General features: G+C 39.1%; 49 protein-coding genes and 1 pseudogene (1 of these 50 cut by a window edge). 36 read left to right on the top strand and 14 right to left on the bottom strand.

Going from position 1 to position 57,671, the window contains the following annotated elements; translation table 11 throughout:
- Positions 1-119 precede the first annotated feature (119 nt).
- From AC2TDL_RS11710 to AC2TDL_RS11740, 7 genes are all read left to right on the top strand, one after another.
- The gene (locus AC2TDL_RS11710; RefSeq protein ID WP_484696289.1) at positions 120-782 is read left to right on the top strand and encodes a CPBP family intramembrane glutamic endopeptidase; all 663 of its coding nucleotides are present in this window, start codon (positions 120-122) and stop codon (positions 780-782) included.
- Between the two features lie 82 nt (positions 783-864).
- Complete coding sequence (locus AC2TDL_RS11715; RefSeq protein WP_484696290.1) at positions 865-1,986, top strand: hypothetical protein; 1,122 nt, start codon at positions 865-867, stop codon at positions 1,984-1,986.
- Between the two features lie 96 nt (positions 1,987-2,082).
- Positions 2,083-2,448, top strand: coding sequence for a DUF2178 domain-containing protein (locus AC2TDL_RS11720; RefSeq protein WP_484696291.1), 366 nt, complete (start codon positions 2,083-2,085; stop codon positions 2,446-2,448).
- 2 nt (positions 2,449-2,450) lie between these two features.
- On the top strand, positions 2,451-2,660 hold the full coding sequence (locus AC2TDL_RS11725) for a helix-turn-helix transcriptional regulator (RefSeq protein WP_484701151.1): 210 nt from the start codon (positions 2,451-2,453) through the stop codon (positions 2,658-2,660).
- Between the two features lie 14 nt (positions 2,661-2,674).
- Positions 2,675-2,830: a hypothetical protein gene (locus AC2TDL_RS11730; protein ID WP_484696292.1), complete on the top strand. Its 156-nt coding sequence runs from the start codon at positions 2,675-2,677 to the stop codon at positions 2,828-2,830.
- Positions 2,831-2,841: 11 nt separating this feature from the next.
- Positions 2,842-3,549 carry an ATP-binding cassette domain-containing protein gene (locus AC2TDL_RS11735; protein WP_484696293.1) on the top strand — a complete coding sequence of 236 codons (708 nt, stop codon included), beginning with the start codon at positions 2,842-2,844 and terminating at the stop codon, positions 3,547-3,549.
- A gap of 85 nt (positions 3,550-3,634) precedes the next feature.
- Positions 3,635-4,777: a hypothetical protein gene (locus AC2TDL_RS11740; protein ID WP_484696294.1), complete on the top strand. Its 1,143-nt coding sequence runs from the start codon at positions 3,635-3,637 to the stop codon at positions 4,775-4,777.
- Between the two features lie 217 nt (positions 4,778-4,994).
- Here the strand turns inward: AC2TDL_RS11740 and AC2TDL_RS11745 are convergent, their stop codons facing one another.
- Entirely contained in the window at positions 4,995-5,435 is a 441-nt protein-coding gene (locus AC2TDL_RS11745; protein WP_484696295.1) for an Rrf2 family transcriptional regulator, read from the bottom strand.
- A gap of 204 nt (positions 5,436-5,639) precedes the next feature.
- Here AC2TDL_RS11745 and AC2TDL_RS11750 point away from each other — a divergent pair, with 204 nt between their 5' ends.
- Entirely contained in the window at positions 5,640-6,281 is a 642-nt protein-coding gene (locus tag AC2TDL_RS11750; RefSeq protein WP_484696296.1) for an NAD(P)-dependent oxidoreductase, read from the top strand.
- A gap of 38 nt (positions 6,282-6,319) precedes the next feature.
- Here AC2TDL_RS11750 and AC2TDL_RS11755 read toward each other — a convergent pair whose 3' ends face one another.
- From AC2TDL_RS11755 to AC2TDL_RS11765, 3 genes are all read right to left on the bottom strand, one after another.
- Positions 6,320-6,451, bottom strand: coding sequence for a hypothetical protein (locus AC2TDL_RS11755; protein ID WP_484696297.1), 132 nt, complete (start codon positions 6,449-6,451; stop codon positions 6,320-6,322).
- Between the two features lie 61 nt (positions 6,452-6,512).
- Entirely contained in the window at positions 6,513-8,129 is a 1,617-nt protein-coding gene (locus AC2TDL_RS11760; RefSeq protein WP_484696298.1) for a response regulator, read from the bottom strand.
- A gap of 154 nt (positions 8,130-8,283) precedes the next feature.
- Positions 8,284-10,038 carry a sensor histidine kinase gene (locus AC2TDL_RS11765; RefSeq protein WP_484696299.1) on the bottom strand — a complete coding sequence of 585 codons (1,755 nt, stop codon included), beginning with the start codon at positions 10,036-10,038 and terminating at the stop codon, positions 8,284-8,286.
- Between the two features lie 232 nt (positions 10,039-10,270).
- On the opposite strand from AC2TDL_RS11765, the gene AC2TDL_RS11770 reads away from it, so the two are divergent.
- From AC2TDL_RS11770 to AC2TDL_RS11810, 9 genes are all read left to right on the top strand, one after another.
- Entirely contained in the window at positions 10,271-11,152 is an 882-nt protein-coding gene (locus AC2TDL_RS11770; protein ID WP_484701153.1) for an ABC transporter permease, read from the top strand.
- A 15-nt stretch (positions 11,153-11,167) separates the two neighbouring features.
- Entirely contained in the window at positions 11,168-12,046 is an 879-nt protein-coding gene (locus AC2TDL_RS11775) for a carbohydrate ABC transporter permease (protein WP_484696300.1), read from the top strand.
- Positions 12,047-12,224: 178 nt separating this feature from the next.
- Positions 12,225-13,979 carry an extracellular solute-binding protein gene (locus AC2TDL_RS11780; protein WP_484696301.1) on the top strand — a complete coding sequence of 585 codons (1,755 nt, stop codon included), beginning with the start codon at positions 12,225-12,227 and terminating at the stop codon, positions 13,977-13,979.
- Positions 13,980-14,177: 198 nt separating this feature from the next.
- The gene (locus AC2TDL_RS11785) at positions 14,178-18,305 is read left to right on the top strand and encodes a carbohydrate binding domain-containing protein (RefSeq protein ID WP_484696302.1); all 4,128 of its coding nucleotides are present in this window, start codon (positions 14,178-14,180) and stop codon (positions 18,303-18,305) included.
- Positions 18,306-18,530: 225 nt separating this feature from the next.
- On the top strand, positions 18,531-18,725 hold the full coding sequence (locus AC2TDL_RS11790) for a hypothetical protein (RefSeq protein ID WP_484696303.1): 195 nt from the start codon (positions 18,531-18,533) through the stop codon (positions 18,723-18,725).
- 144 nt (positions 18,726-18,869) lie between these two features.
- The gene (locus AC2TDL_RS11795; RefSeq protein ID WP_484696304.1) at positions 18,870-19,751 is read left to right on the top strand and encodes a helix-turn-helix transcriptional regulator; all 882 of its coding nucleotides are present in this window, start codon (positions 18,870-18,872) and stop codon (positions 19,749-19,751) included.
- A 334-nt stretch (positions 19,752-20,085) separates the two neighbouring features.
- Positions 20,086-21,279, top strand: a complete 1,194-nt coding sequence (locus AC2TDL_RS11800) for an IS256 family transposase (protein ID WP_484696305.1) — start codon at positions 20,086-20,088, stop codon at positions 21,277-21,279.
- A gap of 213 nt (positions 21,280-21,492) precedes the next feature.
- Entirely contained in the window at positions 21,493-22,452 is a 960-nt protein-coding gene (locus tag AC2TDL_RS11805; protein WP_484696043.1) for an IS30 family transposase, read from the top strand.
- 453 nt (positions 22,453-22,905) lie between these two features.
- Complete coding sequence (locus AC2TDL_RS11810) at positions 22,906-24,054, top strand: S-layer homology domain-containing protein (RefSeq protein ID WP_484696306.1); 1,149 nt, start codon at positions 22,906-22,908, stop codon at positions 24,052-24,054.
- Between the two features lie 114 nt (positions 24,055-24,168).
- Here AC2TDL_RS11810 and AC2TDL_RS11815 read toward each other — a convergent pair whose 3' ends face one another.
- From AC2TDL_RS11815 to AC2TDL_RS11825, 3 genes are all read right to left on the bottom strand, one after another.
- Positions 24,169-24,759, bottom strand: a complete 591-nt coding sequence (locus tag AC2TDL_RS11815; protein WP_484696307.1) for a sensor histidine kinase — start codon at positions 24,757-24,759, stop codon at positions 24,169-24,171.
- 307 nt (positions 24,760-25,066) lie between these two features.
- Positions 25,067-25,573, bottom strand: coding sequence for a LytR/AlgR family response regulator transcription factor (locus AC2TDL_RS11820; RefSeq protein WP_484696308.1), 507 nt, complete (start codon positions 25,571-25,573; stop codon positions 25,067-25,069).
- Between the two features lies 1 nt (position 25,574).
- Positions 25,575-25,784 (bottom strand): hypothetical protein, encoded by a 210-nt coding sequence (locus AC2TDL_RS11825; RefSeq protein WP_484696309.1) that lies wholly within the window; start codon positions 25,782-25,784, stop codon positions 25,575-25,577.
- A gap of 224 nt (positions 25,785-26,008) precedes the next feature.
- Between AC2TDL_RS11825 and AC2TDL_RS11830 the strand changes: the two genes are divergently transcribed.
- The 6 genes from AC2TDL_RS11830 to AC2TDL_RS11855 all read left to right on the top strand — a co-directional run bounded on the left by AC2TDL_RS11830 (position 26,009) and on the right by AC2TDL_RS11855 (position 29,708).
- Complete coding sequence (locus tag AC2TDL_RS11830) at positions 26,009-26,407, top strand: ATP-binding cassette domain-containing protein (protein ID WP_484696310.1); 399 nt, start codon at positions 26,009-26,011, stop codon at positions 26,405-26,407.
- Positions 26,408-26,410: 3 nt separating this feature from the next.
- Positions 26,411-26,743, top strand: coding sequence for an AAA family ATPase (locus AC2TDL_RS11835; RefSeq protein ID WP_484696311.1), 333 nt, complete (start codon positions 26,411-26,413; stop codon positions 26,741-26,743).
- A complete protein-coding gene (locus AC2TDL_RS11840; protein WP_484696312.1) occupies positions 26,727-27,512 on the top strand; it encodes an ABC transporter permease in 786 nt (261 codons plus the stop codon). Before AC2TDL_RS11835 ends, AC2TDL_RS11840 begins: the two co-directional genes overlap by 17 nt.
- A complete protein-coding gene (locus AC2TDL_RS11845; protein WP_484696313.1) occupies positions 27,512-28,231 on the top strand; it encodes an ABC transporter permease in 720 nt (239 codons plus the stop codon). The genes AC2TDL_RS11840 and AC2TDL_RS11845 overlap by 1 nt, the downstream gene beginning before the upstream one ends.
- Positions 28,232-28,666: 435 nt before the next feature.
- On the top strand, positions 28,667-29,398 hold the full coding sequence (locus AC2TDL_RS11850) for an AzlC family ABC transporter permease (RefSeq protein WP_484696314.1): 732 nt from the start codon (positions 28,667-28,669) through the stop codon (positions 29,396-29,398).
- Entirely contained in the window at positions 29,388-29,708 is a 321-nt protein-coding gene (locus tag AC2TDL_RS11855; RefSeq protein WP_484696315.1) for an AzlD domain-containing protein, read from the top strand. The genes AC2TDL_RS11850 and AC2TDL_RS11855 overlap by 11 nt, the downstream gene beginning before the upstream one ends.
- A 178-nt stretch (positions 29,709-29,886) precedes the next feature.
- On the opposite strand, the gene AC2TDL_RS11860 is transcribed toward AC2TDL_RS11855, so the two are convergent.
- The 4 genes from AC2TDL_RS11860 to AC2TDL_RS11875 form a co-directional block, all read right to left on the bottom strand.
- On the bottom strand, positions 29,887-30,468 hold the full coding sequence (locus tag AC2TDL_RS11860) for a hypothetical protein (protein ID WP_484696316.1): 582 nt from the start codon (positions 30,466-30,468) through the stop codon (positions 29,887-29,889).
- A gap of 116 nt (positions 30,469-30,584) precedes the next feature.
- Complete coding sequence (locus AC2TDL_RS11865) at positions 30,585-31,520, bottom strand: alpha/beta hydrolase family protein (protein WP_484696317.1); 936 nt, start codon at positions 31,518-31,520, stop codon at positions 30,585-30,587.
- 105 nt (positions 31,521-31,625) lie between these two features.
- On the bottom strand, positions 31,626-32,159 hold the full coding sequence (locus tag AC2TDL_RS11870; RefSeq protein ID WP_484696318.1) for a helix-turn-helix domain-containing protein: 534 nt from the start codon (positions 32,157-32,159) through the stop codon (positions 31,626-31,628).
- Positions 32,160-32,300: 141 nt separating this feature from the next.
- On the bottom strand, positions 32,301-33,158 hold the full coding sequence (locus tag AC2TDL_RS11875) for an AraC family transcriptional regulator (RefSeq protein ID WP_484696319.1): 858 nt from the start codon (positions 33,156-33,158) through the stop codon (positions 32,301-32,303).
- A gap of 143 nt (positions 33,159-33,301) precedes the next feature.
- Here AC2TDL_RS11875 and melA point away from each other — a divergent pair, with 143 nt between their 5' ends.
- Positions 33,302-34,600, top strand: a complete 1,299-nt coding sequence (melA, locus tag AC2TDL_RS11880) for an alpha-galactosidase (RefSeq protein WP_484696320.1) — start codon at positions 33,302-33,304, stop codon at positions 34,598-34,600.
- 116 nt (positions 34,601-34,716) lie between these two features.
- On the opposite strand, the pseudogene AC2TDL_RS11885 reads toward melA, so the two are convergent.
- The 3 genes and pseudogenes from AC2TDL_RS11885 to AC2TDL_RS11895 form a co-directional block, all read right to left on the bottom strand.
- Positions 34,717-35,586: pseudogene (locus tag AC2TDL_RS11885) on the bottom strand (IS3 family transposase); the annotation flags it as partial.
- 20 nt (positions 35,587-35,606) lie between these two features.
- Positions 35,607-36,296, bottom strand: coding sequence for a helix-turn-helix domain-containing protein (locus tag AC2TDL_RS11890; protein ID WP_484696083.1), 690 nt, complete (start codon positions 36,294-36,296; stop codon positions 35,607-35,609).
- 96 nt (positions 36,297-36,392) lie between these two features.
- Positions 36,393-37,259, bottom strand: coding sequence for a helix-turn-helix domain-containing protein (locus tag AC2TDL_RS11895; RefSeq protein WP_484696321.1), 867 nt, complete (start codon positions 37,257-37,259; stop codon positions 36,393-36,395).
- Between the two features lie 203 nt (positions 37,260-37,462).
- Here AC2TDL_RS11895 and AC2TDL_RS11900 point away from each other — a divergent pair, with 203 nt between their 5' ends.
- The 12 genes from AC2TDL_RS11900 to AC2TDL_RS11955 form a co-directional block, all read left to right on the top strand.
- Positions 37,463-39,013: an alpha-L-rhamnosidase-related protein gene (locus AC2TDL_RS11900; protein ID WP_484696322.1), complete on the top strand. Its 1,551-nt coding sequence runs from the start codon at positions 37,463-37,465 to the stop codon at positions 39,011-39,013.
- 238 nt (positions 39,014-39,251) lie between these two features.
- The gene (locus tag AC2TDL_RS11905) at positions 39,252-43,952 is read left to right on the top strand and encodes a glycoside hydrolase family 3 C-terminal domain-containing protein (protein ID WP_484696323.1); all 4,701 of its coding nucleotides are present in this window, start codon (positions 39,252-39,254) and stop codon (positions 43,950-43,952) included.
- A 244-nt stretch (positions 43,953-44,196) separates the two neighbouring features.
- Positions 44,197-45,984, top strand: coding sequence for a sensor histidine kinase (locus tag AC2TDL_RS11910; protein ID WP_484696324.1), 1,788 nt, complete (start codon positions 44,197-44,199; stop codon positions 45,982-45,984).
- A gap of 2 nt (positions 45,985-45,986) precedes the next feature.
- Positions 45,987-47,492, top strand: a complete 1,506-nt coding sequence (locus AC2TDL_RS11915) for a response regulator (protein WP_484696325.1) — start codon at positions 45,987-45,989, stop codon at positions 47,490-47,492.
- Entirely contained in the window at positions 47,464-48,777 is a 1,314-nt protein-coding gene (locus AC2TDL_RS11920) for an ABC transporter substrate-binding protein (protein ID WP_484696326.1), read from the top strand. The genes AC2TDL_RS11915 and AC2TDL_RS11920 overlap by 29 nt, the downstream gene beginning before the upstream one ends.
- 150 nt (positions 48,778-48,927) lie before the next feature.
- The gene (locus tag AC2TDL_RS11925) at positions 48,928-50,295 is read left to right on the top strand and encodes an ABC transporter substrate-binding protein (RefSeq protein WP_484696327.1); all 1,368 of its coding nucleotides are present in this window, start codon (positions 48,928-48,930) and stop codon (positions 50,293-50,295) included.
- Positions 50,296-50,368: 73 nt separating this feature from the next.
- Positions 50,369-51,250, top strand: a complete 882-nt coding sequence (locus AC2TDL_RS11930) for a carbohydrate ABC transporter permease (protein ID WP_484696328.1) — start codon at positions 50,369-50,371, stop codon at positions 51,248-51,250.
- The gene (locus tag AC2TDL_RS11935; protein ID WP_484696329.1) at positions 51,247-52,083 is read left to right on the top strand and encodes a carbohydrate ABC transporter permease; all 837 of its coding nucleotides are present in this window, start codon (positions 51,247-51,249) and stop codon (positions 52,081-52,083) included. Before AC2TDL_RS11930 ends, AC2TDL_RS11935 begins: the two co-directional genes overlap by 4 nt.
- Positions 52,084-52,241: 158 nt before the next feature.
- Positions 52,242-53,075: a radical SAM protein gene (locus AC2TDL_RS11940; protein ID WP_484696330.1), complete on the top strand. Its 834-nt coding sequence runs from the start codon at positions 52,242-52,244 to the stop codon at positions 53,073-53,075.
- Between the two features lie 81 nt (positions 53,076-53,156).
- Complete coding sequence (locus tag AC2TDL_RS11945) at positions 53,157-53,462, top strand: MGMT family protein (RefSeq protein ID WP_484696331.1); 306 nt, start codon at positions 53,157-53,159, stop codon at positions 53,460-53,462.
- Between the two features lie 116 nt (positions 53,463-53,578).
- On the top strand, positions 53,579-55,897 hold the full coding sequence (locus AC2TDL_RS11950; protein WP_484696332.1) for an ATP-dependent helicase: 2,319 nt from the start codon (positions 53,579-53,581) through the stop codon (positions 55,895-55,897).
- 241 nt (positions 55,898-56,138) lie between these two features.
- Positions 56,139-57,671, top strand: the 5' portion of a protein-coding gene (locus AC2TDL_RS11955) for a carbohydrate-binding domain-containing protein (protein ID WP_484696333.1). Its footprint extends 594 nt past the window's final position; 1,533 of the gene's 2,127 nt are visible here — the first part of the coding sequence; it begins with the start codon at positions 56,139-56,141; its stop codon lies off the right edge, out of view.

The following is a 57,671-nucleotide window of genomic DNA, read 5'->3' on the forward strand; positions in this document are numbered from 1 at the left end:
TATTCTTGCGTGTTCCACAAATGCATTTCTATAATTTTACGATTTACGATATATATATTAAATGTAAATTAACATATTAGAATAAAAATAGTTGAAGTGAGCAGAGGAGAAATAAAAAAATGGTTCATATCGCTGAATGGAAACTATCTGCTATGGATTATATTCGTATGATCGGTATGGCTTTGCTATTCACGATGTCTTATTCTATTGCAAAGTGGCTGACGCTAGGGCTTGCAAAACTTTTCAAAGTAGAGCATTTAAAGAAATATGCTGTTTACCTATGGGGATTAGCGGCAGTGATCATACCTTTTTTTGCAGTGGATTTCTATGTATATACGATACCAACAATTGATCAGAAAGTGCTTGCTGTAAGCTTAGTGCTATTGCTGGCAAATATATTTTTTGCTCGATACTCCGGGTATCGTATCGATGGTAAATGGAATACTTTTAATTTTATTGTTGTATATCCTATCGTTGAAGAAGTGATCTTTCGCGGATTGGTTTTACCCACAACAAGTGGATTGATTAATGAAATGATTGTTGAGATAGCTTACTTGCCAGTTACATTTGCTGTTGTGATAACTGCAAGTTTATTTGCTGTTGCTCATTTGCAATATTATAAGCTGAATAAAGCCAGTATGATATATATGTTTTGGGCCTTTATCGGCGGTATCTTTTTAGGAGCAGTTACCGAGTATACGCAATCTATTATTTTTTCGATAATCCTTCACTTTGCATTTAATTTAATGGCAGTGTATTACTATCGTAGAAATAAAAGCTAATGTGAGCGAACTCTTCTCTATATTTTTTAAATTTACTTTAGTATAATAAAGGCTACAACTTGAAACATCCGGAGTGACATCTATGGAAACTATCTCACAATATGAAAAAGATCAGTTTTGGAAAACACAAAAAGCAATGCTGGACTATTGCAAAGGGCATACGCTCTATAATCCTGAAAAAGGACCTAGAGAATATGTTTTATCTCTTATTCAAATGTCCTTGGATTACATAAATCAAGAAAAGCCTGATGATAAAACGTTGCAGATGATTGCTCAAAATATGATTAGCATCGCGACGAAAAACCCGGTTGAGTTTTTATTTCAACATATAGAGGGTGTAAGAAATGACGGCTACATTTCAATAAGTGAGGTTCAAAAGCGAGTTCAGAAGTTTATGTCCAAGAGAAATGCTAAGAAACACTTATTTAACAATGTTGAAAAGCTACTCGTACGCCAAGTTTCCAGCAGTGTATGCATGGAATATTTAATGATGCCTGAACATCATGTTCCAGATTATGGGATGATGAAAATTAATTATGTCTTTCTCTATCAAGTAATTAATGAAGGTCTGCCTAACTCACCTATTCCGCATACAGTAAGATTATATACGGATTCTGGAAATACACTTGTTTCTTGGGATATGGAATATCACCAGCCTGCAAAAAAATATGATGTAAAGCTTCCTATCTTTTTTGAACATAAGCCGCTTGATGACTTGGAAAATGAATACGAAAAACTGCACACACAATATGCGTATTTATCGCAGCATTCGTTATTATCATTAGCTACAGCTTTGACCCAGGAAAGACTGCTAGATAAGTCAAAAAATTTGATTTCGTACTCAGGTCTGTCAATGAGCTATCTTGGTGTAATTGAAAATGAATTAAGGAAAATCATTATGTATGCGAATAATGCTAAGGGCGATAATAAATCTAATAAAAAAATTATGTGGCGGGATATCGTTACATATTTTGAAAAGCACGGATTTCCTTTAGCGCTGTTTGATAGTAAGCTTCAACTGAGCTGGGTAGAGCAGTTGAAAAAGTTTAATCCATTGCGAAATAAAGTAGCTCATGGGGAGTTTGTATCCTATGAGGAATTTAAGGACGTTAAGCAATTTGCTTTAAACTCTAAGTTAATGGAATGGATATCATATTATAAATTTCAACATCAGGGCGTTGAGCAAGAAAATAGCCTCCTATAATGGATAGGGGCTATTTTTTTATTTGCTAACTGCGCGGAAAGGTGATATATTTATCACATAATGATACAAATACATCACATTTAAGAGGTGTAATCAATGAAACGAACATTGACTAGCAAGAGTTGGATTATCGGGCTGTTAGGTTTTTTAGGGTTTGCCGGGATTAACGGCTCACCAGCAATGTATTTATTTTTTGCTTTTTTTGGCGGATTCCAATATTACTGGTGGTATAAATTAGGAACGATGGAGGATGAACGTTTAATCGAAAATCGCAATCGAGCGGGCTCAAATGCGTTTCGTATTGCCTTTTGTTTTGGATTTTTAAGCAGCCTGACATTAAGCTTTTTATTCAATGATTATGAGCTTTTATATCGTTTTCAATTGATAATTTTAGCATTAACTTTCGCTATAGGAACAAATTTGTGGGCTTACTTGACTTACAAATATGATTTAGGTGATTAATGATGACAGTTTTTACAACGCAAATAAAGAAATATCGCATATTAAAAGGACTAACCCAAGAGGATCTAGCACAGCGTGTAGGTGTCCGAAGAGAAACGATTATGCGGTTGGAAAGCGCAAAGTACAATCCTTCTTTGGAACTAGCGGTACGTATTGCAAGAGAACTTGATGCTTCAATTGACGACTTGTTCCACTTTGAATTTGATAACTAAGGGAGATGAAAAAAATGAATAGATCAGCATTGAGAATTATAGTAGGCATACTTTGGAGTATTATCGCAATTGTGTATGTAATACAAGCTGATTATTTAATGGCTGCATTATTTTTGCTAGTTGGAATTGTCTTTATTTTTGCAGCGAAAAGAGATAGCAATAAGAAATAAGGAAGACGCTTATGACAAATCAATTGCTTGCAATTAATGACCTGACTGTTTGGTATGAAATTAATAAACCAATCATTAAAAGCTTAAATTTAACCATTGATAAAAATAAAGTGATTGGATTGATTGGACGAAATGGTGCTGGCAAAACAACACTTTTTAAAATGATTGCATCCCTCCTCAACACATACCGTGTAGACAGTATTCAATGGTTAGGGGAGAAGACGGATATTCAGTCTAACCATTTTAAACTAAATCGCTCAATTGTATTTGATGAGGACCACTCATTTGAGTATTTTACCTTTCGAGAATATATTGATTATGTGTTTGATTCCTATCAAAAAACTGTGCCTGATTTATCTGCTTTAATAGACGGATTTGGCTTTGCAAATCAGCAAGACGTTCTATTAAAAGATTTGTCTACAGGTAATCGAAAAAAAGCTTTTTTAATTACCGCTTTTGCCTTACGGCTTCCACTGCTTCTATTAGATGAACCAGTGAATGGCCTTGATTTTGATAGTACAGAATATCTTTACCATTTAATTAGAGATTATACCCAATATGGTTCGGTATTATTTTCTTCTCATGTAATGGAGAGCATTTCACTAACAGCTGACCAAGTCATCATTTTAGAAAATGGGCGAATTAGTCAAGCTTTTGAAGGTAAAGATGTGAATAGCAAGTTAATAAGAGAGGCTTTGCAATATGATGAAGACAACTAAACTGCTAAGTCGGCAATTGATGGGAAAGCGACCTAGCTACACTTTAATAAAGAGCATAGTCGTAAGTCTTTTTATTTTTCTAATCATGTCTGCTTCTGAAGTTCATATCGACGTTAAGCCTTTTTTCTTCTATATTAGCATTGGTTTGCTTAATTTCGTTGTTTCAAGACAAGCAACGAAATCTCTTATTAACGATGGAAAATTAAATGGCTTAATCCAGCTTCCTTTAGGAACTAGATATTTTCTTAACGCGTTACTATGCTCCATATGTCTTTATGTATTAGGGACTAAAACTTTGATATTGCTAGCTCTTTTTGCTAGTGTAATGGAAATAACACTTAATATTTTGTTATGCGGTTTGCTTATCAGTGTCGTTTGCTCTATGTTTGGCATGTTTTTTGCTCTTCCACAAAAATTACCTAAGCTTCTCGCTTTGCTCTGCCTAATGACTTGGAGTATATTTGCTTGGTTTAGCAAAGATCAATTGATTTTGGCTAGTTCGTTTAGCTCATTGCTTATAGCAGGATTCCTTTATTTTCGCTTAAGTCTATATAACTTTATCCGAACTCCAATTTTTCATAAACAAAAGACAATTGTAGCTAGAGGAAGTTTTATCAGCTATCTTTTTCGATACTTTATCTTTCATAAAAATTACTTAATTAATAGTCTAGGGATAATCGCTGTGGCTGCTTTTTTGCCATTTATGTTTCTTAATATGAGTATAGGAAGCTTGTATCTGTTTGGATTAGGAATATTAAGTGTAAATACACCTTTGGCCATTATTTTTTCCAGCAATCGAACATTACTAGAGAAAGTTAAGTCATTTCCAAATCAAAAAAGAAAAATGATTGTTCCTTACTTTCTTTGCTTATTTGTATGGAATGGATTGTCATATACAATTTACATTGTTGTTTCCCAAATATTGGGCTATCCTTTTGCAATAGAATTTATTCTCCTTGCCTTCAGTTTAATCATAATTAATAGTGTTAGCACTGTACTATTAGAATGGTATTTTCCACTAAAAAAATGGCAAGTTGAAAGCGATCTTTGGCGTCATCCGCGAAAATATATAGTGCCAAGCATATCAATAGTGCTAATCATGGCGGTACTGATCAATCAAGCATTTGTTATAGCGGTAGGATTTTTAGCATTATGTAATATAGGATTATTAATTATGGCGGGGGAAAGAAGAAGCTATAGAAAAATGCATTTTTTAAAACAGGAATAATTCACTTAATTTGTCAAGTTGGAGAAATTGTTGACTACATTCGATTTTGTATATTAAGAGGTGCGGACCAACTCTGTACAATACTAAGTACATTTTACTAAAGTATTTCAAATGTACAAGTTCGATGTAGAGAATGTTAATCGCACCTCTATGTAATTTAAAAGTTGTCGCATTTGCTTTATTAATATGCTAAGTTTATAAGCTAAAACGTACCACATCAACTCTGACTTAATTTTTCCTTTTCCACAATATCGCTTACGACATCTTCAATCGTTACACTTCCTAATGCCTTTTCTAAAGCAGATTGAGCAATATTAAACAGCGGCTCAATCGCGCTTTGAATATTTCTTCCTACAGGGCAATCTGGATTTGGATTTTCATGAATGCTAAATAATTCTTTATCGTTTACGACGTTGACTGCGCGATACACATCAAGCAGAGTAATTTCTGACAACTCTTTTGCTAATTCGGCTCCTGCAATACCAGGTCGCACTTTGACTAAACCTGCTTTTTTAAGCATACCCATAATTTTTCTAATCAATGCAGGGTTCGTATTTACACTTCCTGCGATATATTCAGATGTGCTAATCCCATCTTTATTCATTTCAATCAATGCTAATATATGAATTCCAACAGCAAATCGACTGCTGATTGACATTATGCTTCACCTGCCTAATTGGATAACCTTATAATACACCTGTAATTAAATTCATTACAAGTGTATTTTCTTATGTTAATTTGCTAAGCCTATCCATAACGTTGCTTACTAATGTTGACAAATGGAGTAAATGTAATTAATATGGTTACAGGTAACTAAATTAGTTACAGGTTATAGTTGATAATAGATTTAGGAGGGTAATTTATGAAAATTGGAATTATTGGTGCAACAGGTAAAGCGGGCGGTCTTATACTTGAAGAAGCTGTCGAGCGTGGTCATGAAGTTACTGCGCTTGTAAGAAATGTAGCTAAACTAGAGAACAAGCAAGTTGCAGTTATCGAAAAAAATATATTAGATTTAACGAGCGAGGATGTTGCAAAGTTTGATGTCATTGTCAATGCGTTTGGTACAGCTCCTGGGCAAGAAAGTCAGCATGTTGAAGCGGGGAAAGTACTTATTGAAGCGCTGAAAGGTGCACCAAATACACGCTTAATCGTAGTTGGCGGAGCAGGCAGCTTATTTGTCGACGAAGGTAAAACAAAGCGCTTATTCGAAACACCTGATTTCCCTGAAGCTTATTACCCAACCGCCTCACAAATGGCTAAAGGATTAATCGAACTGCAAGGTACAAGCGGTATTCAATGGACCTATATTAGTCCAGCAGCCTTCTTTGATCCTAATGGTAAACGAACTGGCTCCTATCAAAAAGGCGGCGAAGTACTTACCTTAAATAAAAGAGGAGAAAGCTATATTAGCTATGCTGACTATGCCATTGCTGTATTAGATGAGATTGAAAATCCGCAGCATCTTAATCAACGCTTTACGGTTGTTGGGGAAGCGGAATAAGTCGAGTAGTACGACAATAAAACGAGAAACTGGCGCAACTAATATAGAGCAAAGAAAGGTGAAATTCGCTGTAGGATTTCACCTTTTTCTCGCACTAGAGGCAGCCGAGACTGAGCTTCAATTGCGCTAAAGGCATGCTTAGACTGTGCTTCAATTTGAACTAGTGGCATGCATAGCGCGAACTTCACATTACGCTAGAGACATTCTTAGTCCGTGCTTGCCCTCATCCATCTACTGATCCCGATACTCCTGCGGTGTCACGCCATAGCGATCCTTAAACACCTTAATAAAATAGCTCGTTTTGTTGTAGCCGACCTTTGTTGAAATTTCATAAATCTTTTCTGACGTATTGCGCAGCATATGCGCTGCAGCTTCCATCCGTAAGCGTGAAATATATTCGCTAATACCCTCGCCTGTTTCCAGCTTATAAATTTTCGAAAGGTAAGAAGCGTTCAAATAAACATGGTCGGAGATCGATTGCAGCGATGCATCGGCTAAGTGCTGTGCAACATAATCTTGCACCTTTTGAATAATACCGCTTCGTGAATCCTGCGAACGCTCATTTAAGCTTTGTTTATATGCAGAAATTGCTTCATCCAGCCAAGCGCGAAGCTGGGCAATCGTATGGAAATGAGGTCCATTAATCATTGTCGCATACGTCCCGCCAAGACAACTTGCAAGGCGCAGCTTATTTTTATGAATGGCATAGCTTAGTGCGCCGGTGATGTTGTAGTACGTTTCTAAAATTAGTTCATGGGAATCTCCACGTTTTTGCTCTAGTTCATCGAAGATCGCATCAAGCTTTTTATTGACCTGATCCCATTGTCCGATTTCTAGCAAATGATTAAGTTGCGGCGGAGTGTAGAGCTGACTTAAATGTTCCGTATCTTCATTGCTCGCAAACTGATCTTCATGTATCTTTAGCAGAAAATCTCGCTCGCTGCTTGTACATTGTCTAAAGCTATGCAGCAGTTGCTCATAAATGGAAGGGAGTTGCTGCGGAAAGCTTAATTGCTGGCTTAATACTAACGACACAGTTCCCTTTAAATATAGCTTTACATAATGCTGTAAATGCGCTGCCTTTTGCTCGACAATTTGCTCGGAAGACTGCTGCTGGAGCAGTTCATCCTTAGGATAAACAACAAAGACATAGTATCCATAACTGTCTTTAACATGCCAAAGGCTGTGACTATCTGCAAAAATTTCTTCAGCAATATTACATAACGCATATTCTAACAGAGATATATCTTCTTCACTCTGCTCATAAAAATAATCCTCCATGCGAAGCAGCATCATATAGCAAGGTGAATTCCATACAAGCGACAGCTCCAGCATATTCAATCTTTTTTGCAGCTGATCCTGTGCAAGCTGTTTATGAAGCAGAGTAGTAAGCAGGTGTGAACGTAAAATTGGTAGATTTGCTTTAACATAGCTCACCGCATTTTGCAGAGAGCTAACCTCAAGCCAGTGCTGTTCAAGCTCATTAATCGCCTTTTTTACTGAAGACAATAGTTCCTCATCCTCAACTGGTTTAAGCAAATAATCGCTTGCTTGTTGCTTCAAGGCGCGCTGAGCATAATCAAAATCATTATAGCCCGATAGCAGAATACATTTCACATGATTCCACGAAGCTTTTATCGTATCAATTAAATCGAGCCCAGAAATACCAGGCATGCGAATATCTGTAATAACGATATCAATTTGTGCCATATTCATCGTATCTAGCGCTTCACTTGCAGAATGTGCTTGGTAAACAGAGCTGATGCCGATGCTGCTCCAGTTAATATTTGTGGCAAGATCCTCAACTAAATCAGGCTGATCGTCAACAATTAGCAATTGGTACATCATACCCTCTCCTTCTCTATGAATAAATGAGTTGCCTAGATTAAGATGCTTTTTGCAACTTGCCGATTTGGACTAATACGTTGCTTTAGGGTGATTTCGCAACCTTTATGTGGAGTTAAGTAATGTTATAGTTATAAAACTACAGAGTAAGAACCCGTTATGTTAACTGAGACAGCTCTTTATCTTCCCAGGTCAGCTTAACTGATACCCCTCCCTCATCACGGAGCGAGAATTTAAGCGAGGATTTTGATCCAAATTGCAGCTGCATACGCTGTTTAATATTCCAAAGTGCGCAGCCCGTTCCCTCGTTTGGCGGATGCATTAACGTAAGCTCTAACCGCTCTAATTCTTCCTCTGTCATTCCAACGCCATTATCTTCAACAATAATAGTATGCACTCCATCCTTGCTTTCTCCAGTAATTGTAATCCATCCATCGCCATCAAATTGCTCAATGCCATGAATTACTGCGTTTTCTACAATTGGTTGAAGTAGCAGTCTAGGAAGCTTTAGAGATAGCATTGACTCTGGAATATCGATTTGATAATTCATATGCTGAATATGGAATCGCTGAATTTCCAGGTAGCTTTCTAGCAATTGCAGCTCCTCGTTCAGTGTTGCGGATAGTTTTTCTACTCTTGTTGTATAGCGATAATATTTGGCAAGATGCATTGCAATCATCATCACGGATTCCTTTTTATCTAATCTTGCCATACTGCGAATTAGTGCAAAGCAATTATAGAGAAAATGCGGGTTAATTTGAGATTGTAATTGCTTCACATTTGCCTCTCGGCGGCGTAACTCCTCAACATAAACTTTTTCAATTAATCGCTCTATTTCTGCAGCCATATCATTGAATTTAGTAAATAAATAGGAGAATTCATTTTTTGGATTCACTGTAATCCGAGTCGAATAATTCCCATCCTGCAGCCGTTTTACATTGCGGATAAGCAGGCTAATTGGACGTTGCACATTGCGATAAAGCAAGTAGGCTGCCAGTAAACCTAGCATTAGCAGGAGTACCATTGAGCCATAAAACATCACCTGTGTCTTGAAAATTGGCTGCAGCATACTTTCTAACGGCATATAGTCAACGAGATACCAATCTAATGTAGGAATATGTGCAAATGTTACTAGGAATCGTTTGCCTAAAATATCTACCGTTTCGTTTATATCATTCGGTTGAATTTTTCCCTGCGCAATAAGCTCGTCGATCGCATTGATCATCTCTTTATTTGCTGTTTTATTGAGAATCATTGTCCCGTCTAGACTGTAAAGAAAGGGGTCGCCTCTGCCTGTTTCCTTAAATGTGTCGAGATCTTTTATAATATGCTCCTCAGGAAAAGAGATTTCCACAATAATTCCAGCACGTTCCAAATCATTCAGCTTGCTTTTTGGCCGAACAATATGACGAACAAAGCGCTGTTGGGCAATATTTTGTGTAATCATTTGGCGATAGGTCCAGTTGATAGATAGATTCTTTTTAATAGACTCCAGATCATAGGTCAAATAAATATTGGTGGAAACGAATTCCTCACTTTCCGGCGCTGTAATGCTGTATTGAGTATCCCAGCGCTGAGATACATTAAGTAAACGCAAACGTTCCATAATTCTCAATCGTTCATCATTTCGTTCGTAAGCGTTTTCGGTTAAATGAAGCGTTTGCAAACGTTGAATGTGAATATCCTCACTTAATAAAAAGCCTAGTGAAGTGAGCGTCGTAACACTTCGGTTAATTTCCTCAGCTAGAAAATTAATATCCTTTTGCTGAAGCGTCTGCACTTCTTCCTTTACTACCTGTGTACTTGTCTGCATAGACAACGTATAGAGCAAAATAATGGGAATGAGCAGCAGCACGATTAAAATAATGATTTTGGCAAACGTATTTTCTCTTAATTTCATAAACATGTTCATACGTATCCCTGCCCTTAGTGGTTAATCAGTAACAGAAACAAAAAAATTGGCATGCATCCAAAAATGATGGTCTGTAGTAGGCAAAATGGTGCTGATACAATAAATTTGCGAGGAGAGACAAATTATAACTTAAATTACGAAAGGGGGCAATACAGTGGATAATGTAGTGCGTCAGTCACATCCACAGCAAACGCCATCCAATAGCAAGCAAAGCAAGCTAGCAAAGAATAAAATGAGCAGAACATGGCCGTTACATTTGATGCTGTTGCCTGCGGCAATTGTTACCTTTATTTTTGCGTACTTGCCTATGGGTGGCTTAGTAATGGCATTTCAAGATTTTAAGCCTTATGATGGAATTTTCGGATCAAAATTCGTTGGGTGGAAGCATTTTCAGTTTATGTTTCAGTATCCAGATAGTATGGAGGTTATTTGGAATACATTAGTTATTTCAAGTATGAAAATCGTATTCGGATTAATCGTGCCTTTTGTATTTGCAATTTTGTTAAATGAAGTTCGCAAGATGGCATTTAAGCGCGTTGTACAAACCCTTGTGTATTTGCCGCACTTCATTTCATGGGTTATTTTAGGGGCAATTTTGACAGATATGCTTGGCAGCAAAGGAATTGTCAATACAGCGCTTAATAGCTTAGGGATAGAATCGATTCCATGGTTAGCAGACGGCAATTGGTTCCGCTTTACCGTGATAGTCAGCGATATTTGGCAAAACTTTGGCTTTAACACGATTGTCTTTTTGGCAGCACTAGCCGGTGTAAATCCTGCGCTCTATGAAGCGGCAGAGGTAGACGGTGCTAACCGCTGGAAACAAACGATTCATATTACTGTGCCAGCTATGATTCCGATTGCAGTCGTAGTAGGTACATTATCGCTAGGCAATATTTTAAATGGCGGGTTTGATCAAATTTTTAACCTTTATAACTCGCTTGTTTACGATAAAGGTGACATTATTGATACATTTGTTTATCGTACTGCAATTTTGAACGGTCAATACAGCTTCGGAACGGCAGTTGGTCTATTCAAATCGGCGATCGGACTAATTCTAATTTTTATTTCTTATCGTTTAGCTTACAAATTTGCTGGTTACCGAATTTTTTAAAGGAAGGATGAGAGCATGTATTACAAAACAACTGGTTATAAAACCTTTGCTGTCGCGAACTATATCCTGCTTACTTTGATATGCCTATCGTGTGTACTGCCGCTCATCCATATCTTAGCGGTAAGCTTTAGTGCGAGCGCACCAGCTAATTCGAATTTGGTCGGTTTATGGCCAATCGGCTTTAATTTTGAAGCTTATCAAAAGACATTGAACAATCCAAATTTTCATAATGCGTTGCTTGTTGGTTTTGAGCGAACGGTGCTAGGCACGCTGATCGGTATGGTGCTGATGGCTTTGGCAGGCTATGCACTGTCCAAAGATAATGGCAGCTTCAAAAGTCGCCCGGTTTATATGTGGTATTTCCTGTTTACGATGCTGTTTAGCGGCGGGATTGTACCTAGCTATATGCTTATTCGCGAATTGAATTTAATGAATACAATGTGGGCATTAGTTTTACCATTAGCAATTAATGTATTCAATATGGTGCTGTTAATGAACTTTTTTCGTGCAGTACCTAAGGAACTGGAAGAGGCAGCACTTATTGATGGGGCAGGACATTTTCGTACATTGATTAGCATTTACTTGCCAATCTCCATGCCAGCTATTGCGACGATTTCGTTGTTCACCATGGTCATGCATTGGAACTCGTGGTTTGATGGCTTGCTTTATATTACTGATTATCGTAAATATCCGCTATCTACCTTTTTACAAACAGTTATTGTGCAGCAAGATTTTAATAAGATCAATCCTGACGTAAATGAATTAAAAAATATTTCGCAGCGCACAGTGAAATCAGCACAAATTTTTATTGGCACACTTCCAATCCTGCTTGTTTATCCATTTTTGCAGAAATATTTTGTAAAAGGGATTATACTAGGAGCAGTTAAGGAATAGGATAAATAACCACTTTTATTGTTAATAAATCGTAAAATTATATTAATTCAATAAAAAAGTAGCAACAAAAAAAGTGGTATAAATCCAAAAATTGTGGTCTTTTACAAAAATTACAGAGTTGTAGAATGAAATTGTAGCAGTTACTGCTATATATCAATATTTTTCAGGGGGAATTAGGATGAAGAGATGGCTATCCATTTTGCTTGTAATTGCTTTAGCTTCAGTTCTTGTTACAGCGTGCTCCGGCAATAACGGAAATAACGGGAACTCCAGTAATAATAGCTCTAGCAATTCTAGCAACAAGCAAACGGCGAATAACAACTCTGCTAATTCAGACAACGGTTCAGACAATGGCTTTGTCAATGGGAAGTATCAAGAACCGATTACGCTTACCACAGTTTGGGGAATTAATGAAAACGGTTCCGTATTTAAGGAAGGAGAAAGTATTGAAGATAATGTTCATACGCGTCTTATTAAAGAGCGACTAGGCATTGAAATTAAGTATGACTGGGTTGTTACGAATACGAACGATGCTTATAAAACGAAGCTGCGTTTAATGCTTTCTTCTGGTGAAAAAATGCCGGATGTCGTTACTTATCGCGGTGATTTAGAAACGGTCAATATGCTAATTGATTCTGGTCAATTTATGGCTGTTGATGAATTGGTTGAAAAATATGCAAATGAAACGTATAAAGAAGGCTTGGCGCTCGATCCAGCAATTTGGCTGCCAATTACACGCAATGGACAGAAGATGGCGCTGCCGATTTTAGACTATGCGTACAATGATGATCATGTGATGTGGATTCGCCAAGACTGGCTAGATAAATTAAATTTAAAAGCTCCAACAACACTCGATGAGCTAGAAGCAGTAATGGATGCATTTGTTAACCAAGATCCAGACGGTAATGGCAAAAAAGATACAATTGGCTTAGCAACAGGATTTAAAAACGGCTTTAACACATGGATGACAGATATCGGCTTTGTATTTGGAGCCTATGGCACAATGCCAGGTCAATGGAACTTAACTGAAAGCGGTGACCTTGAATACGGTTCAATTAATCCTAATGCTAAACAAGCACTTGCCAAACTAAAAGAATGGATGGATAAAGGTTATATTTCTAAAGATTCTGCGCTTTATGATGAAACAGTAGGAGCAGAGCTATTTACGAAAGGTGAAGCAGGAATTATCTTTGGACGCAACTGGCTGCCAGCATGGCCATTCCCAGATCTAATAGCCAATGTTCCAGGTGCAACCTACAAAGCATATCCTATACCTGCTGGTCCAGATGGCAAGATTGGTTCTGCAGGCGGCAATCCTCCAGTGAACGGATATATTTTCATTAACAAAAATAGCAAGCATCCTGAAGCTATCCTACATTACTACAATTGGTTCTTCGACAATTTTGCTAATCCTCAGCCTGGCAGCGAGTTTGAACATGGCTTTGCAGAGGGCTATGATTATGCAATTTTGCCTGATGGAACGGTGACGACAGATGCTGCTGCTTATCCAGAGCTTTTCCCTGGCTTAAATGGTCAAGCAGCGCCAGTTCTATATTACACCCTAACATATGAAGGTGCACGTATTCCAAGTCTATATGCTGAGACACATTTGAAACTGGCAAATGGGGAAGAACCAGTAACGCCATATGAGAAAAATGAGTTTAATTCTCGTACAAAAGAGAATATAGAAGCAATGAAAGTTGTATTAGAGCAAAAAGATATTCGTATGAAAAACTACTATATGGGGCCGCTTACTGAAACAATGCAGGATAAAAACGAGCTTCTTAATAAACTAGTTAATGAAACCTATACAAAAATTGTTTACGGTCAAGAGCCGCTTGATAGCTTCGATACAATGGTAACAAACTGGTTGAAATCAGGCGGAGAGCAAATTACAAAAGAAGTTAACGAATGGTATGATAATGCACAATAATTTGTGTTAACAGCAAAAATTGAATAGAAAATTAAGCTTCACTGCGGAAAGGCTTGCATCTAGGAAATGTCAACATTGCTAGTTGCAGGCCTTTTCTATGCCAACTGATAGTTATCAGCAATTTTCTATGATGATGAACTGCCAGTTTCAAATCTTCTATAAGCAATGGATAGAAATGAGAGAAGGGAGATTTCGTACATGAAGCGCAAAAGCATAGCAATCTTGCTAATTTTGACGCTGCTAATACCGCAAATGGTTTTTGCAGCAGCGAAAGGAGCGGATAGTACAAACATTGAGCAAGATCATTGGGGGAGCACTGTGTTAAAATCTTGGCAGGAAAATGGCTTAATCCATGGCTATCCAGATGGTAGCCTGCGTCCAGACGAGCTAGTGACTCGTGCACAATTTGTGACGCTGCTAAATAATCTGTTTCAATTTAGCAATTCATTAGATGTTAGTGATAATGAAAGGCCAATCGATTCAGCCTCTAAAGTTGCCTCACCTTCATTTAATGATGTAACTAATGATGCTTGGTATTACAATGCCGTTTTGGCAGTAGCAACAGCAGGGATTATTGAAGGTTATTCAGATGGCAGCTTTAAACCAAACTTAACGGTTACAAGACAGGATGCTGCTAAGATGCTTGCTGCAGCATTTAAGCTTAAGTCAGCCGAGTCGCTTAATCAGCTTAATCAATATACTGATTATATGGCAGTTAGCGATTATGCCAAAATGGCAATTGAACAGTTGCTGGCAACAGGGGCAATGCAAGGATATCCAGATGGCACGATCAAACCTTTGAAAGCGTTAACAAGAGCAGAGGCCATTATTTTACTCGACCGCTTAAGCGGAACGATAATCGATAAAGCAGGCACTTACCGCGATCAAGTCATTGATGGGAACTTAGTTATCCGTTCAAGTGGAGTTGTACTGGAAAATGTAACGGTGAAGGGGCAAATTTATGTAACGCCTGGTGTTGGCAATGGCGAGCTGCATTTGCAAGGTGTGGAAGGAAGTGGAACGCTTCATATTAATGGCGGCGGTGTAAACAGCATATATCTTGCTAACTCAAAATTTAAACATGTTATCGTAAATAAATTAGGCGGAAAAGTGCGCGTTGTGCTTACAAAGCAAACCACCATTGAACAGCTTGTTGCGGAGCATGACGCAATTATTGAGCTGACTGAGGATACGTTAATTGAGTCGTTAGCCTATTTACAGGGAGCAGCAGGCAGTGAGTTAAAAGGAAAAGGTTCAATTAAAAAGCTAATAAACGAAGCTGGTATTACCTTGCCTGATATATATAAGCATCTTGCTGAAGCAGACCATAGAACAGAAACCGATACTGGAGGCGGTTCTAGCATGACACCATCATCCCCAAGACCATCATCATCTCCTGCTCCTTCGGCAACACCGACCCCAAGCCCATCGTCATCTCCTGCTCCTTCGGCAACACCGACCCCAACCACAACTGCTTCCCCTGCAGAGGAGTGGAAGTTAGTATGGAGCGATGAGTTTGATAGAAGCGGAACAAATTTAGATGACAATGGGGTAGACCTCGATAAGTGGGGTTATCAACTAGGCACTGGTTCGCAATATGGGCTTGATGGATGGGGAAATAATGAACAGCAATATTATCGTTCGGAAAATATTATGGTTGAGGACGGCATGTTAAAAATAATTGCGAAGCGTGAGCAGTATGAAGGAAAGCCATTTACATCAGGACGTTTATTTACAGAACCAACGTTTTCTCAAACATACGGTAAATTTGAAGCGAGAATTAAATTGCCAGCCGGCGAAGGCTTATGGCCAGCATTTTGGATGATGCCAGCAGACAGTGAATATGGAACTTGGGCTGCATCTGGAGAAATTGATATTATGGAAGCAAGAGGTAGATTGCCAGAGGAAATCGGCGGTGCAATTCATTACGGAAAATCATGGCCAAACAATAAGTTTGCTGCAAAAACGTATTATTTCCCGAGCGGTGAAGATATTACAGACTTCCATTTGTATGGGCTTGAATGGGAGCCTGGAGAGCTGCGCTGGTACGTTGATGGCGAGCTTTTCCAAACTATTAATAATTGGGATAGCTGGGGCGAAAATCAGCCGGCAAAATATGCATTCCCTGCACCATTCGATAAGCCATTCTATATGATATTGAATTTAGCAGTTGGCGGTAACTATGATGGCGGCAGAATGCCAGATGAATCATTGGAATCAGCAGAAATGTTGGTCGATTATGTGCGTGTCTACGAATTGGTTGGCAGACCATACCGTGAAATTAAGGAGCCAAGTGTTGACGTTGAGCCAATCGAGGAACCTTATAAACAACCTATTGATAGTAATTATGTTTATGATGCCAACTATGAACAGCCATTTACAATTATTACTAATGGTGAGCAGGAGCTCAATCCAGACTATTGGAACTTCCTTTATTTAGATACATTTGGCGGTAGCGGTGATATTACGGTTGATGAAGCAGATGATGAGCGATTAGCAAAGGTATCGATTAGTCAAGCGGGAGATCAAGCGCACTCTATTCAACTTATTCAGCATGTGACCGTAGGTAAAGGACGTTGGTATAAGCTAAGCTTTGATGCTAAAGCAGAAGCTAATCGGAATATAGCGGTGAAAATTGGCGGCGGTGAAAGCCGTGGCTGGTCTGTCTACTCGGACAACTATGAGGTTCCGTTAACGGCTGAGCTGCAAAGCTATGAGCGTGTATTCCAAATGTCAGCCGAAACAGATAAAGAAGCTAGACTAGAGTTTAATATGGGACTTAATACAAGCACCGTATGGATTGGCAATGTTCAACTGGAAGAGGCTGCTGCTCCAGATCCGTATAATGAAGCGGGGAATAAGGAGCCGCTTGCTGACGGTAATCATATTTACAATGGAAGCTTTGATCTCGGTTATATTCATCGTCTAACATATTGGAGTTTGGAAACAGCAGAAAATAGCAGTGCTATGCTAAGTGTTGATCCAGAGCTGCGCGAGCTTGAAGCTAAGATTACAAACAGTGGAACAGAGGCAAGTGAGGTTGCATTAGTACAGCAAGGCATTAGTTTAATTGGCGGAAATGAATATGAGTTAACATTTAAAGCTCGTGCCGATAAAGAACGTTCAATCGAAGCAGCATTATTTAATGCAGAAGGGACGCTTTACACTGCACTCCAAAGTGTACAACTTAATGAGCAAATGAATCAGTATAAGCTAGCCTTTACATTGCCAGGTGAAGATGCAACTTATGGTAAATTTGCTCTGCTGTTAGGCGGAGATACAGGAGTTGTATATATCGACGATATTGTGCTTATTCGCACAACAAACAATAATATAGGAAAGCTTCCGCTCGAGCTGCAATTTCCATTAAAAAATGGAGATTTCTCAAATGACTTAACTGCTTGGACACCGCATATTCAAGGCAAATACGATGGTTGGGATCAAATTACAGATGCTGCAGTTGTTAATGAGGAGCTAGTTTTTAATATTGAAGGAGCTGGCAGTGAACGTTGGCATGTGATGTTGATGCAAAACCAACTGCAATTTAAGAAAAATCAAACGTATATTGTACAGCTTGATGCCAAGTCCACTGTCAATCGTGAGCTGGAAGTTGTCTTGGAAACAGCAGCATATCAAAGCTTTTTAACAGAGCGTGTTGCATTAACTGAAGAATGGCAAACATTTAGCTTTGAACTAGATATGACGCAGGATGCAATTCTTGATCTAAAGCTCATGCTAGGGGCGCTTGATGGTATCAATCAAGGAAAGCATACCGTTACCATTGACAATGTGCGAGTTGAAGTGAAGGATGCGCGCAGCAAAGCGTTTTTAGCGACGAATGGTTATTTTGATAAAGGAATGACAGGCTGGTTCACACATGTACAGGGTGTATATGATGGTGATTCTGAAGCTAGTTTCACAGCAAGCGGAGCGCTTGAGGCGACAGTTACTCACTGGGGAGTGAATCCATGGGACATCCTGCTATTCCAGGATGCAGTGAATGTTGCAAAAGGAGAAACATATATCGTATCCTTTGTTGCTAAAAGTGATATGACTCGCTCAATAGAAGTCGTTGTCGAGAATAGCTCATATGTGCGCTCGCTTAATCAGTTAGCAGAGTTAACTGAGGATATAGCGGTATATAGCTTTGAATTTACAATGGAGCGGGATGAACCAGTTCAGCTTAAGTTTTTATTAGGCAAGCCAACTGGAACTGCAGATGCACCTAACGAACATCATATATATATTGATAATGTGCAATTTGAGCATAAGGATGCACGTGCAGCTACAGGTGAGCTGGCAAGAACTGAGCATAATATAGAATAGCAATTTGTACTGCAATTGATAACAGGAACTTCTTGCACACGTAATAGGTGTGCAGGAAGTTTCTTTACTTTTGTGCTAGACATAAGCACTTTATAACTTTGGGAAGTTTAAATTAAATATGGTAAAATATTGGTGATATTAAATGTTACGAATAATTATGCTTCTATGAAAGTTATAAAATGAAAGAGTTTATTTGATAATAGAGCAGCGGGGAGGAAATGTAGTATGAACGAAAAAAATACATCGCTGTTTATGCCTATGTTTATGATAGCCGTTCCAATTCTTTTTGTTGTGATAACAGCCTACTTTACTGAGGAGATACTTACGCAAATCAATGTTGGCATTATTATCTTTTTATTATTAATTATCCTATATCGTTTGCATACTATCTACAAATTGCTGAAGGAGAAGAAGAAATGATTCCAGCAGCTTCATTAACTGTTAGCGATAGCGAAGGATTAGACATTTTAATCCTTAGTTATCGCTTTTTGCTTTTAACAAAGCAATAAAAGTCAAGAAATTAATTCTGCTTTATAATATCTTAAAGGTAAGGAGGTTCACGATATGAGCTACAGCCCCATCATTCAAAAAACAATTGAACATATTGAAATAAATTTACACGAGGAGCTATCTTTAGACAGCGTAGCTCAGTTTGCAGGCTTTTCGAAATACCATTTCTTGCGCATTTTTCAAAAGGAAGTTGGAGTAACTGCTTCTGAATATATACGCTATCGCAGAATTTCTAATGCAGCAAACTTGTTGCTTCATACAGATGAAAAAATTATCGATATTGCTTCTTACTATCACTTTGAAACACAGGAATCATTTACGCGTTCGTTCAAAAAGTATTATCAATTACCGCCAGGACAATATCGAAAACTTATGGGTAAATTAATGTTACAGAAGGAGGAAACTGCTGTGAAAAATGAGCAGAGCGTTAAAGGCTGGAGTTTAAGCGGAAGTCATCCGTTTAATTATCAAATGGGTATCGATCGGGAAACGGTTCATAAGGGGAAAGCGTCTGGATATTTAAAATCCGTAGCTGTGCAATGGAAGGAAGAATTTGCAACGATGATGCAACAGTTCAAGGCAGAAAAGTTTTTAGGCAAACGCATCAAGCTTTCAGGTTTTATTAAATCAAAGGATATTGAAGGATTTTGTGGATTTTGGATGCGTGTCGACGATGCTTTTGGTGATGTATTGCAATTTGATAATATGAGTGATCGACCGATTGTAGGAACCAATGAGTGGAATCATTATCACATTGTGTTAGATGTGCCTAGCAATAGCGCGCTCATTGCTTTTGGGATATTGCTATCTGGAAACGGACAGGTATGGATTGATGAATTAAAATTCGAAGAAGTTGATAAACAAACTCCTACTACAAATATAGATTTTTCAGCCCAACTATTAGATGAACCTGTTAATTTATCATTTGAGGAATAGCCATATCGTTTTATAATGCTCAGAAAGGGACTGAATGTTATGATATTTTGCCATTACTTTCAGTTCCTTACATAATGATATTGTAGTTATACAAGCAGTTCTGGAATATTCCTACCTACATTAAATTTTAAAATTAACTCCTTCATTATACCACTATCACTTTTGTCGCAAATAATAGAAAAATATAATATAACTCTCAATTAATTACTATATTTTTATTTTTATCCCCATTATTTTTGATAACGTACAATTAAGTTCGCAAATATAAAAAAGGAAAAGTCATCGGTACCTCCGAATTGGTAAGTGTCGAGCAAACCAGAAGGAGAGATAACCGATGACCTACCCTCATTTTAATGGAAACTTAGAACAAATGCTATTGCAATTTATGTCGGAGCAGGACCCGATGTTATCGATGCTACAATGGCTATGTGAGCAACTCATGGAAGCAGAAGTTACAGCGAAAGTACAAGCTCAAAAATCTGAGCGCACAGATAGCAGAGAGGCTTACCGATCAGGCTACCGTGTGCGTCGTTTTGACACGCGTATGGGTACGATGTATCTCTTTGTTCCGAAGTTGCGGAAAGGAGGCTATGTGCCGTTCTTTGTCACAGAGAAATCACGTTCAGAAACCGCCTTGCTTCAAGTGATTCAGGAAGCCTATATTCAAGGCGTATCCACGCGCAAGATCAAGAAGCTTGCAAGCTCATTAGGCATTGAATCCATTTCAGCTAGTCAAGTCTCTCATATTACCAAAGAGCTCAACGAGCAAGTAGAAGCCTTCCGCAACCGTCAATTAGCCGACACATATCCTGTGCTGTGGGTCGATGCCTTGTATGAGAAAATTCGTGATGGGCATCGTGTCGTAAACATGGCTGTGCAGGTTGTCATCGGCATGGATCTAGAAGGTAAACGTGAGATCTTAGCGATTGAACCGATGCTGGAAGAGTCCGAAGCGACCTACAAAACGCTCTTTGAAGGACTAAAAGCTAGAGGGCTACAAGACGTTTGGCTTGTCGTAAGTGATGCTCACAAGGGGCTCTCTAAAGCCATTCGTGAGTCATTCCTTGGTTGTTCTTGGCAACGTTGTAAAGTTCATATGATGCGCAATGTCTTAGCGCATATTCCAAGTCGTGACAAAGAGAGATTTGCTGCTAGACTAAAACAAATCTGGTTACAACCTGATTACCAAACTGCTTTATCTTACGCTGAGCATCTCATGGATACGGAGGAAAAACAGTATCCTGCTGCGATTCAAACGTTAGAGGAAGGACTTGAGGATACCCTGCAATTCTTCCACTTTGAAGAAATGGACAGTCGTAAAATATCCTCTACCAACCTACTTGAACGCTTAAACAAAGAGATACGAAGACGTACGCGTGTAGTGGGGGTATTCCCCAACCAGGACTCCTACATTCGCTTAGTCACTAGTTATCTGATCGAGTACAGTGAGGAATGGTCTAGTGGACGTTCCTACATTCATCCTAAGATTATTCAACAAATTCAAGAAAAACGACTACTTGCTGCATAAACCGATGTGAGGTACTGATGCTTTTTGCGAACTATATTTGACACTAACTTATTTTTCCTCATATTAGTTATTAAATGGATAATAGTTGAAATTGATTAAATAACTATAAAATACGATAGATTGTAATATGAAGTGCGACACCTAAAAAAATAACCCATGACGAAAACTCGTGTAGAATGAAGTTACCACACACCATCTACAAGGAGGCTCGTCATGAGCTATACACATCTTACCATAAACGAGCGTATAAAAATAGAAACATTATTTCATTTAGGCTGGAGTGCGAGAGCCATTGCACAGCAGATCAAACGCCATCATTCTACGGTGTCTCGTGAGCTTCATCGTTTGAATACCTCGTCTTCTGCTTATGAGGCTAGCGATGCGCAAGCAGATTACCAGCGCAAACGCATGCAAAGCAAGCCTAAAGGGAAGTGGACGAAAGAAAGAGAACATTACCTTACTCAAACCTTGGCTGCAACGTGGTCCCCAGAACAAATTGAAGGGCGCATGAAACAAGACTATCCTGAGCAAGCGGTATCCTTCAAAACCATTTACCGCTGGATTTACCAAGGTAGGCTAGTCCAAGGGAACACCATCTTCTTACGACAGAAGGGAAAGCGTAGAAAGCCTCGTGAAAGCAGAGGTCGCTTTAATCTCGGGTTATCCATCAGGCAACGTCCAAAAGAAGTGAAGCAACGTGAATCCTTTGGTCATTGGGAGCTTGATACTGTCGTTTCTAGCCGTGGTAAAAGTAAAGGCTGCTTGGCTACTTTTGTTGAGCGAAAAACACGCTATTACCACGCTGTAAAAATGCCAGACCGTTCAGCGGCATCTATGGAGCAAGCGGTTGCTACGGTGCTAGAAGAACTCGCGTTGCCTATGCTCACAGCTACCGTTGACCGTGGAAAGGAATTCGCCTGCCATCAAGCATTGTTAGAAGAGCATGGCTTGACGGTATACTTTGCTGATCCATATTCATCTTGGCAAAGAGGCAGTAACGAAAATGCAAATGGACTTCTCCGAGAATTCTTTCCTAAGAAGTACGACTTAAACACCGTTGATCAAGCTGAACTTCAATGTGCTTTGGATTTAATTAACCATAGACCACGCAAATGTCTGAATTGGAAAACTTCTCATGAGGCAGTTATGGAAGAGTTGTCGCACTTAGCTTGACAATCTATCATACAAAATAATTTCCTTTTAGTGGGTTTTATATATGAATAGTGATAAATAAAGCATTATTATAATATTCATTGACATTGTCATGTTTTTTTGGAAAATGATAATATTATCCTATTATTTGTTTGATTTATATATCTATAGTCCTATATTTGCTTTTGTAAAAACCGGAATTATGGTAATGGGTTATGTGATATTCTGTATTTATATGGAAGAGAGGACATCGTTGTGAGTACATCTTGGTTAAAAAGAATCAGTTTATTTACTTTATGTATTGCGTTTGCTATCGTTAGCGTTCCTGTCTCAGTTTCAGCGCAAAACAATTCCCAAAGTAAAAATGTTTGGGATACGTTAAATTTATCTTAGAAAAATGATTTAGTTAAGTTTTTAAGCTATTTTAGTGATGGTGACATAGTTGATATGACTCGTCTCTCTGATGGCGATATAATGAAATACATTCAATATTCTGATTACTATACTAATTTTATGTCCAATGCCGCTGTTCTTAATAAAAGCAGTAAGGAACTCTTTTATATAGGGCAGCAATACGAATACGCGTGGGATTTTTATCCATACAATTTTGATGTTATTAATCATTGGAGTCAAACACTATTCGGCAGAACATTATCCAAAGAAAGCAATAGTTATGGTTACTATATAGAAAATACTCTGTATCTTCCTTCATTAGAGTTAGGCGGTACATGGTTTACAAGTTCTTATCAGCCATATTCTTTGAAGGAACTAAAGGATGATTTTTATCTAGTCAATTTCGATATCTATTACACTGAAAAAGAATTTGAAAATTATGCAGAGCAGCTTAAATTTGCTAATCTAGCAAAACAAACGAAATCAACTTGGTCTGCCAAAGAAGTTGCAATTTTTGGCGATAAAATAGGGATTGGACAGGCTATTGTCAGAAAAAAAGTTGTCGACGGTAAAGTTGAATGGAATATGTATAAATTGCAATACTCTTATGACTCTAAGGACATATCGTTGTCAGATACTAAACTTAATATGTATTTAGATGATTGGGGATCACGTACAAAGCCTTCCTCATGGGCACAAGCAGAAGTGGCAGAATCAATTAAATTAGGCTTAGTACCAAGTTCTTTGCAAGACTGGTATACCGATAATATTAATCGCGCACAATTCAGTCAATTATTAGTGCAATTCATGACTAAGAAAACAGGTAAGAGCATCGATACGATTTTGCAGGAACAAGGCGTAGTGAAAAATAGCAGCACATTTAGTGACACACAGGATAGAAATGTACTAGCGGTAAGCGCACTTGGCATTATATCAGGCAGAACTAAGGGTAAGTTTGACCCACAAGGCTATGTTACATGTGAAGAGGCAGCAGCTATGTTATCAAAAACTGCAATGTTGCTCAGCTCTAAGCCAGGAAAAGGAACAAAGGTTGCTGATAACAGTAAGCAATATAATTGGGTAAAAGATACAATTAATGTTGTGGCTTCACTTTCTGGTGCAAGTGTTAAAGGAACTGGAAGCAGCGGAATTGAAAGCAGCAGTTTCAAAAACTACTATACGAAGGAACAAGCATATATTACAGTTAAAAGACTATACAATAGTTTATAAGATAGATAGAAAAAGCATGAGTTCGCATATATCGGCTCATGCTTTTTTATTTCGTTAAAAAATATAAATAAGCAGACTAAGCGTAAATTTAAGCAGGCTAGTACGATTAGCGATTCATATACCGAACGTGCTTGCCTTGTCTTGAGTTGCATATGCTTTCCCATCCTCATAAACATCAAATAACAGTATGCTGACAAAATATCGGCTAGCCTCAACCCATTGATTATAGATGCCGCCTTGCTCCTCAACAATTGATTTCACATTGCGAATCCCTATTCCTTCCCGTAGTCTGCTCCTCCTAGTTGCTAATTCTCTCGTATCAAATGGATTGGAAATCTCAATAAGCAGGTTATTATCAAATTGCTTTATAAGCAAAGAAATTTCTTTTTCTTCAGTATTAACTACCCGTTGCAAGGCATGGATGGAGTTATCGACTAAATTTCCGAGTACAACTGCTAAAACATCTGTATCAAGCCGCAAATTTTCAGACAGAAATGCTTTAACATTTAGCGTTATACCATTGCTTTCTGCGATTGATTTTTTCTCATTAAGGAAGTAGTTTAAGACATAATTATTTGTAAAAAATTGATGCTGATATTCAATCTTTTGAACTGAATGCTGTAAATAGCTTTGTGCTCCAGTAACATCCCCGTTATTTAACATGCCAAGCAATACAAGATATTGGTTTTTTAGATCATGCCTCATACTGTAGAGCTTCGCTTGGGAATGCTTTAATTGCTGGAAATAGTTTAGTTCTGCCTCAAAAACTTGCTTCTGTGTTGTGACTTATTCAAGCTTTTGATAATAACGTCTAAGGATAATGTGAAGATAGAGTATACATAGATTTAAGTAAATAATAAATATTGCTACAAGTATCGCGATCAATTTAGGTTGATTGATAACTTCTACATGTGTAGTCACTGAGGAGATCAGCAGTATGATTGATAAGGAATAGAAATAACGGTCATTTGCCAAAAGAGATTGACCGGTTTACTGGTTTGACGAGTTTCCATCATAACATCTCTCTTAACTTCATTAGAATTTGATTTTTTGCTGTTTCCATAAACTTGCGGCTGATTGGAATTTCAATCATTTGCTCATCGTTAATTTTCAATGTTACTGCAAGACTGCTTACTTTTTTTACATGTCTAACATTGACGATAAATGAGTGATGAACCTGCACAAACTGATCAGTTAATTTAGGTAATAGCTCCTTTGTTTTCAGTAGTGATTCATACGTACCATAGGTTGTATGAATCCGAACCTTTCTCCTGTCTTTTTCAAAGAACATAATTTCACGAAAATTAACGCTGAACACATTTTTGTTAAAGCTAAAGAGAAATTTGCTGTCATCTACATCTAAATATTTTAAAGCTCGTTTTAAGGCAGGGAATAGATTTTCCTCTGTTATTGGTTTTAAAAGATAATCAAAGGTGTTGACCTTAAATGCCTTTTCCATATATTCGTTGTAGCTTGTAACAAACATAATTGGACAAGTCGTATTGCTTTCTCTAATCATTTCAGCAATCTCTAGTCCTGATAGATTTGGAAACTCGATATCCAAAATAAATAAATAAATCATAGGTTTGCAGTTTTAGAGCTTCTATTAAACGATAAGGATTGTAGTACATGTCGATTTCAAATATGTTATCATCATACGCTAACATCAAATCCTCAACAGCTTTAGCAAAAGCAGGCTCATCATCACAAATTGCTACTCGTATCGCCATCGTTTCACTCCTACTGGATACTGCTTTAATTTCGCAAAATATGTAATTAATTTCAAATTTTAAAGCAATTAATAGGTTTATTCAATGTTAAACGTTACATTTACTTTGCTGTTTATTACATGCGCGCTACAGCTAAAAATTCTCTTGTATATTGTTGATAGTTGTTTAATCTTAAACAATCATTACCTCAAACTAATAAACAATTACGAGAGGAGAATCGAATAATGGGAACAGTTGCAAACAATATTGTCATTTCCAATCTATGTAAACGATATGGACATATCGAAATTTTAAATAATGTATCGTTTGAAGCCAAGCAGGGAAGAATCACTGCATTTCTTGGTCCTAATGGCGCGGGGAAAAGCTCGACGCTGCGTATTCTGCTAGGACTTGATCGGTCGGAAGGAACAGCAACCTTTGCTGGGAGACCATATGTTTCATTGAAGGATCCATTGACTGTAGTTGGAGCAGCATTTGATGGAATAGGAGGACCTCCTTCGAGGCGAGTTAAGACTCATTTAAAAATCATCGCAAAAAGCAATAATATTTCTTCTCATCGTGTGACTGAAGTATTAAACATCGTTGGTTTATCTGGCAAAAGCAAGGCAAGGCTTGGAACGTGATCATTGGGCGAGGGACAACGACTTGGACTTGCAGCGGCGCTTTTGGGAGAACCGCAATATCTTGTGCTTGATGAACCAACGAATGGACTCGATCCAACAGGAATACGCTGGTTCAGAGGTTTTATTCGGCAGTTAGCAGATAAGGGGAAAACGATTTTGCTGTCCTCCCATTTGCTTTCTGAAGTAGAGGCTGTAGCAGATGATGTTGTTATTATTTATAAAGGTAAAATTATTGCTGCTGGTGAGCTTCAACAGATTAAGAAAAACATTGAATCGTTAGAGGAATTGTTTTTTTCTCTAACGGAAGGAGAGACACGGCATGAGCAGCACAATTAGAGTGGTAATTGTTGAACTCCATAAGATATTTTCATTACGTATGTGGTGGGTCATATGTATATTAGTACTTGCAGTTCAGCCGATACTTGCCCTTATCAGTGCAAAAAACTTATTGGTCATTGGATTAGATGCGACGCCAGAAACGCATCCGATATTAGCAGCAGCTATACCGCCGCTAGATTATATCGGCTTTGAAGTTGCGCTATTTGGAATTATGCCAATGATTATATTTGGCGGGTTGCTTGGCGCAACTGAATTTCGCCATCATAGTTTACGGACAACATTGTTATGTCAAAGTAATCGTAACAAGGTGTTCTGTGGAAAAATTTTAGCACTGCTGCTTAGCACCGCAATTCTCTCGCTTATCTCTATCTATGTAACGATTGCTGTAACACATGCTAGTTTGGGAGAACTTGGACTGCATCCGATTAAGTTAAGCTCAATCGCATTTCGATTTATCGGCTACTCCTTGCTGGCTTGGGTGCTGTTGACATTGCTGTCCTTTGCTATCGGTATGCTATTTCGCACTGCTATCGTTCCGTTAGCATTTTTAATCCCGCAGGTATACGTTTTAGGAATTTACTTAGAAACGTGGGATTGGGGAATATACTTTCCTGTAACAGCAAGTAATATGCTCTTTGCTTCACCCACTGATGCTTTTGAGCATGATCCGATACGAGGCGGGACTGTTCTGCTGACATGGGTGATTACAGCGGTAATAGCTTCGTACATCGTTTTTAATCGCAGTGATGTAGGAGGTAAATATTAATGATTGCAGCAATAAGTAGTGAAACGACTAAATTTTTTTCCTATCCATGGTGCGTTGCAGGCATAGCAGGGGCGTTTATGATTCCTATCCTTTATTTATTAACGTTAAACGTCTCTATTACGGATTGGGAGCAGCAAGTCCATTCTCTTTGCTTGCAGGCGCTCTATTTAGGACAAGTAGGCATTATTGTCGCTGGTGCGGGCTGCTTTGGGCAAGAATTTACGCATTCTGCTTTAAGAACGACGCTGCTTGCTTTGCCCGCAAGATTAACATTATTAAGTGCAAAGTTTTTCAGCCTAACAATGATTGTTATCTGTACAGGCGTGGCGGCAAGTGCAACTGTTATATTAACATTGTTAATGCAAATCGATGTGGACTGGCCTTTTACTTTCAACGTTGACTTGTTTGTCAGCATATCACTCGTCATTCTGAACTGGATACAGTTAGCCTGGATTATCGCTTGCCTTTCGATATTAACGAAATCGCTTGTTGCACCAATTGCGATTGGTTTGCCGCTACTCTTAGGGATGAGTCAATTGTTATATTCATTTATTGATTTAGCTAAATACGTGCCTCCGCTTGCGACAATGAATCTATTTTTTATTGCTGAGCTGGAGAACTATTTATCTAAATGGTTTGGTTTAGCGGTGCAATTTGCTTGGCTTGTCATATTTGTCGTGATCTCATTTTCGTTGTTTTTAAATCGAAGTGTTCGTTAGAAATTTATGTAAAGATAATTGAGAAGTTTATTGCCTATAAAAAATGTATATCACTCATCATTGCAATCAAAAAGATTCTGGGTATAAACGATTTATGAAATACTATCTATGAAAATGTGTTTATGTAAGATAAAACGTGAAATGAATAAGAGGCACGGATTGAAAAATGAAGGTAATGTTCAAAAGTTAAAGAATTGAAGTCGAGCAACTGTGAGAAAATAGCTCAAGCAGATTGTTCGGCTTACTTAGCTTGTCCTTGTATTTAATGTTAGTTCTGATTTCACCATATATAAATTCAAGGAGTATCTTTTAAAAGTTACAAAATATCATAGTAGATGTCCTTATAGTAGGATGTTAGTATAGAAGTAGTATTTATAGTACAATGACAATAGATTGATATTTTTAAAATTATTACATAATAAAGGGTTATGAGTTATGAATGAAACTTCTGTTGAAATGGCTGTTAACCATCAAACCACTACCTTTACTCAAGGCATAAAAGATTGTATTCCGACCTTAGTCGGTTATTTAGGAATTGGTTTTGCGGCTGGGGTGGTAGGAGCATCTTCGAATTTAAGTATATTAGAAGTCGGGCTATTGTCGGCGCTAGTCTATGCGGGAGCATCACAATTTATTATTTGTGCTTTATTCGTAGCAGGCAGTCCGATCTCTGTCATTATCGGCACTACATTTATTGTAAATGTGCGTCATCTGCTGTTATGTATGACATTAGCACCTCATTTTTCTAAGTATTCACTATGGAAAAATATTGGAATCGGTGCTCTAGTTACCGATGAAACATTTGGGGTAGCCTCTCATAAAATTGCCACTAATCAAAGTATGAGCGACTCTTGGATGAATGGGCTAAATATTACGGCTTATATTTGTTGGATTGCTTCTAGCATGGTAGGGGCAGTGCTTGGTAAATGGATTGCTAATCCAGAGGCGTTAGGATTGGACTTTTCCTTAACAGCGATGTTTATTGCTCTGCTCGTACTGCAGCTGCAAACGATCGAGCAAGGCAAGCTGCGCTTATATTGCACGCTAATTGCTTATGTTGTGGTGAGCATGGTCATTTTAAGTATGTTCATGCCTTCTTACATAGCAATTCTTATATCAACTATTATTGGTGCTACGATTGGAGTGTTGAAGGACAATGAGCGTTAATTTATCACTGCTACTCATTATAGTCGGCTGTGCAATTGTAACGGTTATTCCAAGAGTTTTACCATTTATTATGATTCGCGGTATTACTTTGCCGCCTAAATTAGTGAAGTGGCTTTCTTTTATTCCGATATGTATTTTTACTGCGCTTATTGTCGATAGTATGCTTGTTCAAACATCATCAACTTTAAGCTTAGATTGGTATGTTGCCATCGCTATCTTGCCGACTTTGCTTGTTGCCATATGGACAAAAAGTCTATCATTAACGGTTATTGTTGGCGTCATCACGATGGCGATTATTCGTTTATTTTGATATGCTTATTAGCTGAGCTTAGGGAGGACTAAGCACTTAGAAAAAGTAAAGAAATCTGTAAAAAAGCCAAGTGCTGGAAAGATTTGTGCTAGAGTTAGTTTCTAGCATAACTTATGCAGTACTTGGCTTTTATCATTTTAATAGATTTAGTTATTTTCTTACCGCTGTCACTACTGACTTATTTCAAACCGCAAGAGCTGTATAGCTCATCAATGGAACGGTACCGCCATTGCTTCATAATTTCATTAAATGTTTGCACTCCACTTTGCTTTTCGCTCGTCCCATTAGGAAATTGATCTAATATATAGACATAACCTTCGAGATCAGTAACGGAAGCTTGATCGGATACATGACAATAATTTTGAAATTGCTTATTTTGAATCGCCTGCTGAAGAGCGTTAAGAACGACGATAATCATATTTAGCTTTGATGAATCACGTTTGTTAAGTTGTTCTTTAAGCTGTCCACCAGTATATTGTGCGATAGTGAGGTTGCTTAGTAAGTGATCGCGAATTTGCTCTGGAATGTTAGCTCCGTTAATATTATCTGCTATTAACTGATTTAACTGTTCCACAATATTGCTGTATTGTACGCCAAAAGTTTCACGAAGCTCGTTTCGATTGGCTTTAAGGCTATGAGTTGCACTGTACCAGGCAATGAAAAATATAATGGTACATAGCAATAATAGTATGGATAACAGCTTCCATACATTGATTTTTCTTTGAATATGTACAATCTTTGGTTGATGTATGGTTGGCATGAAGCACCCTCCTAATGGCCTTATATAATAGAAACGTTTTAGCGTCGCTTAATGTTTCAACAGGAGGGTGCGCATTACGTAGTTTATTGGTTAGGTATATTGTTACCGCTTGTGAATTATGACTTATGACTGTAAATCCAAGCTGCAATGTCCTGTAAAACCTGTTGTTCAATGTTTTGTGGCACTTTGTATTCTTGCTTTGCTTTTAGGATGTGATTGTAAACATAAGGCATAAAGATATGATTTAAGCCCTCATAAAGCTTAAAGGTCACATTTGGTTTATCGCCGAGCAGAGCTATATATGCATTAAAATCCTTTTCGAGCGACACCTGAAAATCACTGTCGCCTTGCATAATAAGAATTGGCTTAGTTAATTTTTCTAAATACTGACTTGCTGGACGTTCTCCCATCTCCTTGAAATAATATGCCCGGACATTTCCCATAATTTTCGTTTCCATTGCTTGCTCGTCGCTTAAGCGATATATTTTGCTCAGCTTGTTAGTGAAAGCAGCGATTTGCTTTTTGGCAATCCAGCGCAGCAGCTTATTAAGCGAGGCTAACACTTGATCATTTTGATCTAACATAATTTGCTCCAAGGTACGGAGAGAGCCAGCCATAATAATTATTCCTGCGAAATTTCCACCCTCAGCATCAATTCGCGGAGCGAGCATGCCGCCCATACTATGCCCGATAACATAAATGCTGTCACTAGCAATTCGCGGCTCATTACGCAATACATCAGCCGCTAGCACAGCATCCTCGATAGTTTCCTCCTTAACACTAATTGCTGGATTATTTTTTAATTGCTTTCCATAAATGAAAGTGCGCTTATCATAGCGAATGGAGGCGATGCCAAGCTCAGCTAAGCCATGAGCCAGTTGCTTAAAAAAGCTGTTACCGCCAACCTTTGCATCCATATTGCTAGGTCCAGAACCATGTACAAGCACGACTGCTGGAACTGGTGTGTTTGTGCTTGCGGTATCAGGCAATGTTAATTTTCCGTTCAATGGAAACTGGCTGCTTTCGCCAACAATAATGTTTTGTTCAATCATGACGATCTTCTCCTTTATTAACTATCGTTTACGGGGGAGTGGACTTATATTAAAGCTGTTTTATTGAAATTAAGGGCGGTGCTTTATACATCTTTTAGTTAGCGCTTATTCCTTGCACTCAGTGCCTGGTATAACAATATTGGCAATCGTTCTAAGTTTTCTACCTGGACGCGGTTTGTTTTCATTTGCTTTCATAATGAGCACGCCGATTTGTCCCATAAGCTCATGAAACTCCTCATCATCTAAATACAATGCAGCTTGGCGATAAGAAACACCATCTCGATAAAAATCAACATCCTCTTGATGAACATAGCGTTCAAATTGAGCGAGTAAATGAGTTGTAAAAGTAAAAAAGGCTTGTGTATGCTCCTCCGGTGTCATGCTTGCTATTTGCTCTGGTGAAAAGCTTGCTTGCTTAAGTCTGTATGTTTTTTCAACTGTTCCGCGAATACGCTGCTCAGAAACAACCTCGATAACATCGGCTTTAAGCAATGTTGATATATGACGATACAGGCTTGCTTGCGGAACATCCTGAATCATTTCACTAATTTGTGCAGAGGTTAATTGCTTATCTGGCATAAATGCTTGAATAATACGCATTCGAATCGGGTGGATTAATAAATCGACGGTAAGTGACATAATTGCTACCTTCTTTATTTATATTATTATCAATAATGATAATAATATAAAAAATGAGAATTGTAAATGCCTGAAACCTTCAAAAATGATAAAGCCGCAAACTGAGCTTATTAAATAAACTCAGTTTGCGGCTTAATGCTGTTAAGTTATTTCCTCTTGTTCATTAGCATGCAGCTGCTGATATTGTGAAGGAGTCAGCTTCTCATATTGCTTGAACAGCTTGGAAAAATAAAGCGGATCATCAATACCAATTGCTTTAGCGACCTTGTTTACAGGTATTTGCTGGGACAGTAATAGTTTAGCTTGCTCTAATCGTACTTTTATAAGATAACTTAACGGTGATATGCCATGAACGGCCTTGAACATTTTACATAAATGACTGCGATGGTAACCAATTTTACTCGCCAGATCATGAATCGTGATTGGATACATGTAGTTATAGTCGATATAGCTTGTAATTTCATCCACTGCTATTTGAGAGGGGGAACGTTTAGGCATAATCGTTTTTTGACGTTCTCGTTCCTCACAATAGCAGGCTAGTAATTGCTGCAAGGTGCTTGTTGCTTGCAGGCGATGTGTAAATGTGCCCGCCTCCACATGTTCGCGTATGTTATGGAATAAAGGTAAGATTTGCTCGACAGGCAGATTATAAACAATCGGTTGCTCCGGTGTAATATAAAGCTTTTTTAGCAGGTTACTAAATCGGCTCCCTTTAAAAGCAACCCAGCAATAGCGCCATGGCTCTTTTTCATCTGCAATATATTGCACAGATTCATCAGGAAAGATAAAGAAGCTGTCCCCACTTTGCAGATGATACGTTTTTTTTCGCACTGTCATTGAGCCTTTGCCGTGAATGACATAATGCACCAAGTAATAGGGATGAATAAGCGGTCCCATCGAATGCAATGAGTTTGTTTGTGATATTCCCGAAAACATAACCTCGTCAATTTGCGAATCAAAGTCAGAAATCGTTGTAAAATGTTCTACTTTTTCAGACATGCGGACTTCTCCTTTTATGCAACATTTATACATGTATTCCATTTTAAATGTCCATATGCGATGTAAGTGATTACATTTATAGTATAAGTATAACAACCCAATTAAATCAACGAATTTAAGCGCTGTGAAAGGAGAATGAAGTGATGTCAAAAATAACTTTTTTAGGTGCAGGAAGTACAGTCTTTGCAAAAAATATACTAGGAGATTGTATGCTTGTACCATCGCTTCAAGGCTTTGAAATAGCTTTATTTGATATTGATCCTGTTCGTTTGCAAGAATCCGAGCTAATTTTGAGTAATGTTAAAGCTGTTACAGGCAGCAAATGTACAATAAAAGCATACTCAGATCGCAAGGAAGCACTGCGTGGAGCAAAATATGTAATCAATGCGATTCAAGTGGGTGGCTACGATCCATGTACGATTACAGATTTTGAAGTTCCAAAAAAATATGGTCTTCGCCAAACGATTGCTGACACAGTCGGAATTGGCGGAATATTCCGAAATCTAAGAACGATTCCAGTAATGATGGATTTTGCAAGAGATATTCAAGAGGTATGTCCAGATGCCTTATTCCTAAATTACACAAATCCTATGGCTGTATTAACGAATGTGATGAATACGTATGGCGGAGTTAAAACAGTTGGTTTGTGTCATAGTGTGCAGGTTTGCGTTAGTCATTTACTCAAAGACCTTGGCATTGAGGAGACAGGCATAAAACATAAAATTGCTGGTATCAACCATATGGCTTGGCTGCTTGAAATTACGAAAGATGGGGAGGATCTATATCCAACCATTAAAAAGCTTGCCAAAGAAAAGCAAAAAACAAAGCATCATGATATGGTGCGTTATGAGATTATGGACAAATTCGGTTATTATGTGACAGAATCAAGTGAGCATAATGCTGAGTATCATCCGTATTTTATTAAATCTCGCTATCCTGAATTAATTGATAGATTTAATATTCCACTAGATGAATATCCACGTCGTTGTGTGGAGCAAATTAAAAATTGGAAGCAAACGAAGGAATCCATTATTTCAAATTCCAACCTTGGTCATGAACGTACACATGAATATGCTTCATATATTTTTGATGCTATCGAAACGAATGTGCCATTTAAAATTGGCGGCAATGTAATGAACACTGGTTTAATTACGAATTTGCCTAAAGAGGCTTGTGTCGAAGTTCCTTGCCTAGTCGATCAAAATGGCATTCAGCCAACCTATATCGGAGATTTACCGCCGCAGCTAGCAGCGCTTAACCGTACAAATATTAATACACAACTGCTAACAATTGAAGCTGCAATGACCTTGAAGAAGGAGCATATTTATCATGCTGCTCTATTAGACTCGCATACAGCTGCAGAATTATCCATCGATGATATTGTTTCTTTATGCGATGATCTCATCGAGGCACATGGTGATTGGCTGCCTAAATTTAAATAAACCTAATAAAATTATAAAGAGAAGCAGTCCGCAGAAGTGAACTGCTCCCTGTCAAGTAGACAGTAGAAATAACAAAAATCGTAATGTCTGGACTCCGTTAATTACGGGGTCCATTTTTATGCTGCATTTTCAAGCTGCTGACGGTAGGTCATCGGAGGCAGCTTGTTTAACCTTTTCTGTCTACGCTTGTAATTGTAAAAGTGTATGTAGTCCTCAATTGCCTTAGCAAGGCTTTCGTAATTCTCAAAATGTCCGTTCAGGTAGTACATCTCACATTTGAGGATGCCCCAGAACCCTTCCATTGGGCCGTTATCGATACAACGACCTACACGCGACATGCTCTGCGCCATCCCCGCCTTGTCTAATCTGGCTTTAAATTGTTTGCTGGTATACTGAAATCCCCTGTCGCTATGAAAGATGGGGCGTGCATCAGGGTATCTGGATACGGCTAAGTCAAAGGTGTCGAATACTAGTCGGTTATTATTGCTCTTGCCCATGGCAAAGGAGATAATGCTGTTATCCTTCAGATCGAGAATCGCACTTAAATACAATTTTTCGTTATTGCCATACTTGAATTCTGTGACATCAGCTAACCATTTCTCATTTAGTTTCTCAGCCGTAAAGTCTCGATTCAATATGTTTTCTGCCGTAACCTCTGGTGTGAAACGCTGGTAATGTGGACGCTTTCTCCGGATCACCGCTTTGATGCCAGCTAGCTGAGTCAGGCGGTAAATTCGCTTGTAGTTGTACTGGGTCTCGTACCTTGCGTTCAGTTCATCTGTCAGTCGCCTATATCCATATATCCCATAAACTTCTGCGTAGATAGCCCCAAGCTTGTGGAGCAAGTCTTCATTCTCTCGCTCCCGAGCACTTTTTTCGCGGCGTAGCCATTTGTAGTAGGATGATCTGTTTAAGTCCAGGAACTCGCAAATCTTTGCGATCGGATATCCTTCTTGTTCATGAAGCTCTTTTACAACTAGGTAAAGCTTTTCCTGGCGTACTCCGCTTAGTACCGCCTCCTTTCGATTTCCTGAAGCTTTTTTAAGATCGCATTCTCCATTTCCTTTCGTTCGATTTCGGCTCTAAGCATTTTATTCTCTGCCTGTAACCGTTCGACTTCACTCATTTCGTCTAGCGTTTTACGTTTCCCCCGCCTGTCAATGAGTCCATCTACACCTCGTTCTTCGTATTTACGTACCCAGCTATAAATCTGTTGATAGGATACGTTGTACTTCTCCATGGTTAAGCCATAGTCTTTGCCTTTAGCTAAGCAGAAGCTTACCATTTCGATTCGCTCGTCCAATGTGGTAGCTCGTCCCTTGGTCATATAGAACCCTCTCCCTTGGCTTTTTTCCCATCGATCTATATGACCATTATTATACAACGTGATCCAGTTGCGAAGCTGTGTTCTACTACGGATTTTAAATTTCTTGCAAATCTCCTCCAGACTTCCTTCTCCACGAAGATATGCTTGGACCGCTGCGGTTTTCAACCCTGCAATATATCGTTTGTTTGTATTCGTAGTGAGAAGTCCTGATGGACCCATGGATTCATAATTCGCGATCCACTGCCGAAAAGTAGTTTTCCCGATTCCGTATTCACGTGCAATACTTCGTAGACTTCCTTGTCCACGGAGATATTTTTCTACTGCCTCTAATTTTAGTTCATAGCTAATTCCTTTTCCTTTTCTACTCATAGAAAACTCCCCTCAAAAGTAGTCCTGATTTTTGTTATTTCAGGTGTCTACTTTGAGGGGAGCATATCAAAGCAGGACTGCTTTTTTTAATTGACCTTACTTTTGCTTCCTGACTGACATCCGATACTCTCCTGGCGAAACCCCCATATACTTTTTAAAAGTTTCATAAAAACTAGGAGTATGTGTATAACCAACGGCTTCTGCAATGCTTGAAATTTTGTGGTTGCTTGTGCGAAGCAGCTCACATGCGGCTTGGATACGAGATGATTGTATAAAGCTCGAGAGATTCATTCCAGTGTGCTTAATGAACAGCCGTTGAAATTGTCGCTCACTCACCCCATACATAACAGCTAACTCATTTAGACTATATCCTTTAGCTAAGTTATTTTTAATCATATTAATCACTTCATCCATGCGATAAGTTGTTTGCTGAATATCATGCTGCTCATCAAACTCCCCATATTTTCTGGCAAATAGCACGAGTAGCTCAATTAGTAAGGCATATAAAGCCGCTTCCTGACCTGGTCGCATCATTGAGAACTCCCAATATAGCTTGCTAAAGAGTTGTTGAGCGTCACCTGCCTGATCCTTGGCATGAAAGATAGTAGGCAGAGAGAGTAATTGTGTTAACGACTTGCCGCCAGGAAAAATCATAAGCAACGGCGTCAATTGTTCAAGCTTAACGATGCAGTTATAGACGATCAGCGGATGCTTAGTTGATGAGGATGGTCTAAATACATGCGAAATACCGACAGGAATTAAAAATAAATCTCCTGCTTGCACCTCCATATATTGCTCCCCTGTATGATGAGTTCCTTTTCCTTCACTTACATAGCTTAGCTCAAAAAAATCATGGTAGTGTTCCGTCAATTCATAGGATTCTAAGTTGCGGTTAACATAAATCGCTAGCTCTTCTTGGAAATATTGCTCTCCGCTAAGCAATCGAACCGTACGCTTTACCACAAGCAGTTCTCCCTTACATGTAAATTCTATTAAATTCTAAAATGAAATGTCGTAAAAGCGAAGTAAAATGTCGTAATAGCATAGTCTTTTGCATTGTTAATCATTTTAGAATAGTGTCATTCAAATGACAACATTTAATGAAGTTAGATCCATGAAGTTAGAACAGTCAGATAGATTTTGCCAAATAGGAGAGGAGAGTAAATATGCTAAGAGATGAAACGTTTGTTTTGAAAGCACAGCAGCTCATTCCCAATTTACGTAAAACTGAGGTTAAGCCGCAGAGATTAATAGATGTTATCGCTGATGAGCAAGCATTTCAAGGCTGGAGAACAGAGCCAGCAATGACGATTGAACATTGGCAGCAAGGCAGCTATGGTAAAGGCGATCAATTTATTATTGACTTTGGCGATCATCAGGTTGGATATGTTACTTTGAAGCTACGGCCAGTAGGCAGTCCACCAGATGCGCCGCTAAAGTTAAAGCTGACATTTGGGGAGATGCCTTGCGAAGTAGCAGAATCCTTTGATAGCTATAACGGTTGGCTAAGCAGCTCTTGGCTGCAAGAGGAGTTAATGTTTGTTGATGTACTGCCTGCTGTAATTAAGTTGCCGCGCCGCTATTGTTTCCGCTATATCAAAATAGACGTACTCGATACTTCGGTAAAATATAAAATTGCGTTTGATGAAATAAGTGTTGAGACGGTTACGTCTGGCGATCGCAGTAAAGTTGAGCCATTGCGGGCTAACTTGCCGCAATATTTACACGATATGGATCGTATTGCTTTGAAAACAATGGAAGATTGCATGCAGACAGTTTTTGAGGATGGTCCAAAGCGCGATCGTCGTTTGTGGATTGGTGATTTACGCTTGCAGGCTCAGGTTAACTACTATACATTTAAAAACTATGACCTAGTAAAACGTTGCTTGTACCTATTTGCTGGAATGCGTCTTGAAGATGGGACAGTCGGGGCATGTTTATTTGAAAAACCATATCCGCATGTCGATGATACAAAGCTTTACGATTATGCCCTGTTCTTTGTAGCTACCTTGTATGATTACTATGAAGCAACGAAGGATATGGAACTGCTTAAGGAGCTTTGGCCTATTGCTATGGAGCAGCTAATACTTGGCATTGAGCGCTTAGATAAACGCGGTATTGTCAAGGATGATCCATCATGGTGGTGCTTTATTGATTGGCATGAAGAGCTCAATAAGCAAGGTCCTGCTCAGGCAGTATTAATTTATAACTTGAAGCGTGGCGCAAAGCTTGCTGCATTAGTTGGCAGTGAGCTGGAAAAGTCGCTCATTGCTGAAGCAATTGAACGTACTGCAAAAGCAGCGCTTGAGCATTTATGGGATGCTGAACAAGGCTTCTTCACAAGTGGTGAGCAGCGACAAATCTCTTGGGCGACCCAAGTATGGATGGTGCTAGCGGAAATTATGCCAACTGCAGAAAATGCTGCGCTATTAAATCGACTATTAACACAGCGTCCTGCTATTGGTATGAATACTCCTTATATGGTTCATCATTTGATTGAGGCATTGTTTATTGCCGAGCAGCAGGAGCGTGGTTTAGCTGAAATGAAAGCTTATTGGGGAGCAATGATTGAGGATGGAGCAGACACTTACTGGGAGCTGTATAATCCAAACAATAAAAAAGAATCTCCTTACGGCAGTAATCTTGTAAATAGCTACTGCCATGCTTGGAGCTGTACACCGTCATACTTTATTAGAAAATATATGATTGAGCAATGAATTTGCAAGAATGAACGTTTTATACGGCTATTTACTGAAATTATTATCTGGAGCATTTTCTTTGATTAAGAGAATGCTCCGTTTTTTTTATAGAAATTTTCCAATAAATTAGGAATTAATCCAATAAATCATGCACTTATGAAAAAATTGCATGTCAATTAAACTGTGAATGAAAGCGTTTTATATTGATTGATTACAGAAATACAGAAAAATAAGCTCAAGAAAGGATGAGTCTAGTATGAGTCGATTGTTTCAAGCGAGAGCAAGAAAAAAGGCACTAGCTCTACTATGTTCCTGTACACTCACTTTAGGCTTATTTACAGTGCCAGCCCCACTAGTTAGTAAAACAGAAGCAGCGGATGATGGCGAATCAGTTGTGTTTAAGAGACAAGTAGGCGGTGTTTTTGATGGAATGCCGTTGTTCAACGGTGATCCGCAGTATCTTGATCAGTTTGTTGATACGTTTTTTGAGTATACGGGTCTTGAAGGTCCTGCAGTGTATGTTACAGGCTCACGCAATCATTATACGCTTAAAGAGGGGCCAAATGCAGGAAAGACAATTCCGGGTGCTTTGTCAGCAGCTGATAATGTTCAGGGGGTATCGACAGATTTTCCAGCGTTAATCGGTCTAGGACAAACGTGGAATAAGGATCTTCTAGCTGAAGTTGGCGAAGTTATGGGTAGTGAAAAAATTAGTACGCTAAAAGTTAAGCAAGGAGAATCAAATATCCATGGCGGACCAAATGCTTCACTATCTGTAGCGTTCACCGTTGTAAGTGATTTAAGAATTAATCCGCTTAGTGGCCGTTTTGATGAAAGCTTTTCTGAGGATGCTTATATGGCATCACAACTCATTAACAGCATGGCTACCGGGTTAAGTGGAATTAATAAACCGGATAGTGATAACGGCTTTTGGATGCGAGCAGCGGTAGGAACGAAGCACTTTTCCGTATACAATGCTCAGTGGTATCGTTTTGGAGCTAATGTAAGTGCGAGTCCAAGAGCGATCTTTGAATACCACACGTTAAGCCCAATAAAGGCGTTAGCGACTGGAGCAGTAGCAGGGGTAATGACTTCTTATGGAACGACGAATGGAATTCCAAATATTATTTCTCCTTATCAACGCTATGCAAATTTACAATCTAAGTTCGGTGTTTATAGTTCGCCAGACTTTAATGCGGATAATCACGTATTTAACACCTCCATATCTAATGGATATGATACAAGTTATACGAAGGATCGGACAACAGCTACCGTGCTTATGGCACTCGCCAAATCCAATGCCGGAAGACCGTTTCCTAGTGAAGAAAATGCTGATCTTGATGTTGCTCAGTTAGTAGCAGCGGTGCGTTCAGGCATGTATGGAATTACAGAAGAGGATCTAATCGAAGCAGCTCGCCCTCACGTCAATCAAATGGTACGTTTAGGGATATTTAATGAAACGGATGAGAATGGAATCCCATTATATTACCCATTTGCTGAGGAGGCAGGGGATGTTAGAGAGGTTCCTGCAACTTACGCTTTGCCAGAGCATCAGGAGATTGCACTGAAAGCAGCTCAAGAAAGTATCGTATTGCTTAAAAATGATGGTACACTGCCGCTAGATCCTAATAAAAAAGCAGCAATCTCAGGCATGTATGCAGATGCTCGTTTTAAGACCACTTATTCAGTAGCAACGACTCCAAACATTGAAAATTCAGGAGAATCGCCGTTGCTCGCGATCATTAAACGTATCGGTCAACATAATGTGAATTATGATTTAGGCGGTAAAGTAATCGCACTAACCTCTGCAGCGAATAGACAAGTCGTGAGCGCAGATCCAGCAGCAGGAGAAGAAGGGGCACAGCTTGTTACAATAGATGAACCAGTAGATGTTACAAACAATAATCATCTATTCCGCATAATAGACCTAGGTCAAAACGGAATTAATTTATTATCTTTAGCAAATAACCGATTTGTAACGTCACCTTCAGGTAATGCGTCCGATCCAAGCAATTTAATCGTTAGTAATACGGACGCAACACCGCTTAATTTAACCAATAACGACTGGAATTTAGCAGAAATGAATGGGAATACAAGCACAATTCCGCCACGATTAAGAATGGAACGCAATGAGGACGGCACACTTTCATTTATTACTAATGGTTACCGTTCAGGATTCAGTGGTGAATTTACAGATTGGTATTACAGTAATGGTCGCATCGTGACCGTTGAAAATGGCAAATTAGTAGTGCCAACTACTCCGTTGGGTAATGCTGAAAATGCTGCTAATCGTCCGCCAGAAGTGAAGTTTGAAGAAACAGTTGTAAAAGAGGTAGGCGAGGATGCGGTACAACGTGCAGCATATGATGATTATGCTATTGTGTTTGTTGGAGCAATTCCTCGACATAGTGCTGGTGAAGGGTATGATCGTTCATCCATTTATATGGGAGAAGACGATTATGAGTTAGTAGAAAAAGTTTCTGCAGCCTTTGCCGAACAAGGAAAGAAAACGATTGTTGTTGTGAAATCAAGTTTTCCAGTTGGACTTGAAGAAATTCAAAACAATCCTAATGTTTCAGCGATCGTATATCAGCCATATGCTGGACAATACGATTCCTATGCATTAGCTCAAGTGCTATATGGAGACTATGCACCAACTGGTCGTCTGTCATCTACTTGGTATGCTGATATGTCGGCATTTGAACCTATCAATGATTATGTAATTCCTAACAGTTACTCCGATCATCAGCTTGGAGTTAATATTGATCCACGATATATGATAGATATGACAAATGGAGATCCGATTTCAGCTAAGCTAACGTACATGTATACGAATGCACCTGTTACGTATGAATTTGGTTACGGGTTATCATACAGTGAATTTGAGTACAGTAATCTTGTTGCACCTGAAAGTGTGAGCGGTCAACAAGCATTTACTATCTCTGTTGATGTTGAAAATATTGGTGATGTTGATACATCTGAAGTAGTTCAAGTTTATGTAAAAAACAACGATTCTGCCTATAAAGAGGCAGCACCAATTAAGAAATTAGCGGGATTCGAAAAAGTGAAGCTTAGCGCAGGAGAGAAGAAAACTGTGCAAATTTCAATTGATCCACAGGATTTTGCTATTTGGGATGTTAATAAAGGAGAGTTTGTTGAAGAAAATGGCACTTACTCGCTATTCGTTGGCAGTTCGTCAGCCAATATTTTATTAGAAAAACAGCTTCAAGTTCAGGGCGAAGCGTTGACGCAATTAGAAGGTTATACTTCGATTAACGTAGTCGATCATACCTTTAATGCTCATAACGTCAAATACTACGAAGTGTCTAAGCAACGTACAGCGCAAAATTTGAAAGATAAACTAATTGTAGGCGGATATTATGCTGTTGGCTCAAAAGGCAATGATTCTTGGACGGCAATACCTAAGGTTAATCTTACAGGAGCGAAGCGTGTAAAAGCAACGGTTGCTTCAAATGGCAACGGTGGATTGATTACGTTACATGCGGATTCATTAGATCAAGCACCGTTAGCTGTTTTGAATGTACCAGTAACAGAGCCAGTCTCATATACAATTGATAGTGCTGATGTTACTGTAAATGAGCTTTCTTACACTGAGGTTGATATAGAATTAAGTGATCGTCAAATTACAGGGATTCATGATCTATATATTGTTTTCCATGATGCAGATTTACGAATTGATCAGCTATCATTCGAAATAAATACAGTGATTACGAGTCCTTCTCAGTTACGAGGAGGAAGCAAAAATCCGCAATTAATGATTGAATCTGAACGAATTCCATTTGCTGCGGCAGCAACCGATCCAGCTAGCTGGAAGTTTGATAGTAAAAATAGCGGCTTAACCGTGGAAAGTATAACTTTAGATGACACTAGCAGGAAAGCCACACTTCAATTAGCAGGTACAGCACGATCTGGAGCAAGCTTATCGATTGCCGCGAAAGCTGTAGCATTTGCAGGCAATGCAACAGATAGCAATGAACTGCTCATTACTATTTCTTCAGCTCCATCACAGGGTGGTTCATCTAATCCTGAATCGACTGTAGAGCCTGAGCCAAGTCCAGCAACTCCTGCTGAACCATCTACTGACTCTATACAAATACGATCAGCTAATTCGTCAGAGCAACAGCAGATCGCAAATGTTAAGTTAGCAGGTGTGACAACGATTGGTGAAGGGGTAGTTATTAACAAGTTAGCGGGTGCGTCTCGATTGGAACGTGTTGAAATAGTGCTAACAACTGCACAAGGTAAGCTTGCGGCATTTGCAAAGGTGAATAGAGATGGCAGCTTAACCCCAGTTCCAAGTAAGCTCGTACAAGCAAATGATGGACAATATAAGCTGCGAGCTCTTGTTGCTGACAGTGGACTTTATGTGCCAATTCAGGTGGCTCATACATTTAAAGACGTAGAGGCTTCCAGTTGGTATGCACCGTATATTGCAGAGGCAAGCAGTTTGCTATTACTGAATGGGGTAAGTCAAATGGCGATGAAGCCACTTGATCAGCCTACGAGAGCACAGGTTTATAAGGTTGCGTTAAATGTGCTGGGTTTAACAGCAGAGAAGCAGACAAATGATGAAATATGGTTTGATGCAGTTGAACGTACGATTACAAAAGAAAACTTGAAGCTGTCAGATCATACCGACATTTTAGAAAAAGTAACACGTAAAGAGGTTGCAGAAATATTCCAATACGTATTTAAGTTTGCTGGTATTCCAGACAAGCTTACAACAGCAGAGATAGAACAGTTATTGTCTGATTACAACGATGTTAAGCAACTTTCTGACTCAGAGCGAGCAGCCATTGCTTTAATGGTGAAGTACGGGATTTATAACGGAAAATCAGCTACTAGACTTGCTCCTCATGATCAGTTAACGCGAGCAGAGCTTGCTACGATTGCTTTACGTGTGCGACAAGTTCTTCTCAATCAACTATTACAATAATCAAATGACAAATTAGATATGGATAATCGCTGATTGATCCCCGCCATTAGCAGGTTTATGGTTCATCCCCCTGTTAAAATAAGGCGGGGATATTAGTTTTATATATGCTGTTATGGTGGTACCTAAAAAATTCGGTATTGACCAAATAAAATGCTCACCTATCCTTTCTTTAACACTCTGTTATAATGAGGGTACATTATTGACTGCTTTGAAATGCTGGGCTCAACGAGGAGATTTTCATGCTATGAGATGGAATATTATGAAAAGGCTATCAAATGTCCTTCGGCAATCGTCGATACGTCGCAGATTTTTTGTTGCAATGATTCTTGCATCACTGCCGCCGCTTGTCATCTTAGGATATGTGTCGATCAATATTGCCAAGGATACATTGGTGAGCAATCATATTGAACGCAATACGGCATATTTACAGACTGCGAGCGAAGTAACTGATTTATTATTTAACAACATTGTTAATATGAATCGGATCATTCTTGCGGATGAAGATTTGCGGCGCGATCTATATCGCAGTGGGGCAGGAACGGAGAAAAATCAACAGCATCTCGATGTGCAAACTGCCAATAAACTGCAAAACATTGTTGTTGCCAATTTATTCGATACGCAAAACATCGATTCAATCTGTATATTTGATAAAAACTTTCGTTCGGTGTGCTTTGGCCGTTCCGAGCAAGCAGGAAAATATGGTTCTGAAGAGACGCGCGCCCAGATTGAGAATACCGTTTGGTATAAGGAGGCATTCGAAGCTAAAGGAAAGGAAGTATTTTTCGGTTACAATGTGCTTGAGGAAAGCAGCGAAGGAGAGTCCTTTTCCAGTGTTAAACTGTTAAGAGATCCTAATCGCTTAACAGGTGATATGATAGGCTTGCTTGTTATTAATATTAATAAATCAATTTTTAATAAAGCGGTGTTTGGCAGCGAGCAAGATGGATTTCTTGTGTTTGATACGGAGCATGATGTTAAACCAATTTCGGTTTATGATTTAGCTCCTTCCCTTACTGCAAGCATCGGTCTTGGCGATTCAATTGAAGAAACAGTCAGCCGCTTAATAGAGGCTGGTTATATTGTTAGTCAAATTAAAAATAACTCAACAGGATGGAGCTTTATTCATTTTGTAGAGATGAACACATTGTTAAAACAATCTGATCGCATTGGTAGTATAACGATGTTAATTGCTGTCTTAATGGCAGGCCTTGCTTTACTAGTTTCGTATATTGTGTCAGGCTCGATCACAAAACCTCTGCTTCAGCTAAAAAAAATGATTGTTGATTGGGCGAAGGGAAGTCAGAACAGTGTGATTAATGGTCCAGATACATTTGCTACTGATGAGGTTGGTGTTATTGGACAAACCTTCGTGCGCATGGCAGCAGCCAATCAGCAGCTTAGTGAAAGCTTATTAGATTCACAATTGAAGGAAAGGGAGGCAGAACTGCGCTTTCTGCAATCGCAGATTAAGCCCCATTTTTTATATAATACGCTGGATTCAATTTATTTTATGGCGTTGCTGGAAGATAAAAAAGATATTGCACAAATGGCACTATCACTTTCCGAAAGCTTTAAGCTCAGCTTAAATAAGGGGAAGGATTTTATTCCTGTGTTTAAGGAGCTTGAGCATATTCGGCATTATATGATTATTCAAAATATACGCTACGATAATCGCTTCGCCTACATCGAAAATGTTGACGATGAGGTCAAATCGTTCGAAATTATGAAGCTATTGCTTCAGCCTCTAGTAGAGAATGCAATGTATCATGGACTGGAGCCTAAGCAAGGGGAAGGCACGATTAAGCTAACTGGACGTAAAGATGGTGAATATCTTGTATTTACCGTTTCTGATGACGGGGTGGGGATGGATGATATTCAGCAGACTGAAAAAGGCTATGGCTTTAGCAATGTTCGCGAACGATTGCGTCTATATTATGGAGAGCAAAGTGAATTGAAAATTATTAGCAAAGTGAATGAAGGAACACATGTTGAGCTGCGTTTCCCACATCAGAATAGAAAGGGAGAGGATTAACCATGCTAAAGGCTATTTTATGTGATGATGAACATCTTGTATTGAAGGGATTGCAGAAGTTAATCGTCTGGTCTGAATATGGGGTTGAACTCGTTGCTACAGCGAAGGACGGAAATGAAGCTCTCCAGCTTATAAAGCAGCATCAGCCGCACATTGTGTTAACTGATATTCGCATGCCAGGAATTGACGGATTAGAGCTGATTCAAACGATTAAGGAGGCATCTCCCGATACGATTTGTATCGTTTTTAGCGGCTATAATGAATATGAATTTGTGAAAAAGGCGATTAAGCTTGGTGTTGTTGATTATTTAGAAAAGCCGATAACTTTGGATAAAATTCGTGAAGCAATTCAAAAAGCAGTTAGTTTTATTGAAAGACGCACACAGCTTGATGAGTTAAAAAAACAGAGCAGCAGAAGTCAACTTGAAAGCTGCACGTTAGATCTTTTGTTGCAAGCAGATGGAGCAATAGAGGCATGGCAGGAGTGCTATCACGTGAAAGAGCAAGAGTCAATTGGAGTAACTGTTATTGTAAGCGATCAACATTTGCAATTGCAGCTTCCTGCCACCTATGACATGATTCATTTGCGACACGGTAAGGAGTATATTCATGTTTTGCTGCATAACGATATTAATTGTCCAAAGTGGCGGGAGCTGCTTAAGCAATTTGAGCAAATAACGATAGGTTCAGGCAAAACTTACACTAGCATATCTGAAGCTGCACAAAGTTATAAGGAAGCGCTTCATGCCTTTCGCTATGGTAGCTATATTGAGGGACATGAATGGGTTGCTTTTGAAAACATTGGTGATTCTAACGAAGTAAAGCTAAATAGCTCGGAAAAGGAAGAAGCAATTCTATTTGAGCTGCGCTTAGGCAATAAGCAAGCTTTTATGGAGAAGCTTGATCATTATTTAGATGAGCTAAAAACGAATGTGACCGATCCCGATGTAGCAGAGCTAGAGTTATTAAAGCTATTTATCCGTTGTAGCGATGCCGTAAAAGAAACCGGCGGCAATATCGGAGATATATTTCCGAAAGGCTTTGTGCCACAAAAAGAATTGCGCAACAAAACGACAAGAGATGAGGCAGTTAGCTGGCTAAGAGCAGAGCTAGAGCGAATTATTGATTGGCTTGTCAGCACAAGACAGAAAACAAAGCATGCTGCAATCGAAAAGGCGCTTCAATATATGGAGGAGCATTATGGTAGGGACTTGACCCAACAGGAAGTTGCCCAGCATGTTAATATGAATGTGACCTATTTTAGCCTGCTGTTTAAGGAGCAAATGGAGTTATCTTACATTAAATATTTAACGAAAATACGCATTGAAAAGGCAAAGCAAATGCTCAGTGAGGGATTGGCAGTACAGGAAATTAGTGAACGTGTTGGCTATTATCATGCACGGCATTTTACAGAAGTTTTTAAAAAATACGTAGGCATAACGCCGGGGCAATATCGCTTGCAGTTGAAGGAGAAGGCTTATGAAGACAGCATTTCAGAGAGCAGCTAAGTTGCTTTGTCTACTGCTTATGCTTTTATTATTAATTAGCTGCAGCTCACAGACATCATCGATGATCATTGAGCAGCCAGCAGAGCAGCGCATTATGTATTTAAGCGTAAATAAGCAGGATGAAGGAAGCGCAAAAATCATTAGTGAGCTAACGAAGGAATATCAGCAGCAGGCACCTTATATTGTCTACCAATTTGATAATGTCGCAGATAGCAATTTGAACCAGCGCGTCGAGCTGCTGGCAGCAAGCAATGATCTGCCAGTGCTGTTCAGCTATCAATCAGGCAAGCCGTTGCTTGAAATGATTCAAAGCGATGCTGTGTTAGATCTTGAAAAGGTATTCACAGAGCTAGGATTAATGGACAAGCTTTTGCCTGCAGCAGTGGAACTGCTCAAAGCTAATGTAGACGGAGCGGGATTATATGCTTTGCCGCTAGAGTTTAATATTGAAGGCTTTTGGTATAATAAGCATATTTTTGAGCAATACAATTTAGACATTCCGCAAACATGGGAAGAGTTGTTAAACATTGCGGAGCTGCTATACAACGAAGGAATTCAACCATTTTCTGTTGCTGGTAAAGATAAGTGGCCGATTACACGACTAATAAATGCTTATGTAATTCGAATGTATGGTGCAGATGTTATGGAGCGAGTTGATCGCGGTGAAATTTCTTTATTAGATGAAGGATTTATCAAGGCGGCTGAAACTGTGCAGCAAATGGGGTTAAACGGGTATCTTGGCAAGCGTGTCAATACGGTCGATATGGATAGCTCAGTTAATGCCTTTCTACAAGGAGAAGCGGCTATGTTTTATATGGGCAGTTGGCAGCTAAGAGCCTTTAACGATAAGAGCCGCAATCAAATTGGCGAGGATGCAATTGGCTTCTTTAGCATTCCATTAGTTGAAGGCGGCACTGGCAGCTTAGATGAATATCCCGTTAATGCAGGTTTAACGACCTCGTTTTCTAAGGAAGCCTACACGCCAGAGGTAGGGAAATGGATGAGATATGTATTTCAGCATTATGGCGATCGTGCAATGAGTGAGCTAGGAATGATTACTGGTTTTCAAGTTGAGAATATGCCAGAAAATATTCCAACCTTAACAAAGGTTGTACAGGAAAAAATTAATGAGGTTTCTAAAGGAGCGTTATGGTTTGAGGCGCGTTTCAGTTCAAGTGCACAGCTGCTTGCTTGGGATAATGCGCAGTTGCTCGTCACTGATGAAAGCTATACCGCAGAGCAATATTTAAGCGAACTGCAGCAGGAATTGGAACGCACGCAGTAGCCTCTCGGATTAGTGAGTAACTATAAGTTAAATTGGCTTGATACCTAAAAAATGAGGTAGTGAGCCAAAATATGAAGCGCTTACTGAAAGTTTATCCCCCCTATAGAATGAAGATGTAGACAACAACTTCATTCTGTAGGGGGTTTTTGCATGAAAAGATTTAGTCGACAAAGTGTAATTATGCTATTGATTGCAATGCTGCTAATTCTCGGAGCATGCTCAAGCAATAGTAACAGTGGTTCCAGCTCAAATTCTTCAAGTAATGCTGGCAATACTGGAAGCGCAAACAACTCAGGAGCAGCAAGCGATTCTAGCGCTGAAAATATTACGCTAACAATGCTTGTTTCTGGCTCAAAAGCTGCGGAGGGTGAAGATTTTGAGCTTGAAATCTTCCCAAGATTAGTTAAAGAAAAGTTCCCGAACATTACGCTTGAGGTACAAAAGTTGCCTGATGAGCAATATTACACAACAGTGAAAACGAAGCTAGGTGCTGGGGAAGGTCCAGATATTTTTCTAGTATTCCCTAAGCTAGCTAATATGGGAGCAATTGAGGTTGCGAAAGCTGGCTATGCTGCTGACTTATCTGACCTTAGCTTTTGGGATCGTGTAAGTCCTTCAGCCAAAAATGATATGAGCTATGAAGGAAAAACGTATGCTGTTTCCAAAGGTATGGATATTTTAGGTGTGTACTACAACAAGTCACTATTTGAGCAAGCAGGTATTACTGATATTCCGCAGGACTGGCCAAGTTTCCTAGAAGCGGCTGAAAAGCTTAAAGCAGCAGGCATTACGCCAATTACGATGGGTGATAAAGATCCATGGGTTATTCAATTTGGTATGTATCAATTAGCTGCAAACAATGTCTATCCAACTGATCCAGAATTCGATAATAAGCTGCAAACTGGTGAAACACAGCTAACTGATGAAAAGTGGATTAAAACGATTAATCAATATAAAGAGCTTTATGAAAAAGGCTATGTGATGACTGGCTCTTTAGGTATGGCTAGCTCACAAGCTGCTCAGCAATTTATTGATGGTAAAGCGGCTATGATTTTTACTGGTACATGGGATTTGCCAAGCTTAACAGCAAATGGTGCAGCAGAATTTGAACGCGGCTTCTTCTCCTTGCCAGGTAATGAGCCTGGACAACCAGTATATGCGTCTGCATCTACAGCAGCTGGTTATGCGATTAATGCTAACTCTCCGCATTTAGAGGAAGCTAAGCAAGTATTTGAATATCTATTTGCTGAAGATTCTCCGCTTTTTGAAGCATGGGTTGCTTCTAATCCATCCATTAGCGTATTTAGCGGTGTAGAGCTACAAAATGATATTTTTGCTAATGTATTAAGTTATATTCAAGAAACAGGCAATGCATTCTACTTCTGTAATCAAATGTGGCCTGCAGGTGTAAGTGATGTGATGCAATCTAAATTTGCAGAAATTATTGGCGGCAGATCAACAACTGCGGAAGATGTAGCGAAAGCAATGCAGGACAAATATACAGAGCTAAACAAATAAAAAGATTGGCACAATGATGGAGCAGCGACTCTGCTCCATCGTTGTTTATTTGATAGGAAGGGAAAGAATCATCATGAATAGTACGGTCATGAAGAAAACAATGTACTTTTTTGTACTTCCTGCACTTGTTTTCTACTGTATTTTTTGGATATTTCCAATTATGAAGTTATTTCAATATAGTGTGACGGATTATAACGGCTACGTTCAATCTTTTAATTATGTTGGTTTAGATAATTTTAAGCAGTTATTTAAAGAAGACATTTTATTAACCTCAATAAAAAACACATTAATTTATACAGCAATTACGGTTATTTTAGGTAATATTATTGCCCTAATCATTGCAGTACTTTTAAATGCAAGTATTTCTGGTAAGGCGTTTTATCGTTCAGCTTTTTACATTCCGACACTGTTCAGTGCAATTGTTGTCGGCTTTATTTGGAGCTATGTTTATATGCCGCAGGATGGCTTGATTGCGTCATTTTTAGCAAAGTTTGGTATTACAACATGGGATACCAACTTTTTAGGCAGCTATACCAAGTCACTCTATTCAATTATTGTTGTTGATATTTGGAAAAATATTGGTACGAGCGTCATTATCTTTCTAGCAGGCTTACAAACCGTTCCTCAGGAGCTTATTGAAGCAGGGAAAATCGACGGTGCAGGCAGATGGAAACTATTCCGCTTTATTACCCTGCCAATGCTAGCAACCTCGGTAACCATTAATATAACATTAAGTGTCATTAACGGATTAAAAGCGTTTGACTTCCCATTCATTATGACAAATGGTGGTCCAGGAATTTCGACTAATACATTAATATTTGCCATGTATAAGATGGCATTTACTGATCAGCTATTTGGTAAGGCGGCTGCGCTTGGAATTATTTCATTTGCGATCATTATTCTTATTACGATTGTTTGCGTCTTTACGTTGAATAAGAAGGAGGTATCGGCATGAAGACTGAAACTCTATTCAAAAAGCTGGGGATGCATGTTGTGCTGCTTGCGCTAGTATTTATTAATTTAGTGCCATTAATTATTGTGCTATCCAGCTCACTTCGTTCACCAAAGAATATGACAAATCCATTGAATTGGTTTAATGAGTTCACGTTAGAAAGCTTTATCTCCGCATATACGCGAATGAATTTTCCAGTGGCGTTATGGAATAGCGTGGTGCTAACGGTTGTATCTGTTATATTTGTTGTTATCTTCGCTTCGATGGCAGCATATCCAATAGCACGAATTCGTACGAAAGTTAGTAAATTTCTTTATATCTTTTTTTTAGCAGGGCTTGTAGTGCCAGGTCAGATGGTACTCATTCCAATTATTCAAATGATTAAAAGTTTAGGTATTCCGCTTGGTCAATATACGCCAATTCTTATGTTTATTACATGTAGTCTTCCGTTCTCAACCTTCCTTTACACGGGCTTTATCCGCAGCAGTGTACCAGAGGAGATTGAGGAGGCTGCTTATCTTGATGGTGCAGGCATCATCGCGAGATTTTGGAAAATGGTTTTCCCGCTGCTCCTTCCTGTAACCGTATCGGTTATTATTACACAAGGGGTATGGATTTGGAATGATTACTTCTTCAATATGGTATTTATTACGAAATCAAGTGCTGCACCATTGCCTGTAGCAATGCTTGGCTTCCTTGGGGATCAGCAAAATCCAGCTCAATGGAACGTCTTGTTCGCGGCATGTATTTTGTGTGCTTTACCGCTTCTTATTTTATTTGTTGCACTACAGAAATATTTCGTTGGCGGATTAACAGTAGGCTCTGTAAAGGGATAACTATACAGAATTGATTGAGAACTCCAACTAATTTAAAATTAGGATATATAAGATGCTTTAGTTTCTTGAGAAACTGGGGCATCTTTTTTTGTCAGCTTTTTCTTTACGTTATGATCTGATAAAATGAGCAAAACAATTTCCGGCAAAAGGTGAGCGATATGAATATTGAAATAAAAGAAAAAATGGCAAAGCAAATTCTTACCGAGGTTAAGGGCTATTTGGACAGCGGGTTTACCCATTCTTTAAATCCTTACAGTGGTTGTGCTTTTGCCTGTTCATATTGCTATGTAAGGGAAATGCCGCTGCAACGGTTTAGAGATTTACCTTGGGGAAATTGGATCGATATAAAAATAAACGCAGCAGAGATTTATTTAACGGAAATGAGCAAGCTTCGACGCAAAGGCAAGCCAGTTCGCATCTATATGTCATCAGCAACTGATCCTTACCAGCCGCTGGAACGGCAGGCAGGAATCACTCGTCGATTATTAGAGGCTATGCTTGAATTGCCGCCGGACTTGCTAGTCATTCAAACACGTAGTCCGCTTGTTATACACGATATAGATTTGCTATTAAAGTTAAAAGAAAAGTGCAATCTAATAATTTCCATGACGATTGAGACGGATAGAGAGGAGATTAAGCGGCTATTTGCTCCGCTTGCCCCTGGCATTAAGCAACGTCTAAAAGCTTTAAGAAAGCTGCATGAAGCAGGAATTATGACGCAGGCAGCAATTTCTCCTGTTTTACCGTTTACTCCCGAGTTCCCTAAGCTATTAGTAGGGATTGTAGATCGTATTTGGATTGATACACTTATGATAGGTGATGGCCTGCAAGGAAAGCGATCTGCAAGACTGGGCATGCCTAAGTTGTTTAAAGAGCATGGCTTAACAGAATGGTATGAACACGATATCCATTTAAGAGTAGAAAACTATTTTAAGAAAACTTTTCCCGAGGAAATGATATTTCTTTCTAAGGAAGAAGCATTTCCAATGTAGGGCACGATAACCAGATTAACCCTAGTCAATTCAGGAGAGATAATGAACTAGTAAAAATATGAAACGGAGATGAGCTTTGCAGTGACGCCTTTTACTGAAAAAGTGATTGCGATTATTTCAGCCATTCCAGAGGGGAAAGTGATGACATACGGGCAAATTGCTGCAGCAGCAGGCAACCCTAGAGGTGCCAGAGCTGTCGTGCGAATTTTGCATTCGATGAGTCATAAATATAAGCTGCCCTGGCATCGTGTTGTCAACGCACAAGGGAAAATTGCTTTGCAGGATGAGGAAGCTCGCTTTAAGCAAATGCTTTATTTAAGCAGTGAACAGGTTGAAGTGGATGAAAGCGGGCAGATAGATTTAACGAAATATCAGCTTAAGCTATGAGAGATTGCTTCTTATTAGAGAGACTTGCGGCATGATGTTATAATGGACTGATGTAAAAAGTTTTTTTCTAAGTAATAGAGAGATTGATAGATATGAAGATAGAAATGGAGTAAGCAATGGAAACAGTCATCGGAGTGGAGCGACAATTTTTTGAAAAAAGGTTTCAAGAGTCAGCGATAAGGCTTAATGAAATTCAACAGCAAGCCGTTGTTCATACATCAGGACCGTTGCTGCTGCTTGCTTCACCTGGCTCAGGGAAAACGACAACGATTATAATGAGAATCGGTTATTTAATCGAGGTAAAAGGTGTTCATCCCTCGCGTATTAAAGCTTTAACCTTTAGTAAAGCAGCAGCGGGGGATATGCAGCGACGCTTTAATCAACTTTTTCCTGAAATTTCTCCTCCATCCTTTTCTACTATTCATAGCTTTGCTTATGAAGTTACAAGAATGTATTTACGCAAGAAAGGCATTTCCTTTCATATTATTGAAGGGGATGTTGAGAGCTTAAATGATGAAGCTGATACAGAAGATGTGTTGTTTGCAAATCAGCAGGCGAATCGTAACCGCCATGCTGCGATAGAGTTGGGGATGGATCAGGCTGCTGCCATCCCGCATAAAAAGCTGATTTTGCGGCAACTGTATACTCGCCTTGCAGGAGAACAGCTTAGCGAGGAGCAAATGGATGAGCTGACAACCTATATTAGCTACATTAAAAATAAATTGCTGACAAGAGAGCAATGGTCAGAGATAAGCTGTGATGTGCCGCATGCTGCAGAGCTGCTAGAGGAATATGAGCGCTATAAGCAGTCTGCTTATGATCGGTTGCTGATTGATTTTGATGATATGCTTATCCTTGCCAATAAGGCGATGCAAGAGGATGAGCGACTGCGGAAGATGCTACAGCAACGCTACGATTATGTGCTTACCGATGAAAGTCAGGATACTTCGCTTGTTCAGCATCAAATTATCGCCCAGCTTGCTCAGCAGCATCGCAATTTATGTGTAGTAGCAGACGATGATCAGTCGATTTATAGCTGGCGCGGAGCAGAGCCAAAATATTTGTTGGAATTTAAAAAGGTTTATCCTGAAGCAGTTATTCTCTATATGGAGCAAAATTATCGCTCGACTGCAAACATTGTTCGCCCAGCAGCACAGTTTATTAAGCGCAATAAACAGCGTTACCCTAAAACGATGTTTACTGAAAATGAAGCGGGACCACCTATTCAATTCCGTACTGTTCGTAAAGCAGAAGATCAGACCAAATATATAGTGGAGCAGGTAAAAAACGCAGAGAAATTAGGAGAAATTGCGGTGCTTTATCGTAATAATGCCTCGTCAATTCCGCTAATTAATGCGTTAGAGCGAGCAGGTATTCCATTTTACGTAAAGGATGGAGATTTACGATTTTTCTCACATTGGGTCGTTGAGGACATATTAAACTTTATGCGGATGTCCTTTACCGATAAACGAGTCGATTTACTGGAACGAATTCATCTAAAATTAAACAGCTATATTAGTAAGCAGCAGATTGCCTTCTTGAAGCAAATTCAAAACGATCAATCGGTGTTTGATAATTTGCTTAACAATGTGCAGCTTCAGCCTTACCAGGTGGAGCTGATTGAAAGTAATAAGCAGGTGTTTCAAGAGATGAAAGGGATACCGCCGCTGCCTGCGATTAAGATGATTCGCGAGCGTCTCGGTTATGAAAAGGCTGTTGGCAAAATATGTGAACGGCTTGGCTTCCGTAAAGATTATATTATCGGCATCATCAATACGTTAGAGGAAATTGCTGAAGATTTGGAAACGATGGAGCAGTTTGCTTGGCGTCTAAAGCATCTCGATCAAACGTTAAAGCAAGCCTCGCGACGGAGAGTAAAGGATGCTGTGACGCTTTCGACGCTGCATAGTGCGAAAGGTTTGGAATTTGAGAAGGTGTATATGATCGATTTGCTCGAGGGAGTGCTTCCTTCCAAGCATGATTGCAAGGAGGAGGAATTAGAAGAAGCAGCCAGACTTTTTTATGTTGGCATGACGAGAGCAAAGAGACATCTTGAGCTAATTACGTATTCCGAGCGTGGCGGTGAGCGAGCAATTGAATCAAGCTTTATGACAGAGGTTCGCCAGATTGTCCAGCCACCGTCGAAAAAGACGAATTCGTCCGCAAATCAACCAATAAAGCGTACAGCTTCGCAAGTTGGTGCTGTGCAAGTAAAACCGAAACAAGCAAGACCGAAGCAAGTACGACATCCCAATAGCATAAGTGACCGTAAGCAGCTTCATGTAAACTTAACAATTACCCATATCAAATTTGGAAAAGGAAAAATTGTTGAGCTTGATCATGAGCGGATTGTGATTGAGTTTGTCGAAGGAACTAAACGCCTTAGTCTTACCCAGTGTTTGGAGAATGGGTTGTTAATTGCCATGAAATCTTAAAGGCATAAATGTAATATATTAATGTTATACCATAAAGCCTTAAATCCGCCAGTTTCAGTTAATGTTGACTGGCGGTTTTTTATTATTTGGGCTTCTATTTGATAGTAACGAGCTGATAAGTATCTCCTTTCTCTTCCTTTCAGCAAATCTTCAACTTTCCTTAATCCTAGTTTAAAAGAAACTTTATACACTAGAATTGACCTTAATGGAAAAAATATTTAATGAAAGGCAGATGGTACGTATGAAACAACGATGTAGTTCGTTACTGCTTGTTTTTGCCTTAGCCATAACTTGCGCTATCGTTCCACAAGGAGTATTTGCAGCAACGAATGAAACAGTAATCAAGCTATCTGATACAGGAATTACTGTAGATGGGGTTACTGCTTCAACGGATTCTTCGGCTGCTGTATATACTGGAGCAAATATCATTTACTATGAAGCAGGGCATGATAGCAGCTACGGCGAAGGCACAGCAGCAGATGCCCATAGTGCAGAGGAAGCAGCGAAGCATACAGTAGTTACAATCACTCAGCCTGGTGTTTATCGTGTTTCAGGATTGCTTTCTGCAGGGCAGTTAGCGATTGACCTCGGAGAAGAGGCAGTAAGAAACCCAAGCGCAGTCGTAACACTGATTCTTGATGGTATAGATATAACGAATACAGTTGCACCGGCGGTTATTATCTACAATGTGTACGAGCCTTACAGTGCAAGTGAGGATACGAAAGGTGTGGTTGATTTAAGTAAGGCGGGAGCGCAAGTCATTATCGCTGATGGATCAGTAAACAGAGTGAATGGCTCCTATGTGGCAAAAATATACCAAGAGGGCACAACAAAAAAGCTGCATAAATACGATGGAGCCTTTTATTCCAAAAGAACGATGAATATTTCGGGTGAAACTTTTGGAACAGGAGAGCTGCATATTACAGCAGAAAACGAGGGGCTTAACTCTGAATTGCATCTTACAATTAATGGCGGAAACATTTATATTGAAGCGCAAGATGATGGAATTAATACGAATGAAGATAATATTTCTGTTACAACAATTAATGGCGGTTCTCTGTACGTTAATGCTGGCTTAGGAGCAGAGGGGGATGGTATTGATTCCAATGGTTACTTAACGATTAATGGCGGTCAAGTAGTAACAATGTCGAACGAGCGCAGTCCAGATGGTGGAATCGATGCCGATAAGGACATTACAATCAATGGCGGTACAGTAATCGCTCTAGGTACTCGTAATGATGCAGTATCAACTAGTTCCAAGCAGCCTTATATGGAGCTAAGCTTTGCGTCCACTCAAGCGGCAGGAACTACGATTACACTTACTGATGCAGCAGGCAATGAACTGCTAACACATAAGGCAGATAAAGCTTTTCAAAGCTTAACATTAACCGTACCTACTTTAAAGCAGCAAACTGAATATCATTTATATGTTAATGACAAACAACAGCAATATACTGGTAATGGCAAAATGGGCGGAGGCAGATTTGGCGGCGGCTTTGGCGGTAATCCACCTGGATCAACTGGACAAGGAAATCAGCAGATACCAGCTGGTACAGGAAATACGGCATTTATTATTTCTGATTCTGTACACAGCTTCTCTGGAATTACTGAAGCTTTAGATGGCAGCGGAAAAACAAGAGTAAATTTTACTGTTAATAATGGGGCTGGTATTAAAAGCGTCCCTTCAGGTGAAAAAGTAGTATTGGATCAAATTACGTACAGTGCGGATATACCAGAAACCGATATACAGCTTACAGTAACGGATGTTCCTTCT

This window comes from Paenibacillus sp. plas6, assembly GCF_057221655.1.

Excerpts from the sequence above, each read along its gene's own strand:
- AC2TDL_RS11770 (WP_484701153.1), top strand. The coding sequence starts at position 10,271 with ATGAGCAGAACATGGCCGTTACATTTGATGCTGTTGCCTGCGGCAATT.
- AC2TDL_RS11865 (WP_484696317.1), bottom strand. The coding sequence starts at position 31,520 with ATGATTGAACAAAACATTATTGTTGGCGAAAGCAGCCAGTTTCCATTG.
- AC2TDL_RS11855 (WP_484696315.1), top strand. The coding sequence starts at position 29,388 with ATGAGCGTTAATTTATCACTGCTACTCATTATAGTCGGCTGTGCAATT.
- AC2TDL_RS11845 (WP_484696313.1), top strand. The coding sequence starts at position 27,512 with ATGATTGCAGCAATAAGTAGTGAAACGACTAAATTTTTTTCCTATCCA.
- AC2TDL_RS11870 (WP_484696318.1), bottom strand. The coding sequence starts at position 32,159 with ATGTCACTTACCGTCGATTTATTAATCCACCCGATTCGAATGCGTATT.
- AC2TDL_RS11815 (WP_484696307.1), bottom strand. The coding sequence starts at position 24,759 with ATGAGGCATGATCTAAAAAACCAATATCTTGTATTGCTTGGCATGTTA.
- AC2TDL_RS11795 (WP_484696304.1), top strand. The coding sequence starts at position 18,870 with ATGAGCTACAGCCCCATCATTCAAAAAACAATTGAACATATTGAAATA.
- AC2TDL_RS11750 (WP_484696296.1), top strand. The coding sequence starts at position 5,640 with ATGAAAATTGGAATTATTGGTGCAACAGGTAAAGCGGGCGGTCTTATA.
- AC2TDL_RS11825 (WP_484696309.1), bottom strand. The coding sequence starts at position 25,784 with ATGGCGATACGAGTAGCAATTTGTGATGATGAGCCTGCTTTTGCTAAA.
- AC2TDL_RS11910 (WP_484696324.1), top strand. The coding sequence starts at position 44,197 with ATGAGATGGAATATTATGAAAAGGCTATCAAATGTCCTTCGGCAATCG.
- AC2TDL_RS11765 (WP_484696299.1), bottom strand. The coding sequence starts at position 10,038 with ATGAACATGTTTATGAAATTAAGAGAAAATACGTTTGCCAAAATCATT.
- AC2TDL_RS11710 (WP_484696289.1), top strand. The coding sequence starts at position 120 with ATGGTTCATATCGCTGAATGGAAACTATCTGCTATGGATTATATTCGT.
- AC2TDL_RS11790 (WP_484696303.1), top strand. The coding sequence starts at position 18,531 with ATGAACGAAAAAAATACATCGCTGTTTATGCCTATGTTTATGATAGCC.
- AC2TDL_RS11930 (WP_484696328.1), top strand. The coding sequence starts at position 50,369 with ATGAATAGTACGGTCATGAAGAAAACAATGTACTTTTTTGTACTTCCT.
- AC2TDL_RS11755 (WP_484696297.1), bottom strand. The coding sequence starts at position 6,451 with ATGCCACTAGTTCAAATTGAAGCACAGTCTAAGCATGCCTTTAGCGCA.
- AC2TDL_RS11735 (WP_484696293.1), top strand. The coding sequence starts at position 2,842 with ATGACAAATCAATTGCTTGCAATTAATGACCTGACTGTTTGGTATGAA.
- AC2TDL_RS11935 (WP_484696329.1), top strand. The coding sequence starts at position 51,247 with ATGAAGACTGAAACTCTATTCAAAAAGCTGGGGATGCATGTTGTGCTG.
- AC2TDL_RS11875 (WP_484696319.1), bottom strand. The coding sequence starts at position 33,158 with ATGTCTGAAAAAGTAGAACATTTTACAACGATTTCTGACTTTGATTCG.
- AC2TDL_RS11730 (WP_484696292.1), top strand. The coding sequence starts at position 2,675 with ATGAATAGATCAGCATTGAGAATTATAGTAGGCATACTTTGGAGTATT.
- AC2TDL_RS11780 (WP_484696301.1), top strand. The coding sequence starts at position 12,225 with ATGAAGAGATGGCTATCCATTTTGCTTGTAATTGCTTTAGCTTCAGTT.
- AC2TDL_RS11820 (WP_484696308.1), bottom strand. The coding sequence starts at position 25,573 with ATGATTAGAGAAAGCAATACGACTTGTCCAATTATGTTTGTTACAAGC.
- AC2TDL_RS11840 (WP_484696312.1), top strand. The coding sequence starts at position 26,727 with ATGAGCAGCACAATTAGAGTGGTAATTGTTGAACTCCATAAGATATTT.
- AC2TDL_RS11775 (WP_484696300.1), top strand. The coding sequence starts at position 11,168 with ATGTATTACAAAACAACTGGTTATAAAACCTTTGCTGTCGCGAACTAT.
- melA (WP_484696320.1), top strand. The coding sequence starts at position 33,302 with ATGTCAAAAATAACTTTTTTAGGTGCAGGAAGTACAGTCTTTGCAAAA.
- AC2TDL_RS11925 (WP_484696327.1), top strand. The coding sequence starts at position 48,928 with ATGAAAAGATTTAGTCGACAAAGTGTAATTATGCTATTGATTGCAATG.
- AC2TDL_RS11810 (WP_484696306.1), top strand. The coding sequence starts at position 22,906 with ATGAAATACATTCAATATTCTGATTACTATACTAATTTTATGTCCAAT.
- AC2TDL_RS11905 (WP_484696323.1), top strand. The coding sequence starts at position 39,252 with ATGAGTCGATTGTTTCAAGCGAGAGCAAGAAAAAAGGCACTAGCTCTA.
- AC2TDL_RS11830 (WP_484696310.1), top strand. The coding sequence starts at position 26,009 with ATGGGAACAGTTGCAAACAATATTGTCATTTCCAATCTATGTAAACGA.
- AC2TDL_RS11860 (WP_484696316.1), bottom strand. The coding sequence starts at position 30,468 with ATGCCAACCATACATCAACCAAAGATTGTACATATTCAAAGAAAAATC.
- AC2TDL_RS11715 (WP_484696290.1), top strand. The coding sequence starts at position 865 with ATGGAAACTATCTCACAATATGAAAAAGATCAGTTTTGGAAAACACAA.
- AC2TDL_RS11890 (WP_484696083.1), bottom strand. The coding sequence starts at position 36,296 with ATGAGTAGAAAAGGAAAAGGAATTAGCTATGAACTAAAATTAGAGGCA.
- AC2TDL_RS11725 (WP_484701151.1), top strand. The coding sequence starts at position 2,451 with ATGACAGTTTTTACAACGCAAATAAAGAAATATCGCATATTAAAAGGA.
- AC2TDL_RS11720 (WP_484696291.1), top strand. The coding sequence starts at position 2,083 with ATGAAACGAACATTGACTAGCAAGAGTTGGATTATCGGGCTGTTAGGT.
- AC2TDL_RS11915 (WP_484696325.1), top strand. The coding sequence starts at position 45,987 with ATGCTAAAGGCTATTTTATGTGATGATGAACATCTTGTATTGAAGGGA.
- AC2TDL_RS11785 (WP_484696302.1), top strand. The coding sequence starts at position 14,178 with ATGAAGCGCAAAAGCATAGCAATCTTGCTAATTTTGACGCTGCTAATA.
- AC2TDL_RS11940 (WP_484696330.1), top strand. The coding sequence starts at position 52,242 with ATGAATATTGAAATAAAAGAAAAAATGGCAAAGCAAATTCTTACCGAG.
- AC2TDL_RS11950 (WP_484696332.1), top strand. The coding sequence starts at position 53,579 with ATGGAAACAGTCATCGGAGTGGAGCGACAATTTTTTGAAAAAAGGTTT.
- AC2TDL_RS11920 (WP_484696326.1), top strand. The coding sequence starts at position 47,464 with ATGAAGACAGCATTTCAGAGAGCAGCTAAGTTGCTTTGTCTACTGCTT.
- AC2TDL_RS11745 (WP_484696295.1), bottom strand. The coding sequence starts at position 5,435 with ATGTCAATCAGCAGTCGATTTGCTGTTGGAATTCATATATTAGCATTG.
- AC2TDL_RS11740 (WP_484696294.1), top strand. The coding sequence starts at position 3,635 with ATGTCTGCTTCTGAAGTTCATATCGACGTTAAGCCTTTTTTCTTCTAT.
- AC2TDL_RS11800 (WP_484696305.1), top strand. The coding sequence starts at position 20,086 with ATGACCTACCCTCATTTTAATGGAAACTTAGAACAAATGCTATTGCAA.
- AC2TDL_RS11805 (WP_484696043.1), top strand. The coding sequence starts at position 21,493 with ATGAGCTATACACATCTTACCATAAACGAGCGTATAAAAATAGAAACA.
- AC2TDL_RS11760 (WP_484696298.1), bottom strand. The coding sequence starts at position 8,129 with ATGATGTACCAATTGCTAATTGTTGACGATCAGCCTGATTTAGTTGAG.
- AC2TDL_RS11900 (WP_484696322.1), top strand. The coding sequence starts at position 37,463 with ATGCTAAGAGATGAAACGTTTGTTTTGAAAGCACAGCAGCTCATTCCC.
- AC2TDL_RS11850 (WP_484696314.1), top strand. The coding sequence starts at position 28,667 with ATGAATGAAACTTCTGTTGAAATGGCTGTTAACCATCAAACCACTACC.